The sequence below is a fragment of the Streptomyces sp. NPDC049541 genome (genome assembly GCF_044465725.1).
In the GTDB taxonomy this organism is placed as follows: domain Bacteria; phylum Actinomycetota; class Actinomycetes; order Streptomycetales; family Streptomycetaceae; genus Streptomyces.
Genome location: NZ_JBITLY010000003.1, coordinates 284,337 through 339,860, shown reverse-complemented (window position 1 = coordinate 339,860; position 55,524 = coordinate 284,337). Strand labels below are relative to the sequence as shown.

The 55,524-nt window shown below is 71.0% G+C and carries 53 protein-coding genes and 1 tRNA gene (2 of these 54 running past the window's edge); 24 read left to right on the top strand and 30 right to left on the bottom strand.

The genetic code is table 11. The features are described 5' to 3' along the window. From ACIBW9_RS13855 to ACIBW9_RS13845, 3 genes are all read right to left on the bottom strand, one after another. Positions 1-1,006, bottom strand: partial view of an AI-2E family transporter gene (locus tag ACIBW9_RS13855; protein WP_398954535.1) — the 5' portion only. The gene continues 41 nt to the left of window position 1, outside the view; the window shows 1,006 of its 1,047 coding nt (coding positions 1-1,006); it begins with the start codon at positions 1,004-1,006; the stop codon falls past the left edge of the window. Positions 1,007-1,092: 86 nt separating this feature from the next. Then, entirely contained in the window at positions 1,093-2,064 is a 972-nt protein-coding gene (locus ACIBW9_RS13850) for a pirin family protein (RefSeq protein WP_398954533.1), read from the bottom strand. A gap of 106 nt (positions 2,065-2,170) precedes the next feature. After that, a complete protein-coding gene (locus ACIBW9_RS13845; protein WP_398954531.1) occupies positions 2,171-2,638 on the bottom strand; it encodes an SseB family protein in 468 nt (155 codons plus the stop codon). 150 nt (positions 2,639-2,788) lie between these two features. Here ACIBW9_RS13845 and ACIBW9_RS13840 point away from each other — a divergent pair, with 150 nt between their 5' ends. From ACIBW9_RS13840 to ACIBW9_RS13820, 5 genes are all read left to right on the top strand, one after another. Then, on the top strand, positions 2,789-4,615 hold the full coding sequence (locus ACIBW9_RS13840) for an acyl-CoA dehydrogenase (protein ID WP_398954529.1): 1,827 nt from the start codon (positions 2,789-2,791) through the stop codon (positions 4,613-4,615). Positions 4,616-4,714: 99 nt separating this feature from the next. Beyond that, positions 4,715-6,007, top strand: coding sequence for a M18 family aminopeptidase (locus ACIBW9_RS13835; RefSeq protein WP_398954527.1), 1,293 nt, complete (start codon positions 4,715-4,717; stop codon positions 6,005-6,007). Positions 6,008-6,088: 81 nt separating this feature from the next. Next, on the top strand, positions 6,089-6,340 hold the full coding sequence (locus tag ACIBW9_RS13830; RefSeq protein WP_232651033.1) for a DUF6458 family protein: 252 nt from the start codon (positions 6,089-6,091) through the stop codon (positions 6,338-6,340). Between the two features lie 234 nt (positions 6,341-6,574). After that, positions 6,575-7,708, top strand: coding sequence for a glycosyltransferase (locus tag ACIBW9_RS13825; RefSeq protein ID WP_398954525.1), 1,134 nt, complete (start codon positions 6,575-6,577; stop codon positions 7,706-7,708). A 77-nt stretch (positions 7,709-7,785) separates the two neighbouring features. Continuing rightward, complete coding sequence (locus ACIBW9_RS13820; RefSeq protein WP_165954846.1) at positions 7,786-7,950, top strand: hypothetical protein; 165 nt, start codon at positions 7,786-7,788, stop codon at positions 7,948-7,950. Between the two features lie 6 nt (positions 7,951-7,956). Here ACIBW9_RS13820 and ACIBW9_RS13815 read toward each other — a convergent pair whose 3' ends face one another. Then, complete coding sequence (locus ACIBW9_RS13815) at positions 7,957-9,783, bottom strand: NHL domain-containing thioredoxin family protein (RefSeq protein WP_398954523.1); 1,827 nt, start codon at positions 9,781-9,783, stop codon at positions 7,957-7,959. Positions 9,784-9,812: 29 nt separating this feature from the next. Continuing rightward, positions 9,813-10,205 carry a cupin domain-containing protein gene (locus ACIBW9_RS13810; protein ID WP_398954521.1) on the bottom strand — a complete coding sequence of 131 codons (393 nt, stop codon included), beginning with the start codon at positions 10,203-10,205 and terminating at the stop codon, positions 9,813-9,815. A gap of 52 nt (positions 10,206-10,257) precedes the next feature. On the opposite strand from ACIBW9_RS13810, the gene ACIBW9_RS13805 reads away from it, so the two are divergent. Both ACIBW9_RS13805 and ACIBW9_RS13800 read left to right on the top strand, forming a co-directional pair. Further along, a complete protein-coding gene (locus ACIBW9_RS13805; protein ID WP_398954519.1) occupies positions 10,258-11,259 on the top strand; it encodes a helix-turn-helix domain-containing protein in 1,002 nt (333 codons plus the stop codon). Next, complete coding sequence (locus ACIBW9_RS13800; protein WP_398954517.1) at positions 11,256-11,750, top strand: LURP-one-related/scramblase family protein; 495 nt, start codon at positions 11,256-11,258, stop codon at positions 11,748-11,750. The genes ACIBW9_RS13805 and ACIBW9_RS13800 overlap by 4 nt, the downstream gene beginning before the upstream one ends. A gap of 20 nt (positions 11,751-11,770) precedes the next feature. Here the strand turns inward: ACIBW9_RS13800 and ACIBW9_RS13795 are convergent, their stop codons facing one another. Next, positions 11,771-12,568, bottom strand: a complete 798-nt coding sequence (locus ACIBW9_RS13795; protein ID WP_398954515.1) for a carbon-nitrogen family hydrolase — start codon at positions 12,566-12,568, stop codon at positions 11,771-11,773. A gap of 182 nt (positions 12,569-12,750) precedes the next feature. Here ACIBW9_RS13795 and ACIBW9_RS13790 point away from each other — a divergent pair, with 182 nt between their 5' ends. Continuing rightward, a complete protein-coding gene (locus tag ACIBW9_RS13790) occupies positions 12,751-13,575 on the top strand; it encodes a maleylpyruvate isomerase family mycothiol-dependent enzyme (protein ID WP_398954514.1) in 825 nt (274 codons plus the stop codon). A gap of 18 nt (positions 13,576-13,593) precedes the next feature. On the opposite strand, the gene ACIBW9_RS13785 is transcribed toward ACIBW9_RS13790, so the two are convergent. From ACIBW9_RS13785 to ACIBW9_RS13775, 3 genes are all read right to left on the bottom strand, one after another. Continuing rightward, the gene (locus ACIBW9_RS13785; RefSeq protein WP_398954512.1) at positions 13,594-14,352 is read right to left on the bottom strand and encodes a hypothetical protein; all 759 of its coding nucleotides are present in this window, start codon (positions 14,350-14,352) and stop codon (positions 13,594-13,596) included. A gap of 176 nt (positions 14,353-14,528) precedes the next feature. Then, positions 14,529-15,836, bottom strand: coding sequence for a nitrate/nitrite transporter (locus ACIBW9_RS13780; RefSeq protein WP_398954510.1), 1,308 nt, complete (start codon positions 15,834-15,836; stop codon positions 14,529-14,531). Next, positions 15,833-16,495, bottom strand: coding sequence for a GntR family transcriptional regulator (locus ACIBW9_RS13775; RefSeq protein ID WP_398954508.1), 663 nt, complete (start codon positions 16,493-16,495; stop codon positions 15,833-15,835). The genes ACIBW9_RS13780 and ACIBW9_RS13775 overlap by 4 nt, the downstream gene beginning before the upstream one ends. Positions 16,496-16,725: 230 nt before the next feature. On the opposite strand from ACIBW9_RS13775, the gene ACIBW9_RS13770 reads away from it, so the two are divergent. Both ACIBW9_RS13770 and ACIBW9_RS13765 read left to right on the top strand, forming a co-directional pair. Next, entirely contained in the window at positions 16,726-17,637 is a 912-nt protein-coding gene (locus ACIBW9_RS13770) for a D-alanyl-D-alanine carboxypeptidase family protein (protein ID WP_398954506.1), read from the top strand. Positions 17,638-17,711: 74 nt separating this feature from the next. Then, entirely contained in the window at positions 17,712-18,365 is a 654-nt protein-coding gene (locus ACIBW9_RS13765; RefSeq protein ID WP_398954504.1) for a class I SAM-dependent methyltransferase, read from the top strand. A gap of 53 nt (positions 18,366-18,418) precedes the next feature. Here the strand turns inward: ACIBW9_RS13765 and ACIBW9_RS13760 are convergent, their stop codons facing one another. The 4 genes from ACIBW9_RS13760 to ACIBW9_RS13745 form a co-directional block, all read right to left on the bottom strand. Beyond that, on the bottom strand, positions 18,419-19,822 hold the full coding sequence (locus tag ACIBW9_RS13760) for a dihydrolipoamide acetyltransferase family protein (RefSeq protein ID WP_398954502.1): 1,404 nt from the start codon (positions 19,820-19,822) through the stop codon (positions 18,419-18,421). Between the two features lie 10 nt (positions 19,823-19,832). Then, a complete protein-coding gene (locus ACIBW9_RS13755; RefSeq protein WP_398954500.1) occupies positions 19,833-20,834 on the bottom strand; it encodes an alpha-ketoacid dehydrogenase subunit beta in 1,002 nt (333 codons plus the stop codon). A gap of 1 nt (position 20,835) precedes the next feature. Continuing rightward, entirely contained in the window at positions 20,836-22,014 is a 1,179-nt protein-coding gene (gene pdhA, locus ACIBW9_RS13750) for a pyruvate dehydrogenase (acetyl-transferring) E1 component subunit alpha (protein ID WP_398954498.1), read from the bottom strand. A gap of 330 nt (positions 22,015-22,344) precedes the next feature. Continuing rightward, the gene (locus ACIBW9_RS13745) at positions 22,345-23,928 is read right to left on the bottom strand and encodes a protein kinase (RefSeq protein ID WP_398954496.1); all 1,584 of its coding nucleotides are present in this window, start codon (positions 23,926-23,928) and stop codon (positions 22,345-22,347) included. A gap of 334 nt (positions 23,929-24,262) precedes the next feature. Here ACIBW9_RS13745 and ACIBW9_RS13740 point away from each other — a divergent pair, with 334 nt between their 5' ends. Continuing rightward, positions 24,263-25,903 (top strand): protein kinase, encoded by a 1,641-nt coding sequence (locus tag ACIBW9_RS13740; RefSeq protein WP_398954494.1) that lies wholly within the window; start codon positions 24,263-24,265, stop codon positions 25,901-25,903. Positions 25,904-25,994: 91 nt separating this feature from the next. On the opposite strand, the gene ACIBW9_RS13735 is transcribed toward ACIBW9_RS13740, so the two are convergent. Next, complete coding sequence (locus ACIBW9_RS13735) at positions 25,995-26,531, bottom strand: bacterial proteasome activator family protein (protein ID WP_115907015.1); 537 nt, start codon at positions 26,529-26,531, stop codon at positions 25,995-25,997. Positions 26,532-27,110: 579 nt separating this feature from the next. Here ACIBW9_RS13735 and ACIBW9_RS13730 point away from each other — a divergent pair. Continuing rightward, a complete protein-coding gene (locus ACIBW9_RS13730; RefSeq protein ID WP_398954492.1) occupies positions 27,111-27,380 on the top strand; it encodes a hypothetical protein in 270 nt (89 codons plus the stop codon). Positions 27,381-27,420: 40 nt separating this feature from the next. On the opposite strand, the gene ACIBW9_RS13725 is transcribed toward ACIBW9_RS13730, so the two are convergent. The 7 genes from ACIBW9_RS13725 to pdhA (ACIBW9_RS13695) all read right to left on the bottom strand — a co-directional run bounded on the left by ACIBW9_RS13725 (position 27,421) and on the right by pdhA (ACIBW9_RS13695) (position 35,411). Then, positions 27,421-28,401 carry an NAD(P)H-quinone oxidoreductase gene (locus ACIBW9_RS13725; protein ID WP_398954490.1) on the bottom strand — a complete coding sequence of 327 codons (981 nt, stop codon included), beginning with the start codon at positions 28,399-28,401 and terminating at the stop codon, positions 27,421-27,423. An 84-nt stretch (positions 28,402-28,485) separates the two neighbouring features. Further along, a complete protein-coding gene (locus ACIBW9_RS13720) occupies positions 28,486-29,583 on the bottom strand; it encodes a potassium channel family protein (protein ID WP_398954488.1) in 1,098 nt (365 codons plus the stop codon). Further along, complete coding sequence (locus ACIBW9_RS13715; protein WP_398954486.1) at positions 29,580-30,947, bottom strand: molybdopterin molybdotransferase MoeA; 1,368 nt, start codon at positions 30,945-30,947, stop codon at positions 29,580-29,582. The genes ACIBW9_RS13720 and ACIBW9_RS13715 overlap by 4 nt, the downstream gene beginning before the upstream one ends. Continuing rightward, entirely contained in the window at positions 30,944-31,894 is a 951-nt protein-coding gene (locus ACIBW9_RS13710; protein WP_398954484.1) for an NTP transferase domain-containing protein, read from the bottom strand. The genes ACIBW9_RS13715 and ACIBW9_RS13710 overlap by 4 nt, the downstream gene beginning before the upstream one ends. Positions 31,895-31,969: 75 nt before the next feature. Continuing rightward, positions 31,970-33,274 (bottom strand): dihydrolipoamide acetyltransferase family protein, encoded by a 1,305-nt coding sequence (locus tag ACIBW9_RS13705; protein ID WP_398954482.1) that lies wholly within the window; start codon positions 33,272-33,274, stop codon positions 31,970-31,972. Then, complete coding sequence (locus ACIBW9_RS13700; protein ID WP_398954480.1) at positions 33,274-34,278, bottom strand: alpha-ketoacid dehydrogenase subunit beta; 1,005 nt, start codon at positions 34,276-34,278, stop codon at positions 33,274-33,276. The genes ACIBW9_RS13705 and ACIBW9_RS13700 overlap by 1 nt, the downstream gene beginning before the upstream one ends. Next, positions 34,278-35,411, bottom strand: coding sequence for a pyruvate dehydrogenase (acetyl-transferring) E1 component subunit alpha (pdhA, locus tag ACIBW9_RS13695; protein WP_398954478.1), 1,134 nt, complete (start codon positions 35,409-35,411; stop codon positions 34,278-34,280). The genes ACIBW9_RS13700 and pdhA (ACIBW9_RS13695) overlap by 1 nt, the downstream gene beginning before the upstream one ends. 189 nt (positions 35,412-35,600) lie before the next feature. On the opposite strand from pdhA (ACIBW9_RS13695), the gene ACIBW9_RS13690 reads away from it, so the two are divergent. Beyond that, on the top strand, positions 35,601-36,086 hold the full coding sequence (locus ACIBW9_RS13690) for an Lrp/AsnC family transcriptional regulator (protein WP_398955220.1): 486 nt from the start codon (positions 35,601-35,603) through the stop codon (positions 36,084-36,086). 37 nt (positions 36,087-36,123) lie between these two features. Here ACIBW9_RS13690 and ACIBW9_RS13685 read toward each other — a convergent pair whose 3' ends face one another. Both ACIBW9_RS13685 and ACIBW9_RS13680 read right to left on the bottom strand, forming a co-directional pair. Further along, the gene (locus tag ACIBW9_RS13685; protein ID WP_398954476.1) at positions 36,124-36,714 is read right to left on the bottom strand and encodes a TetR/AcrR family transcriptional regulator; all 591 of its coding nucleotides are present in this window, start codon (positions 36,712-36,714) and stop codon (positions 36,124-36,126) included. Beyond that, positions 36,711-38,228 (bottom strand): 3-hydroxyacyl-CoA dehydrogenase, encoded by a 1,518-nt coding sequence (locus ACIBW9_RS13680; RefSeq protein WP_398954474.1) that lies wholly within the window; start codon positions 38,226-38,228, stop codon positions 36,711-36,713. Before ACIBW9_RS13680 ends, ACIBW9_RS13685 begins: the two co-directional genes overlap by 4 nt. 159 nt (positions 38,229-38,387) lie before the next feature. Here ACIBW9_RS13680 and paaN point away from each other — a divergent pair, with 159 nt between their 5' ends. Beyond that, positions 38,388-40,079 (top strand): phenylacetic acid degradation protein PaaN, encoded by a 1,692-nt coding sequence (paaN, locus tag ACIBW9_RS13675; RefSeq protein WP_398954472.1) that lies wholly within the window; start codon positions 38,388-38,390, stop codon positions 40,077-40,079. On the opposite strand, the gene ACIBW9_RS13670 is transcribed toward paaN, so the two are convergent. The 3 genes from ACIBW9_RS13670 to ACIBW9_RS13660 are packed head-to-tail and all read right to left on the bottom strand — an operon-like array spanning position 40,076 to position 42,896. Continuing rightward, a complete protein-coding gene (locus tag ACIBW9_RS13670) occupies positions 40,076-40,840 on the bottom strand; it encodes a TrmH family RNA methyltransferase (RefSeq protein ID WP_398954470.1) in 765 nt (254 codons plus the stop codon). The two genes, paaN and ACIBW9_RS13670, sit on opposite strands and share 4 nt — an antisense overlap. Positions 40,841-40,899: 59 nt before the next feature. Then, positions 40,900-42,114 (bottom strand): HTTM domain-containing protein, encoded by a 1,215-nt coding sequence (locus ACIBW9_RS13665; protein WP_398954468.1) that lies wholly within the window; start codon positions 42,112-42,114, stop codon positions 40,900-40,902. Continuing rightward, on the bottom strand, positions 42,111-42,896 hold the full coding sequence (locus tag ACIBW9_RS13660; RefSeq protein ID WP_398954466.1) for a DUF5819 family protein: 786 nt from the start codon (positions 42,894-42,896) through the stop codon (positions 42,111-42,113). Before ACIBW9_RS13660 ends, ACIBW9_RS13665 begins: the two co-directional genes overlap by 4 nt. A 252-nt stretch (positions 42,897-43,148) precedes the next feature. Here ACIBW9_RS13660 and paaA point away from each other — a divergent pair, with 252 nt between their 5' ends. From paaA to ACIBW9_RS13630, 6 genes are all read left to right on the top strand, one after another. Further along, positions 43,149-44,171: a 1,2-phenylacetyl-CoA epoxidase subunit PaaA gene (gene paaA / locus ACIBW9_RS13655; protein WP_398954463.1), complete on the top strand. Its 1,023-nt coding sequence runs from the start codon at positions 43,149-43,151 to the stop codon at positions 44,169-44,171. After that, positions 44,168-44,455 carry a 1,2-phenylacetyl-CoA epoxidase subunit PaaB gene (gene paaB, locus ACIBW9_RS13650; protein WP_057606276.1) on the top strand — a complete coding sequence of 96 codons (288 nt, stop codon included), beginning with the start codon at positions 44,168-44,170 and terminating at the stop codon, positions 44,453-44,455. Before paaA ends, paaB begins: the two co-directional genes overlap by 4 nt. After that, on the top strand, positions 44,452-45,183 hold the full coding sequence (gene paaC / locus ACIBW9_RS13645) for a 1,2-phenylacetyl-CoA epoxidase subunit PaaC (RefSeq protein WP_398954460.1): 732 nt from the start codon (positions 44,452-44,454) through the stop codon (positions 45,181-45,183). The genes paaB and paaC overlap by 4 nt, the downstream gene beginning before the upstream one ends. After that, positions 45,180-45,695 (top strand): 1,2-phenylacetyl-CoA epoxidase subunit PaaD, encoded by a 516-nt coding sequence (paaD, locus tag ACIBW9_RS13640; protein ID WP_398955218.1) that lies wholly within the window; start codon positions 45,180-45,182, stop codon positions 45,693-45,695. The genes paaC and paaD overlap by 4 nt, the downstream gene beginning before the upstream one ends. Continuing rightward, positions 45,695-46,756, top strand: a complete 1,062-nt coding sequence (locus ACIBW9_RS13635) for a 2Fe-2S iron-sulfur cluster-binding protein (RefSeq protein ID WP_398954458.1) — start codon at positions 45,695-45,697, stop codon at positions 46,754-46,756. Before paaD ends, ACIBW9_RS13635 begins: the two co-directional genes overlap by 1 nt. Positions 46,757-46,860: 104 nt before the next feature. After that, complete coding sequence (locus ACIBW9_RS13630; RefSeq protein ID WP_398954456.1) at positions 46,861-47,994, top strand: acyl-CoA dehydrogenase family protein; 1,134 nt, start codon at positions 46,861-46,863, stop codon at positions 47,992-47,994. Positions 47,995-48,013: 19 nt separating this feature from the next. Here ACIBW9_RS13630 and ACIBW9_RS13625 read toward each other — a convergent pair whose 3' ends face one another. The 4 genes from ACIBW9_RS13625 to ACIBW9_RS13610 form a co-directional block, all read right to left on the bottom strand. Continuing rightward, complete coding sequence (locus ACIBW9_RS13625; protein WP_398955217.1) at positions 48,014-48,343, bottom strand: rhodanese-like domain-containing protein; 330 nt, start codon at positions 48,341-48,343, stop codon at positions 48,014-48,016. A 74-nt stretch (positions 48,344-48,417) separates the two neighbouring features. Next, positions 48,418-49,260 (bottom strand): J domain-containing protein, encoded by an 843-nt coding sequence (locus tag ACIBW9_RS13620; RefSeq protein ID WP_398954454.1) that lies wholly within the window; start codon positions 49,258-49,260, stop codon positions 48,418-48,420. Positions 49,261-49,390: 130 nt separating this feature from the next. Next, positions 49,391-50,812: a DUF2252 domain-containing protein gene (locus ACIBW9_RS13615; protein WP_398954452.1), complete on the bottom strand. Its 1,422-nt coding sequence runs from the start codon at positions 50,810-50,812 to the stop codon at positions 49,391-49,393. A 215-nt stretch (positions 50,813-51,027) separates the two neighbouring features. Beyond that, a tRNA-Leu gene (locus ACIBW9_RS13610) sits at positions 51,028-51,114 on the bottom strand. A gap of 551 nt (positions 51,115-51,665) precedes the next feature. On the opposite strand from ACIBW9_RS13610, the gene ACIBW9_RS13605 reads away from it, so the two are divergent. The 4 genes from ACIBW9_RS13605 to ACIBW9_RS13590 all read left to right on the top strand — a co-directional run. Next, a complete protein-coding gene (locus ACIBW9_RS13605; protein WP_398954450.1) occupies positions 51,666-52,517 on the top strand; it encodes an FhaA domain-containing protein in 852 nt (283 codons plus the stop codon). A 10-nt stretch (positions 52,518-52,527) separates the two neighbouring features. Continuing rightward, positions 52,528-53,043 carry an FHA domain-containing protein gene (locus ACIBW9_RS13600; RefSeq protein WP_266957641.1) on the top strand — a complete coding sequence of 172 codons (516 nt, stop codon included), beginning with the start codon at positions 52,528-52,530 and terminating at the stop codon, positions 53,041-53,043. A gap of 98 nt (positions 53,044-53,141) precedes the next feature. Then, positions 53,142-54,698 carry a Stp1/IreP family PP2C-type Ser/Thr phosphatase gene (locus tag ACIBW9_RS13595; protein WP_398955214.1) on the top strand — a complete coding sequence of 519 codons (1,557 nt, stop codon included), beginning with the start codon at positions 53,142-53,144 and terminating at the stop codon, positions 54,696-54,698. A gap of 27 nt (positions 54,699-54,725) precedes the next feature. Beyond that, positions 54,726-55,524, top strand: partial view of an FtsW/RodA/SpoVE family cell cycle protein gene (locus ACIBW9_RS13590; RefSeq protein WP_398954447.1) — the 5' portion only. Its footprint extends 650 nt past the window's final position; only the first 799 of its 1,449 coding nucleotides appear in the window; it begins with the start codon at positions 54,726-54,728; its stop codon lies beyond the right edge, outside the window.

Here is a 55,524-nt window from a genome sequence, read left to right as displayed (position 1 = left end):
GTTCGTGCACGACGCCGAAGGCGGCGGCGGTGAGCGGCACGGCGAGCAGCATCCCGAGCACCCCGGCGACCGAGGCTCCGGCGGTGATGGCCACCATCACCATCGCCGGGTGCATCTGCACGGTCCGGCTCTGGATCATCGGCGTCAGCACGTGCCCCTCCAGCACCTGCACGGCGAGGACGATTCCGAGCGCCCACAGCGCGATCACGAAGCCACGGTCGGCGAGCGCGACCAGTACGGCGACGGCTCCGGAGATGAAGGCGCCGAGGTAGGGGATGAAGGCGCCGACGAAGACGAGCGCGCCGAGCCCGACGGCACCGGGCACATCCAGTACCAGCAGCCCCAGGGTGATGCAGACGGCGTCGATGAGCGCGATGAAGCTGGTGCCGCGCATGAAGCCCTCGACGGCCTCGTAGGCACGGCGGGCCATGGCCTCGAGCGTGTCGCCGCTCTCCCCGGGAGCGATACCTCTGATCAGGTCGGCGGCCTTGTGCGAGTCCCGCAGGAAGAAGAAGACGAGGAACAGCGCGAGGACCGCCATGGCGATGGTCTCGCCGACGACGCTGACCCCGCTGATGACATTGGAGGCGGCCGTCCCGCCGAACTTGGTGAGCAGGTCCTTCGCGTTCGTGGCGAGGTCGTCCAGGGAGGTCCCCGCGGCCCCGAAGTGATCGGCGACGCCCTGCGCCGCGTCCTTCAGTGAGGCGACGATCTGGTCACCGGTGTCGATCAGCGCGGCGACGACGATGTACACGGCACCGCCGACCACGGCCACGACCGCGACACAGGTGAGTCCGGCGGCGACGGACCGGTTGACCTTGGCCCTGACCAGCCGCCGGTGCAGGGGTCCCAGCAGGGCGGTCCCGAGCAGCGCGAGCAGCACCGGCGTCACGGCCGTACGGAACTGCGAGCACAGCAGGACCCCGACGTACACGACCCCGGCGACCAGCAGGATCACGGCGCACCAGGCGGCGAGCCGCCGGACGGGGTCGGGGAGGAGCTGCACCCGTCCAGCGGATCACGTCCTCCCGTGCCGTGTCCTGCGCGGACGGACCAGCCGGGTGAGACCCGGCGCTCCGCCCGCGCGCTGTCCTACAGACCGCCCTCGGTCATCCCGTGCACGGCCGGGATGGTGCCCAGCCGGCCCTTCTGGAAGTCCTCGAAGGCCTGCTGGAGCTCCTCGCGGGTGTTCATCACGAAGGGGCCGTAGTGGGCCATGGGCTCCCGTATCGGCTGTCCGCCCAGGAGCACGACCTCCAGGTCCGGGGTGTGCGAGTCCTGCTTCTCGTCCGCGCGGACGGTCAGCGCGGAGCCCGCACCGAACACGGCGGTCTGGCCCAGCTCGATCGGCCGCCGCTCGGCACCGACCGCGCCCCGGCCGGCGAGGACGTACGCGAGGCCGTTGAAGTCCTCGCGCCACGGCAGGCTGAGCTCCGCGCCGGGCGCGAGCGTCGCGTGGATCATCGTGATCGGCGTGTGCGTGATGCCGGGGCCCTGGTGGCCGTCGAGCTCGCCGGCGATGACGCGCAGCAGTGCGCCGCCGTCGGGGGTCGTCAGCAGCTGAACGTTTCCGCCGCGGATGTCCTGGTAGCGGGGGGCCATCATCTTGTCCCTGGCCGGGAGGTTGACCCACAGCTGGAGGCCGTGGAAGAGGCCGCCGGACATGACGAGGGACTCCGGCGGGGCCTCGATGTGCAGCAGGCCCGAGCCCGCGGTCATCCACTGGGTGTCGCCGTTGGTGATGGTGCCGCCACCGCCGTTGGAGTCCTGGTGGTCGAAGATCCCGTCGATGATGTACGTGACGGTCTCGAAGCCGCGGTGCGGGTGCCAGGGGGTGCCCTTGGGCTCGCCCGGCGCGTACTCCACCTCGCCCATCTGGTCCATCATGATGAACGGGTCGAGGTACTTGTAGTTGATCCCGGCGAACGCCCGGCGCACCGGGAAGCCCTCGCCCTCGAAACCGCTCGGCGCGGTCGTGACGGCGAGCACGGGACGTGCCACGGCGTCGGCCGGAGCGGCCACACGGGGCAGGGTCAGCGGGTTCTCGACGGTCACTGCAGGCATGTCGGTACCTCCTTGTGCGGCCAGTTTAGTTGAGCATTGAACTTTCTGCTACCCGTAACAGAGAAAGCCCGGAGGGCATTCCCTCCGGGCTCCCCACAGGCGGTACTCAGCCGTACATCCGGCGCATCGCGAACTCGACCATCTGCTCCACGGCCTTCGCGTCGAAGACCATGCGGTGCTCGCCCTCCATGTCGAGGACGAAGCCGTAGCCGGTGGGGAGCAGATCGATGACCTCGGCCCCCGTGATCACGAAGTACTTGGACTCCTTGCCCGCGTACCGGCGCAGCTCCTTGAGCGAGGTGAACATCGGGATCACCGGCTGCTGGGTGTTGTGCAGGGCGAGGAAACCGGGGTTGTCGCCGCGCGGGCAGTAGACCTTCGACGTGGCGAAGACCTGCTGGAAGTCCTCCGCGGACAGCTGGCCCGTGGTGAAGGCCCGTACCGCGTCCGCGAGGGACGGCGGGGACGGCTCGGGATACAGCGGCTGCTGCTGCCCGTAACCGCCGAGGCCCTGCTGCGGCTGGGCGTACTGCTGCTGAGCACCCGCACCCACGTTCTGGTCATAGCCGTACATGAGCGCAAGAGTACTGAGTCACAGATGACCCCTTCGGGGTTGCTTCTTATTACCGACGGGTAGCATCATCGTAGCTACTTGTTGGTACGTGAACTAGTGCGAGGAGCTACACCCGGTGCCTCGCCGATCTCTCTAAACGGAGCCGTCGCCATGGGGCACTACAAGTCGAATCTGCGCGACATCGAGTTCAACCTCTTCGAAGTCCTCGGTCGGGACAAGCTGTACGGCACCGGCCCGTTCGAGGAGATGGACGTCGACACCGCCAGGAGCATCCTCGAGGAGCTGACCCGCCTCTCTGAGAACGAGCTGGCGGAGTCCTTCGCGGACGCCGACCGCAACCCGCCGGTCTTCGACCCCGAGACGAACACCGCCCCGGTCCCGGCGTCCTTCAAGAAGAGCTACCGGGCCTTCATGGACTCCGAGTACTGGCGGCTCGGCCTGCCCGAGGAGATCGGCGGCACCACCTCGCCCCGCTCCCTGATCTGGGCCTTCGCCGAGCTGATCCTGGGCGCCAACCCGGCCGTCTGGATGTACTCCTCGGGCCCCGCGTTCGCCGGCATCCTCTTCGAGGAGGGCAACGAGGTCCAGAAGCACATCGCCAAGGTCGCCGTGGAGAAGCAGTGGGGCTCCACCATGGTGCTGACCGAGCCCGACGCGGGCTCCGACGTCGGCGCCGGCCGCACCAAGGCGATCCAGCAGGAGGACGGCTCCTGGCACATCGAGGGCGTGAAGCGCTTCATCACCTCCGGTGAGCACGACATGGAGGAGAACATCCTCCACTATGTCCTCGCCCGCCCCGAGGGCGCCGGACCCGGCACCAAGGGCCTGTCCCTCTTCCTCGTCCCGAAGTACCTCTTCGACTTCGAGACCGGCGAGCTGGGCGAGCGCAACGGCGTGTACGCGACGAACGTCGAGCACAAGATGGGCCTGAAGGCCTCCAACACCTGCGAGATGACGTTCGGCGACAAGCACCCCGCCAAGGGCTGGCTGATCGGCGACAAGCACGACGGCATCCGCCAGATGTTCCGCATCATCGAGTTCGCCCGCATGATGGTCGGCACGAAGGCGATCTCCACGCTGTCGACGGGCTACCTGAACGCCCTCGAGTACGCCAAGGAGCGCGTCCAGGGCCCCGACCTCGCGAACTTCATGGACAAGACCGCGCCCAAGGTCACCATCACGCACCACCCGGACGTCCGCCGCTCGCTGATGACGCAGAAGGCGTACGCGGAGGGCATGCGCGCCCTGGTGCTCTACACGGCCTCCCTCCAGGACGAGATCCAGGTCAAGGAAGCCGCGGGCGAGGACACCAAGGCGCTGGAGGCCCTGAACGACCTGCTGCTGCCGATCGTCAAGGGCTACGGCTCCGAGAAGGGCTACGAGCAGCTCGCGCAGTCGCTGCAGACCTTCGGCGGCTCCGGCTTCCTGCAGGAGTACCCGATCGAGCAGTACATCCGCGACGCCAAGATCGACACCCTGTACGAGGGCACCACCGCGATCCAGGGTCAGGACTACTTCTTCCGGAAGATCGTCCGCAACCAGGGCGCGGCGCTGAACTCCCTCGCGGAGGAGATCAAGAAGTTCCTGGCGCTCGGCGAGGGCGGCGAGGAGCTGGCCGGCGCCCGCGAGCACCTCGCGAAGGCCGCCGTCGAGCTGGAGGCCATCGTCGGCCTGATGCTGACCGACCTCGCGGCCACCGAGCAGGACGTCAAGAACATCTACAAGGTGGGCCTGAACACCACCCGCCTGCTGATGGCCTCCGGTGACGTGGTCGTCGGATACCTGCTGCTCAAGGGTGCCGCGATCGCCGCCGAGAAGCTTCCGACGGCCTCCGCCAAGGACAAGGCGTTCTACACGGGCAAGATCGCGGCGGCGAAGTTCTTCGCGGCCAACGTCCTGCCGGGCGTCACCGGCGCCCGCAAGCTCGCCGAGAACGTCGAGCTGGACCTGATGGAGCTGGACGAGGCGGCGTTCTAACGTCTCCCGTTCTGGGTAGCCAGAACTCCACATCGCCCTCACGAGGGCCCGCTCCTCATCACGAGGAGCGGGCCCTCGTACGTCGTTAAGGTGAACCCCATGAGCGAACCCCACCGCTTCGACCGCGGCCACACCGACGACCTCATGTCCTTCCTGACGGCCAGCCCGTCGCCGTACCACGCGGTGGCGAGCGCCGCCGAGCGGCTGGAGAAGGCAGGTTTCCGGCAGGTCGCGGAGACGGACGCCTGGGACGGGACGAGCGGCGGCAGGTACGTGCTGCGCGGCGGCGCGATCGTCGCCTGGTACGTCCCCGAGGGCGCGGCGCCCCACACGCCGTTCCGTATCGTCGGCGCACACACCGACTCCCCGAACCTGCGGGTCAAGCCCGTGCCCGACACCGGGGCGCACGGCTGGCGCCAGGTGGCGGTCGAGATCTACGGCGGGCCGCTGCTCAACTCCTGGCTCGACCGCGACCTCGGCCTGGCGGGCCGGCTGACCCTGCGGGACGGCTCGACGCGGCTGGTGAACGTGGACCGCCCGCTGCTGCGCGTCCCCCAGCTCGCCATCCACCTGGACCGCTCGGTGTCGGCGGAGGGACTCAAGCTGGACAAGCAGCGCCACATGCTGCCGGTGTGGGGCCTGGGCAACGACGTGCGCGACGGTGACCTGATCGCCTTCCTGGAGGAGACCGCGGGGCTGCCGGCGGGCGAGGTCACCGGCTGGGACCTGATGACGCACTCCGTGGAGCCGCCCGCCTATCTGGGCCGCGACAAGGAGCTGCTCGCCGGTCCGCGGATGGACAACCTGCTGTCGGTGCACGCGGGCGTGGCCGCGCTGACAGCGGTCTCCGGCGGTGAACTGCGGTACATCCCCGTACTGGCCGCCTTCGACCACGAGGAGAACGGCTCGCAGTCGGACACGGGCGCGGACGGGCCGCTGCTCGGCAGCGTGCTGGAGCGCTCGGTGTTCGCGCGCGGCGGCTCGTTCGAGGACCGGGCGAGAGCCTTCGCGGGCACGGTGTGCCTGTCGTCGGACACCGGTCACGCGGTGCACCCCAACTACGCGGAGCGGCACGACCCCACGCACCACCCGCGGGTCAACGGCGGCCCGATCCTCAAGGTCAACGTCAACAACCGCTATGCCACGGACGGTTCGGGCCGCGCGGTCTTCGCCGCTGCCTGCGAGAAGGCGAACGTCCCCTTCCAGTCCTTCGTCTCCAACAACTCCATGCCGTGCGGCACCACGATCGGCCCGATCACCGCGGCCCGGCACGGCATCAAGACCGTCGACATCGGCGTGGCGATCCTGTCCATGCACAGCGTCCGGGAGCTGTGCGGCGCGAACGACCCTTATCTGCTGGCGAATTCGCTGGTGGCGTTCCTGGAGGGGTAGTCAACCGGGCCATGGCGCATGGGTGATGTCCGACCGGGTACTCGGGTTCTACCGCAACGACCGGACAGGGAGGCGACACTCATGGGCCTCGGCGGGTGCATCATCCTCATCGCCGTGGGAGCCATCCTCACGTTCGCGACCGACTGGCACATGCAAGGGGTCAACCTCGACCTGGTCGGCATCATCCTGATGATCGTCGGCCTGATCGGAGTCAGCACCTTCAGCAGCATCGCCCGGCGCCGGCGCGTCGTGGTACCGCCGACCACACCGGTGGTGGACGAGGAGGTTCGTCATCGTCGCACGGATGGATATTCCGATGGATACGGCGTGTAACGGACAGAGCGGTCAAACGGATACGTCATGTAAGGGACACCTCCCCTACTGACGGACGCACAGGGCAAGCAGCGACAACCGTGAGCATTCTGCGATCAGGGATGCCTTGTTGACTTGTGTGAAAATAGTGAAGACTCCGGAGTGTTGTAGTGCCCGGGGGGTCGCATGTGCCGGGCGTGAACCATCAGCACACCCGGAGGGCTCCCCGTGCTCCACTCGGCGGAGACAACCGCCGTGGCACCCGTCGCGGGACCACGGCACCCACGACGGCACGCGGCCCGCCGCGCCCACGCCGCACCCGACGAACTCGACCGTCCGCTGCGGCTCGTGGTGCTGATCCCGGCCCACAACGAAGAGGACCGCATCGCCGACGCCGTCCAGGGCCTCTGGCGGCAGACCCGGCGTCCCGACCTGATCGTCGTCGTGTGCGACAACTGCACCGACGCCACCGCCGAGATCGCCGCCGCACACGGCGCGCAGGTCTTCCACACCGAGGGCAACACGCACAAGAAGGCCGGTGCCCTCAACCAGGCCATCGCCTGGGTGCTGCCCCACCTCGAGGAACGCGACCTGCTGCTGGTGCAGGACGCCGACACCGTGCTCGACCCGTGGTTCAACGAGACCGCGATGGCCACCTTCAACCGCAAGGTCGGCGCCGTCGGCGGGGTCTTCTACGGCGAGGAGGGCGGCGGCTTCCTCGGACTGCTCCAGCGCATGGAGTTCCACCGCTACGCCTGGGAGCTGGAACGTTCCGGCGGCAAGGCGCAGGTGCTCACCGGCACCGGCACGATGTTCCGCGCGCGGGTGCTGCGCGAGGTCCGCGCCGCCCGCCGCGCCGGGATCATCGGCGGCGGCAACAGCTACTACAGCCTCGCCTCGCTCACCGAGGACGACGAGATGACGAAGGCCGTCAAGACCCTCGGCTACCGCGCCATGTCACCCGCCGGGTGCGCCGTCACCACCGAGGTCATGCCGACCCTGGGCAAGCTGTGGCACCAGCGGCTGCGCTGGCAGCGGGGCGCGCTGGAGAACCTGCGCGACTACGGCTGGACCCGGGTGACCGCGCGCTACTTCCTGCAGCAGTTCATGATGGGCTTCGGCGCCCTGTGCTTCCTGGTCTATCTGACCTACATGACCACCTACACGACGCTGTACGGCTGGCCCGGCTTCTCCCCGTTCTGGACGGCGATCGGGCTGCTCTTCGTGGTCGAGAAGACGGTCTCCGTACGGCGGGCCGGGCCCCGGGCGGTGCTGGTCGCCGCGCTGATGGTCCCCGAGATGCTCTACGACCTCTTCCAGCACGCCGTCTACTTCACCTCGCTGTGGGGGCTGGTGCGCCGCAGCGAGGAGAAGTGGGTGGCGACCTGACACGCCTTGTGACCACCCCCCCTTTTGACCCACCCCCCGCGAACCAACCCCCGCACACCCGCTAGGAGAAGCACGACATGTACGGAAGAGTGATCGGCGCCGGGACCACGGGCGCCGGCGGCGCCACGCTGGCCGCCACGGGCATGTGGATGAACAGCATGGCGCTGCTCGTCACGGCCACGACCCTGATGGCCGCAGGGGTGGCCCTGTTCAAGCTGGCGCCGCGCCCGCGCCGTCGCTGACCCCGGTCAGCCGGCCGAATCGTCCATCCCGGCCAGTACCAACGGCAGCCGGTCCGCCCCGCCTTCGGTGAGGCGGACCGGAACTCCCCAGTCCTGCTGGTGGACATGGCAGGCCGGGTAGGGGTTGTCCGTGTCGTCGTCGCAGGACGCGGCCGTCGCGGAGACGTGCAGGACTCCTTCCGTGATCCCGGGGTCGAGCTCCAGGGTGCGGGAGAGGTCGGTGTCGGCACCCTCGCCCTTCAGCAGAAGTCCGGGGGGCGTCGACGACACCAGCAGGCGGGTCGAGGGGCCGTACCGGGTGTCCAGTTTCTGGCCCGCGGGAGCCTGGAAGATCACGTCCAACCGAAGCCTGCCGGGGGCGACTTCGGTGGCGGCTCGCCGCGTGCGGTGGGCGACCGACTCCACCCGGACCGCCTCCTCCGGCAGACGCAGCCGGGTCAGCCTGTGCCGCGCCGACTCCACCACCACGATGTCCTCGCCCACCAGCACCGCGTCGCTCGGTTCGCCCAGGTCGGTCGCGAGGGTGGTGACCTCGCCGGTCGAGGGGTCGTAGCGGCGCAGGGCGTGGTTGTAGGTGTCGCTCACGGCCACCGAGCCGTCGGGGAGGGCCGTCACGCCCAACGGGTGCTGGAACAGGGCCTGTCCGGCGGGTCCGTCACGGTGACCGAAGTCGAACAGGCCCGTGCCGACGGCGGTGCGGACCGTGCCGTCGAGGTCCACCCAGCGCAGGGCCGAGGTCTCGGAGTCGGCCAGCCAGAGGCGGTCGGCGGTGGCGGCGAGTCCGGAAGGCTGGGCGAACCAGGCCTCGGGACCCGGTCCGTCGACCAGCCCCTCGTTGGTGGTGCCGGCCGCGACGGCGACCGTCCGGTCGGACGGGTCGTACGCCCACAGCTGGTGGACGCCGGCCATGGCGATCCACACCCTGCCGGCGAAGAGGGCCACGTCCCACGGGGAGGAGAGGTCGATCTCGCGCGCCGGGCCCGAGGTGGGCGAGCCCCGCCACCACTGGCGTCCGGTGCCGGCGAGGGTGGTGACCTCACCGGTCGCCAGGTCGAGGCGGCGCAGGGCGTGGTTGACGGTGTCGGCGACGACGACCGCGCTGTCGTCGAGAAGAGCGAGGCCCTGCGGCTCGCTGAAGGACGCGGTGTCGGCGGTGCCGTCCGCGAACCCCCGTGCGCCGGAGCCGATCCGCCGCACCACCGTCTCCCCGTCGCTCTCCACCTCCACCAGCTGGTGCCGGGTGGTGTCGCTGACCAGGAAGGTGCCGCCCGGCAGGACCAGCGCCTTGCCCGGGAAGCGCAGGGTGGTCGGCTCGGGCTCCGGCGCCACGTACGGCCCGTCGCCGCGCCGCAGCGTCCCCTTCGCCTCGTGCTCCGCCTCCAGCTCCGTCACCAGCCGCTCGATCGCGTGCACATGCCCCTCACCGGCGTGCTGGGCGACGACATACCCCTCGGGGTCGATCACCACCAGCGTGGGCCAGGCCCGCACCGCGTACTGCTTCCAGGTCGCGAGATCCGGGTCGTCCAGCACCGGATGCTCCACCCCGTACCGCTCCACGGCGTCGACCACCGCCGTGTGCTCGGCCTCGTGCGCGAACTTCGGAGAGTGCACACCGATCACGGCGACGGTGTCCGCGTGCTTCTCCTCCAGCTCCCGCAGCTCGTCGAGGACGTGCAGACAGTTGATGCAGCAGAACGTCCAGAAATCCAGCACGACGATGCGTCCGCGCAGGTCGGACAGGGTGTACTGCCGGTCGCCCGTGTTCAGCCAGCCGCCCTTGCCCACCAGCTCGGGGGCGCGGACGCGGACACGCCGGGGAGTGGAGTCGGTCATGGCTCAAGAGTGCCACCCGCCACTGACAGTCACGAAAGCGCGTGGCCCGTCGTCGCGTCCACGTGGTCGGGGATCGCCTCGTGGTGGTCTCCGACCGTGAGGGTGCCGGTGGGTTCGAGCAGGAGGATCTGCGTGGGCACAGGGGCGTAGGGCTTGTGGTGGGTGCCGCGGGGGACCGTGAAGACGGAACCCTTCGGGAGGACGACCGTGCGTTCGCCGGCGGGTTCGCGCAGGGCGATGTGGAGTTCGCCGTCCAGGACCAGGAAGAACTCGTCGGTGTGGTCATGGACGTGCCAGACGTGCTCGCCCTCCACCTTGGCGACGCGGACGTCGTAGTCGTTGACGGCGGTGACGATGCGCGGGCTCCAGCGGTCCGTGAAGGACGCGAGGGCGGCGGACAGGGAGATGGGTTCCGTGGTCATGGGTCCATCGTGGGGGAGCGCCGGGACGGTGTGCGAGTGCTAGAAATCGCATATGGCGCAAGGATCCTCTCAGCCCCCTCCGCACCGGGTCGCGGTGATCGTCGACGAGGGCACCAACCCCTTCGAGGTGGGCGTGGCGACCGAGCTGTTCGGGCTGCCCCGGCCCGAACTGGGGCTCGCGGGGCCGCTGTACGAGGTGACAGTGTGCGCGCCCGCGCGTGAGGTGCGGATGAACCACGGGTTCTTCACGCTGACCGGGGTGGCGGGGCTGGACGCCGTGGACGCGGCGGACACCCTCGTCGTCCCGGGGCGGCCCGACAACGTCGTCCCGCGCGCGGAGGCCGTACTGGAGGCGATCCGCTGCACGCACGCGCGTGGCGGCCGCGTCGTCAGCTTCTGCACCGGGACCTTCGCGCTCGCCGAGGCCGGGCTGCTGGACGGGCGCCGGGCCACCACCCACTGGCGCTGGGCGGACCTGTTCCGGGAGCTGCATCCGAAGGTGCTGCTGGAGCCGGACGTGCTGTTCGTCGACGAGGGCGATCTGCTCACGGCGTCGGGCAGCGCGGCCGCGCTCGACCTCGGGCTGCACATCTGGCGCCGGGACCACGGGGCGGAGCTCGCGAACGCCGTCTCCCGGCGGCTGGTCTTCGCCTCCCACCGGGACGGCGGGCAGCGGCAGTTCGTGGAGCGGCCCGTGCCGGACGTGCCCGACGAGTCGCTGGGACCGCTGCTGGCCTGGGCGCAGGAGCGGCTGGGCGAGCCGCTGACGGTGGCGGACCTGGCGGCCCGGGCGGCGGTGTCCCCGGCGACCCTGCACCGCCGTTTCCGCGTCCAGCTGGGCACGACCCCGCTGGGCTGGCTGACGGGGGAACGCGTCGCCCTCGCCTGCCGTCTCATCGAGCGCGGGGAGGAACGACTGGACGTCGTCGCCGCGAGGAGCGGCCTGGGCAGCGCGGCCAACCTACGCGCGCGCGTGCGGCGCGAGACGGGACTCAGCCCGTCGGCCTACCGGCGGCGTTTCGGACCGGCCGCCGGGGAAGCGGTGACGGTATGAGATTCCTCGTACGCGACCGGCTCCTCGGCATCGGTGACGACTACTGGATCGAGGACGAGCACGGCAACAAGGTGTTCCTCGTCGACGGCAAGGCGATGCGCCTGAGGGACACCTTCGAGCTGAAGGACACCCAGGGGCGCGTCCTGATCGACATCCACCAGAAGATGTTCGCCCTGCGGGACACCATGGTGATCGAACGGGACGGCGCCGCCCTCGCCCGCATCAAGCGCAAACGCCTGTCGCTGCTGCGCCACCACTACCGGGTCTCCATGGTGGACGGCACGGAACTCGACGTCAGCGGCAAGATCCTCGACCGGGAGTTCGCCATCGAGTACGACGGCGAGCTCCTCGCCGTGATCTCCCGCCGCTGGCTGCACATCCGGGAGACCTACGGCGTCGACGTCGTACGGGAGGACGCCGACCCGGCGCTGCTGATCGCGGTGACGGTGTGCGTGATCCACCTGGCGGAGAAGGAGCGGGAGGACGACTGAACCCCCGCGGCCGTCCGGGGCTAGAGGACCCGGTCCTTCAGCGCCGGGAACTGCTCCCGCGTCGTCGCGACCTTCGCCGGATCGAACTCCACGGTGAGGATCTCCTCGTCCGCCCCGGCCTCCGCGAGGACCTCGCCCCATGGATCGACCACGATCGAGTGACCCGCCTGCGGAACTCCCGCATGGGTCCCGGCCGTTCCACAGGCGAGCACGAACGCCTGGTTCTCGACCGCCCGCGCCTGGGCCAGCAGCGTCCAGTGCGCCCGGCGGCGCTCCGGCCAGCCCGCCGGGATCACCAGGGTCTCGGCGCCGGCGTCGACGAGACCGCGGAAGAGCTCGGGGAAACGGAGGTCGTAGCAGGTGGCGACGCCCACGGTCGTGTCCGGCAGACGGACCGTCACCAGTTCCCGGCCCGCACCCATCAGCACGGCCTCGCCCTTGTCGAAGCCGAAGCGGTGGATCTTGCGGTAGGCGGCGGCCAGATCACCGGAGGGGGAGAAGACGAGAGACGTGTTGTAGAGCGGCCCCGAACCCGCGGCGGAGCCGCTTTCGGATGCAGCCCGCTCGGGGATCGAGCCCGCGTGCAGCCACACGCCCGCGTCGCTCGCGGCCTTCGCCATCGCCTCGTACGTCGGCCCCTCGAGCGGCTCCGCCTCGGTGCCGAACGCCTCGTAGGCGAAGGCGCCGGTCGTCCACAGCTCCGGCAGCACGACCAGATCGGCCCCGGCCTGCTCCCGTACCAGCGAAGCCACCCGCCGCCGACGCGATTCGACCGATTCGCCCTCGTCTACGGCGATCTGGATCAAAGAGGCGCGCACACTACCACCGTCCTGGCATTCGAGCCGTCCATCCGGGCCTACGATCGTCACACGAAAGCACTGCCGGGGTGCCTCACAGCAGCGTAACTTAGCGTTCCAAGACACCCGCCGAGTGCAGCCACCTCCCGCTGGCAACGCTGCCACCAACCGCCCGTGTACCGACCGCCGAGGGGTCCCGTTCCGTGAGTCTGCATCCCACCCTCCAGCCCTACGCCGACGCCTGGACCCACTCCATCGAAGCGATATCCGAGCTGGTGGGACCGCTTGTGGAGGGAGAGTGGAACCGGCGGACGCCGTGCCCGGGGTGGTCGGTCCGTGACGTCGTCTCCCATGTCATCGGCCTGGACTGCGAGATGCTCGGCGACCCGCGCCCCATCCACACGCTGCCGCGTGACCTCTTCCACGTCACCAACGACCACCAGCGCTACATGGAGATGCAGGTCGACGTCCGCCGGCACCACACGGCGCCGGAGATGACGTCCGAGCTGGAGTACGTGATCATCCGGCGCAACCGCCAGCAGCGCAACGAGTCGCGCGACCCGGGCACCAAGGTGCGCGGGCCCCACGGCAGCGAGCTCACTCTCGAAGAGTCCATGCGCGCCCACGCGTTCAACGTCTGGGTGCACGAGCAGGACCTGCGGGCCGCCCTGGGCCGCCCCGGCAACCTCGACTCCCCCGGCGCGCACATCGCCCGTGACGTGCTCCTCGCCGACCTGCCGACCGTCGTGGCCGAGAAGTCGGATGCGCCGCGCAGTTCGGCGATCGTCTTCGACGTGCACGGCCCGGTCGAGTTCCTGCGCACCATCCGCGTCGACATCCAGGGCCGCGGCACCCTCGAGACCGCCCCCGCCCTCGGCCCCGCCGCCACCCTCACCCTCGACTGGGAGACGTACGTACGCCTGGCCTGCGGCCGGGTGACCCCGGAAGGCGTCGCGGACCGGGTGAAGGCGGAGGGGGACCCGGAGCTCACGGCGGCGATCCTGCGGAACTTCACGGTGACGCCGTAGCGCCTGCGGCTCCGGTGATCAGTGGTCCTCGGTGACCGTCGTCGCGACACCGCCGCTGATCACGACCTTCGCGGAGACACCCTTCCTGGCGGCGGCCTCCAGCTGGTCCAGGGTGCAGCGGGAGGTCCCCGAGGACCCCGGGGTGCCGCAGATGGTGCCCGCGCCGTACACCTTGGTGCTGTCGGCGACGAAGAACGCCTGCTCGACGCCCTTCATGTCGGACACGGTGAACTTGCCCGGCGCCAGATAGCTCACGTTGCCGAGCCAGGTGCCGCTGACGCCCTTGGCGCCGGTGCCGCTGCCGGCGCTGTGGCGTTCGCGGACGACGGTGGCGACGCCCTTCCTGATCGTCACGTCGGCGGGGACCGCCGCCTTCTTGGCGGCCGTCTCCAGCTGGTCCAGGGTGCAGTGCGAGCCGCCGCAGATCATGCCGGCGCCCTGGACCTGGGTGTCGTCGGCGACGAAGAACGCCCGGTCGGTCTTTCCGGGCACGGACACGAGGTACTTGCCCGGCGCGAGATAGCTGACCGTGCCCCCGGTGATGGTGGCGTTCACGCCCTGCTGCGACTTCGACGCGTTCCCGGCGGAGGTGCCCGAAGAGCTGGAGTGCCCGGAGGTCTCCGAGGTCTTCGACGTCCCCTGCGCCGTGGCCGTCGGGGAGGCCGAGGTGTCGGCGGAGCTGCCGTGGCTGCTGGAACCGTTCTGACAAGCCGTCATCAGCAGGCCGGCCGTGATCGCGGCGGTGACGAGGGCGGTCTTGCGCAGGCGGCGGTTCATCAGGAGGTTCCCTTCAAGAGCGAGGACTGCGTTCGAGGCGTTCGATGCACTCGCCGACTATGAGGGGCCGCCGCTCCTCCGGGTCACGCCCGTCCTCGCTTCACGACACCGCTGTCACACGCCCATGACACGGCAACAGCCGGGCTGTGAACGTCCGTCGCGGTGAACCGCCCGCTTCACGCGGGCACGTGCACCGTCTCCACCCGGCTCGCCACCAGCCGCTCCCGCTCCCGCCGGGCGACCCGCCCGCGCAGCCGCAGGATCTGGCTGACACCGAGCGCCTGGAGCACGAACACCGCGGAGAACGCGACGGTGTAGTCGTCGCCGGTGGCGTCCAGCAGCACGCCGATCGCGAACAGTGTCGTCATCGAGGCGACGAAGCCGCCCATGTTGGTGATCCCGGAAGCCGTGCCCTGCCGCTCCGCGGGGTTGGCAGGACGCGCGAAGTCGAAGCCGATCATCGACGCCGGACCGCAGGAGCCGAGCACCGTGCACAGCACGATCAGCAGCCACATCGGAGCCCGGTCGGCCGGGTAGGCCAGCGTCGCCGCCCACACCACCGCCGTCGCCGCCACGGTCCCCAGTGCCAGCGGCAGCCGCGCCGCGTGGTGCCGGGCGATGATCTGGCCGTAGACGAGCCCCACGACCATGTTCGACAGGACGACCAGCGTGAGGAGTTCACCGGCCGTGGCCCGTGACAGGCCCTGCGCCTGCACCAGGAAGGGCAGCCCCCACAGCAGCAGGAACACCATCGCCGGGAACTGGGTCGTGAAGTGCACCCACAGCCCGAGGCGCGTCCCCGGCTCCCGCCAGGACGCCGCGATCTGCCGCCGGACGTACGCCGCGCCCTGGTGCGGGAACGGCTCCGGCTCGTACCCCTCGGGGTGGTCCTTCAGGAACAGCAGGAGCAGCACGAGGACGACGACTCCGGCCAGCGCGCTGCCCGCGAAGGCGGCCGTCCAGCCGACGCCGTGCAGCAGCCGGGACAGCACCAGTGTGGAGACCAGGTTGCCCGCCATCCCGGCCAGCCCCGCGAGCTGCGCGACCAGCGGCCCGCGCCGCGCCGGGAACCAGCGGGTGCCCAGCCGCAGCACGCTGATGAACGTCATCGCGTCACCGCAGCCGAGCAGCGCACGGGAGGCGAGGGCCATGCCGTACGAGGGCGAGAACGCGAAGCCGAGCTGACCCGCCGTGAAGAGCACGACCCCGATGGTCAGCACCTTCTTGGTGCCGAGCCGGTCCACCAGCAGGCCGACGGGTATCTGCATGCCGGCGTAGACGAGGAGCTGCAGGATCGAGAAGGTCGACAGGGCCGAGGCGTTGACGTGGAAGCGGTCGGCGGCGTCGAGGCCGGCGACCCCGAGGGACGTACGGAAGATGACGGCGACGAAGTAGACGGAGACGCCGATGCCCCAGACGGCCATCGCGCGCCGGCCGCCCGGCGGGTCACCCGGCAGGGTGGTCGTGGCGGACGACGGCCTCATCGGACCTCACCCCGCGCCAGGTGCGAGAACCAGCTGACGTGCCGGTGCACCACCCCGACCGCCTCCTCCGGGTCCCCGGAGCGCAGCGCCTGGAGGATCTCCTCGTGCTCGGCGAGGGTCTTGGCGACCCGGTCGGGATGGGAGTGCATGATGGCGACGCCCATGCGCAACTGCCGGTCCCTGAGCTGGTCGTAGAGCCGGGAGAGGATCTCGTTGCCCCCGCTGCGGACGATCTCGGCGTGGAAGCAGCGGTCGGTGACGGCGGCCCCGGCGAGGTCACCTGCGGCGGCCTGTGCCTTCTGCTTCGCGAGCAGTTCCTCCAGCCGCTCGACGAGACCGGCGGGGGCGGGCACGGCCTTGCGCGCCGCATGCGTCTCGACCAGCAGCCGGGTCTCCACCACGTCCGCGATCTCCTGCGCGGACACGGGCAGGACCAGGGCGCCCTTCTTCGGGTACAGCTTGATCAGCCCTTCCACCTCGAGCCGCAGCAGCGCCTCGCGCACCGGGGTGCGGGACACCCCTACGGCCTCGGCGAGTTCGCCCTCGGTGAGGAGGGTCCCGCCCTCGTAGCGGCGCTCCAGGACGCCCTGCTTGACGTGGGCGTAGACGCGGTCGGCGGCGGGAGGTTGCTTGGCGGTCAGGGTCCCCGGGCTGCTCATGCGAACAGGATAGATACAACACGTACGCATGAGGGATCCGGTCCATTATCCGGACGGGTGCACGGGGATACAGGCGCACGACATGCGGACGAATCACCCGTCACGGCAACCCCACACAGCAACGATGCAACCAACTGTGCTATTTACGTGTCTCACACATGCGGCCCCATTCGCTTCGCATCCAACTCGGCCGCATATCAGGGGCTTTCAACGCAATCGGGGTATTTCAGTTGATTACCGCCATCACCGGCACCAAGGGCAGCCGCTTCCGCCGCGCCGCCGCGGTCAGTGTCACCGCCGGCGCCGTTCTCGCGGCCGGGGCCTTCGCCGCGGCACCCGCGCAGGCCGTCACCACGCCCTCGATCGTGGCCAAGGGCGGCTACGTCATGAACAACGCGAACGGGTCGACGCTGTACACCAAGGCGGCGGACACCAGGCGTTCGACGGGCTCCACCACGAAGATCATGACCGCGAAGGTCGTGCTCGCGCAGCCGAACCTGAACCTGGACAAGAAGGTCACGATCCAGAAGGCGTACAGCGACTACGTCGTCGCCAACAACGCCTCCCAGGCCCACCTGATCGTCGGCGACAAGGTCACCGTCCGTCAGTTGCTGTACGGGCTGATGCTGCCGTCCGGCTGCGACGCCGCGTACGCGCTCGCCGACACCTACGGCTCGGGCACGACGCGTGCCGCGCGCGTGAAGTCGTTCATCGGCAAGATGAACAAGGCCGCGTCGGACCTGCACCTGGCGAACACGCACTTCGACTCGTTCGACGGCATCGGCAACGGCAACAACTACTCGACGCCGCGTGACCTGACGAAGATCGCCAGCAGTGCGATGAAGAACTCCACGTTCCGCACGGTCGTGAAGACGAAGTCGTACACCGCGAAGACCGTCACCAAGACGGGCAGCATCCGCACGATGAACCCGTGGACCAACACCAACGGGCTCCTCAGCAGCTACAGCGGCACCATCGGCGTGAAGACCGGCTCCGGCCCCGAGGCGGGGTACTGCCTCGTCTTCGCCGCCACCCGTGGCGGCAAGACGGTCATCGGCACCGTCCTGTCCTCCACGTCCATCCCGCAGCGCGAGGCGGACGCGAAGAAGCTGATGAACTACGGGTTCGCAAGGCTCGGCTGACCCGGACCAGGACAGGAACAGGGAGGGCCCCTCGCCGACGGCGAGGGGCCCTTCGCCTCGTCTAGAGTCGCCGGGTGACCGAGCCCCCTTACCTCGCCGCGGTCCGGGAGTCCTACGACACCGTCGCCGCCGACTACCTGAAGCAGGTCAAGCGACCGTCCGAACTGGACCCGCTGTCACGGGCGTTGCTGGCCACGTTCGCGGAGGCCGTGCGGGAGGGCGGCGGCGGACCCGTCGCGGACCTGGGCTGCGGCCCGGGCCTGGTGACGGCGCACCTCGCCGGGCTGGGGCTGTCGGCCTTCGGCGTCGACCTGTCCCCGCGGATGATCGAACTGGCCCGCCGGACCCGTCCCGGCCTGACCTTCAGGGTGGGCTCGATGACGGCGCTGGACATCGAGGACGGCTCCCTCGCCGGGATCCTCGCCTACTACTCCACCCACCACACCCCGCCGGACCAGCTCCCGCTCGTCTACGGCGAGTTCCACCGGACTCTGAGGCCCGGCGGCCTGCTCATGCTGGCCGGTCACGTGGGAGCAGGCGAGTGCGTCCACCGGGCACATGCCTACGGCGGCCACCCGGTCTCGTACGAGTCCCATCGGCTCCCACCGGACCAGATCGTGGAACTCCTGCAGCAGGCCGGTCTGGTCATCACGGCACGGGTGCTGCAGGAGCCCGAGGGGAACGGGAGACCCCAGATCGCCACACTCCTGTGCCGCCGCCCGCTGTGACCGAAGGAGCCGCGCACCCGGGACGGGTGCGCGGCTCCTCACGGCGGTGCCTGCTAGGCCCAGGTGATCAGCCGCTTCGGCTGTTCCAGGATCGCCGCCACGTCCGCCAGTACCTTCGAGCCCAACTCGCCGTCCACCAGGCGGTGGTCGAAGCTCAGCGCCAGCGTGGTGACCTGGCGGGGCTTCACCTTGCCCTTGTGGACCCAGGGCTGGAGCTTGATCGCGCCGACGGCGAGGATCGCGGATTCGCCGGGGTTGAGGATGGGCGTGCCGGTGTCGACGCCGAAGACGCCGACGTTGGTGATGGTCACCGTGCCGCCCTGCATGGCCGCCGGGGAGGTCTTGCCCTCCCTCGCCGTCGACACCAGCTCGCCGAGGGCCTCGGCCAGCTGCGGGAGCGTCTTGTCGTGGGCGTCCTTGATGTTCGGGACGATCAGGCCGCGCGGGGTGGCCGCGGCGATGCCCAGGTTGACGTAGTGCTTGAGCACGATCTCCTGGTTCGCCTCGTCCCAGGACGCGTTGATCCCCGGGTTGCGCTTGATGGCGACCAGGAGGGCCTTGGCGATCAGCAGGAGCGGGCTGACGCGCAGCCCCTGCAGTTCCTTGTCCTGCTTGAGCTCCTCGACCAGCTTCATCGTGCGGGTCACGTCGATCGTCACGAACTCGGTGACGTGCGGTGCCGTGAACGCCGAGCCCACCATCGCCGCCGCCGTCGCCTTGCGCACGCCCTTGACCGGGACCCGGGTCTCACGGGCCGTGTCGTACGCCGGGACCGGCGCCGGCGGTGCGGAGACAGCGGGAGCCGTCACCGGCTCCGCGGCCGGCGGTGCCACCGCCGCATGGACGTCCTCGCGCGTGATGATGCCGTCCGGGCCGGACGGGACCACGGTCGCGAGGTCGACGCCCAGGTCCTTCGCCAGCTTGCGCACCGGCGGCTTGGCGAGGGGCCGCGGCTTCTCGGCCGCACCCGCCGGGGCGGCCGCGGTGACCGGCCCGTGGCCGTTGAGCTCCTTCTGGACCGCCGTCGAGGCTTCCGGGAGCACCACCTCGGGGCCCTTGCGCGGGCGCCGCTTGGTGGAGGACGCGGCGACGCCGTAACCCACCAGCACCGGCTGGCGGCCGGAGCCCTCCGGCTTCTTCTCCTCGACGGGGGCGGCAGGAGCGGCGGCCTGCGCCGGGGCGGGCGCCGCGGCCCCGCCCGACACGTCCACCGCGATGATCGGCGTGCCCACGTCCACCGTGGACCCCTCGGGGAAGTGCAGGTCGCGGACCACCCCGTCGTACGGGATGGGCAGCTCCACCGCCGCCTTCGCGGTCTCGACCTCGCACACCACCTGGCCGTCGGTGACCTGGTCGCCGGGCTGGACGTACCACTTGAGGATCTCGGCCTCGGTGAGGCCCTCGCCGACGTCCGGCATCTTGAACTCGCGTACGGACGCTTCCGTCATCGTCGTCACGACCCTCTCCTCAGTACGCCAGGGCGCGGTCGACGGCGTCGAGCACCCGGTCCAGGCCCGGCAGGTACTCCTCCTCCAGGCGGGCCGGCGGGTACGGGGCGTGGTAGCCGCCGACCCTGAGGACCGGTGCCTCCAGGTGGTAGAAGCAGCGCTCCGTGATACGGGCGGCGATCTCCGCGCCCGAGCCGAGGAACACCGGCGCCTCGTGGACGACGACCAGGCGGCGCGTCTTCTCCACGGACGCCTGGATCGAGTCGAAGTCCAGCGGGGAGATCGAGCGCAGGTCCAGGACCTCGAGGGACTTGCCCTCCTCGGCGGCCGCGGCGGCGGCCTCCAGGCAGAGCTTCACCATCGGGCCGTACGCGGCGAGGGTCAGGTCCGTGCCCTCGCGGATCACCTGGGCCTTGTGCAGCGGGCCGGGGATGGCCTCGCCCGCGGCGGAGCCGCTAGTGGACCACGTGACCTCGGCCTTGTCCCAGTAGCGCCGCTTGGGCTCGAAGAAGATCACCGGGTCGTCGCACTCGATGGCCTGCTGCATCATCCAGAACGCGTCCGAGGCATTCGACGGGCTGACCACCTTCAGGCCCGCCACGTGCGCGAACAGCGCCTCGGGGGACTCGGAGTGGTGCTCCACCGCGCCGATGCCGCCGCCGTAGGGGATGCGGACGACGACCGGGAGCTTGACCTTGCCGAGCGAGCGCGCGTGCATCTTCGCGAGCTGCGTGACGATCTGGTCGTACGCGGGGAAGACGAAGCCGTCGAACTGGATCTCCACGACCGGGCGGTAGCCGCGCAGGGCCAGACCGATGGCCGTTCCGACGATTCCGGACTCGGCGAGCGGGGTGTCGATGACCCGGCTCTCGCCGAAGTCCTTCTGCAGGCCGTCCGTCACCCGGAAGACACCGCCGAGCTTGCCGACGTCCTCGCCCATGATCAGTACCTTGGGGTCGGACTCCAGGGCGCGGCGCAGCGACTCGTTGATCGCCTTGGCGAGAGCCATCTTTTCGGCCATCTCAGTTGCCCCCCTCATCCGCGAACGACGCCTGGTAGGCGGCGAACTGGGCTCGCTCCTCGTCGACGAGCGCGTGCCCGTCCGCGTACACGTTCTCGAAGATGGCGAAGTGGTCCGGGTCGGGCATGGCGCGGACCGCCTCACGCACTCGTTTGCCCAACGCCTCGCTCTCGGCCTCGAGTTCCGCGAAGAATCCCTCGTCCGCGTGGTTTGAGGCCTCCAGGTACCGGCGAAGGCGCAGGATCGGGTCCTTCGCCTCCCAGGCCTCGCGCTCCTCGTCGGCCCGGTACTTCGTCGGGTCGTCGGAGGTGGTGTGGGCGCCCATGCGGTACGTGTACGCCTCGACGAGGGTGGGGCCCTCACCGCGGCGGGCCCGCTCCAGTGCCCACTTCGTCACCGCGAGGCACGCCAGCACGTCGTTGCCGTCGACCCGGACGCCGGGGAAGCCGAAGCCCTGCGCGCGCTGGTAGAGCGGGACGCGGGTCTGCCTCTCGGTCGGCTCGGAGATCGCCCACTGGTTGTTCTGGCAGAAGAACACGACCGGGGCGTTGTAAACCGCGGAGAACGTGAAGGACTCGGCCACGTCGCCCTGGCTGGAGGCGCCGTCGCCGAAGTAGGCGATCACCGCGCTGTCCGCGCCGTCCTTGGCGACGCCCATCGCGTAGCCCGTGGCGTGCAGCGTCTGGGAGCCGATGACGATCGTGTACAGGTGGAAGTTGTTGCTGTTGGGGTCCCAGCCGCCGTTGTTCACACCGCGGAACATGCCGAGCAGGTTGGTCGGGTCGACCCCGCGGCACCAGGCGACGCCGTGCTCGCGGTAGGTCGGGAAGACGTAGTCGTCCTCGCGGGTGGCCCGGCCCGAGCCGATCTGGGCGGCCTCCTGGCCGAGCAGCGAGGCCCACAGGCCCAGCTCGCCCTGGCGCTGCAGGGAGGTGGCCTCGGCGTCGAAGCGGCGGGTGAGCACCATGTCGCGGTACAGGCCGCGGAGCTCATCGGGGGTGATGCCGGCGACGTACTCGTCGTACTCGGCGTTCTTGACGCGCTCGCCCTCGGGCGTCAGCAGCTGTACGAGCTCGGGGTCGGTGCTCGGCGATTTCCTTGCGGTGGTCGTCTTGCCGGCCGTGCTCTTGGTACCGGCGCTGCGTCGCGGCTTGCGCGCGGCAGTGCTCTCCACGGTCACGTGTGCTCCTCCGTCGGTCCGGCATCCCGGGTTCGCCGGGATGCCAGTGCGGCTCGCCTGAAGCCCTACGGACGCACAGGGTGGGTGCGCCCGGTCGGGGACAGGCGTGACAGGTGCCCCGGCGAGCGCCCTGCAAAAGGCACGTTACCCAGTGCTCCACATTTCTGTGAAACCCCTCCTGACCTGCGATTTTGCTTGGATTTCCAAGTAAATCGCGAAAGCCGGGAACATCTCCTGGTCACAGCCTTGCAGGGGGCCGGAACAACGGCACGTTATCCCGGTGACCCACGTCACGGGAAGAGTTCACCTCGGGCGAGCCCGGGTGACCGATCAGCCGCCGACGCCCGACGTCACACCCGTGGTACCGCCGTTGCCGCCGCCCGCGTCCGTCCCCGGGTCCGTCGAGTCGCCCGAGGACGGAGTCGACGGCGTGGGGTCGTCCGTCGGGTCCGCGGTGGTCGGCCGGTCCGTCGGCTGGGTGCTCGGCCGGCTGCTGGGCGTGCGGGACGGGGTGTACGACGGCGTGTAGGAGGGCGTGTAGTGCCCGGTCCCGGAGCTCGTGCCGGTGCCGTTGTCCGTGGACGTGTCCGTCGGCTGGTCGGTGGGCTGGTCGGTCGGGGACTCGGTGGCCGTGTCGTCCTTGGTGGACTGCGAGGTGGTCGGCGACTGGGTGGTGCCGTCGCCGCCACTGCCGTTGCCGGCCTTGTGCAGCGCCAGCGCGACGCCCGCCGCGATGGCGATCACCGCGAGGACGGCGAGGACCCACAGCTTGCCGCGGCCGGTGCCCTTGTTGCCGTGCCCCTCGAAGCCGCCGTCGTCCCCGCCGCCGTAGCCGGCGGGCAGGATCGGCTGCGGGATCTGCGTCGTACCGGAGGAGCCGCCGGGGTGCGGCAGCACGGTCGTACTGGCGAAGCCCGCCGCCGGGGTGTGCCGGCCCTCGTGCACGGCGACCGGGCCGGTGTTCCAGGTGCCGGTGTGGCCGCCCTGGTCGTACAGCATCTGCAGCCCGTACTGGACGAGGCCGCGCATCTCCTCGGCGGTCTGGAAGCGGTCGTCCGGCTCCTTGGCCAGCGAGCGCATGACGAGGCCGTCGAGCTCCGGCGGCACGGTGTCGGAGACCTCGGACGGCGGCGTGGGGATGTCCTGGACGTGCTGGTAGACCACCGACAGCGGGGTCTCACCCGTGAACGGGGGACGCAGCGCGAGGAGTTCGTACAGCAGGCAGCCCGTCGCGTACAGGTCGGAGCGGTGGTCGACGGCCTTGCCGAGCGCCTGCTCCGGGGAGAGGTACTGCGGCGTGCCCATGACCATGCCGGTCTGCGTCATCGTCGACTGCGCGCCGTGCAGGGCGCGGGCGATGCCGAAGTCCATCACCTTCACCGCGCCGGTGTTGGTGATGATCACGTTCGCCGGCTTGATGTCGCGGTGCACGATGCCGTGCTGGTGCGAGTAGGCGAGCGCCTCCAGCACACCGGAGACGATGATCAGGGCCTGCTCGGGGCCGGGCGCCTCGGCGTTGATCAGCAGGTCGCGGATGGTGCGGCCCTCGACGATCTCCATCACGATGTACGGCACCGAGTGGCCGCCCACATAGTCCTCGCCGGAGTCGTACACGGCGACGATCGCGTGGTGGTTGAGGCCGGCCACCGACTGGGCCTCGCGCGTGAAGCGGGCCTTGGAGACCGGGTCCTCGGCGAGGTCGGCACGGAGCAGCTTGACCGCGACGGTGCGCCCGAGGCGCACGTCCTCCGCGGCGAAAACCTCCGCCATGCCGCCCCGGCCGAGTCTGCGGGTCAGCCGGTACCGGCCGTCCCCGACCAATCCGCCGTTCCCCCACATTTCCGGCGCATCTGACATACCGCCGCCAGTCGCCTCGGGGTCGGACGGGCCCTGGGCGCGCTGCTGCTGTGCCATCAGTCCTCGCCGTCGTTTCTGCCCGCGGTGCGCGCGGTGTTGTTACGGTCTCCGTCGGCCACGCTACAGCCTCAACGCAAGCCGCCGGTCCGAGAAGGGGGCCGGAACCGGCACAGGACGGACCGGCCATCAAACCGTCACTCCGTCAGTCCGTGCAAGTTCTGTGTACCGCCCGTACAGCCTCTGTAACGCTCGCGCGACGCTTCCATCGCGTACGGTCACGGATCGGGCACCGTGCTTGACGTGTCAGTGCCCTGGGGCAGACTTGGCCGGGAATAACACTTTGGATCATCGGCAGTCAACGGCGCCTCAAGGCCCACGGGGGAAGCGGAACATGAGCCAGGACGGCGCACACGGCCGATATGCGGGGCGGGCGCTGGCCGGCGGCCGCTATCAACTGCGCGACCTGCTCGGCGAGGGCGGCATGGCCTCCGTGCACCTGGCCTACGACTCCGTGCTCGACCGCCAGGTGGCGATCAAGACGCTGCACACCGAGCTCGGCCGCGAGCAGGCCTTCCGCGAGCGCTTCCGCCGCGAGGCGCAGGCCGTGGCGAAGCTCACCCACACCAACATCGTCTCGGTCTTCGACACCGGCGAGGACAGCCTGGACGGCATGACCACGCCGTACATCGTGATGGAGTACGTCGAGGGCCGCCCGCTCGGCTCGGTGCTCGACGAGGACGTACGGCAGTTCGGCGCGATGCCCGCCGACAAGGCGCTGAAGATCACCGCGGACGTTCTCGCGGCGCTGGAGATCAGTCACGAGATGGGCCTGGTCCACCGGGACATCAAGCCGGGCAACGTGATGGTCACCAAGCGCGGCGTCGTCAAGGTGATGGACTTCGGCATCGCGCGCGCCATGCAGTCCGGTGTGACGTCCATGACACAGACCGGCATGGTCGTCGGCACCCCGCAGTATCTGTCGCCGGAGCAGGCGCTGGGGCGGGGCGTGGACGCCCGGTCCGATCTCTACTCGGTCGGCATCATGCTGTTCCAACTCGTCACCGGGCGGCTGCCGTTCGAGGCGGACTCACCGCTGGCGATCGCGTACGCGCATGTGCAGGAGGAGCCGGTGGCTCCTTCGTCGATCAACCGGGCGCTGCCTCCCGCGGTGGACGCGCTGGTGGCCCGCGCGCTGAAGAAGAACCCGAACGAGCGCTTCCCGAGCTCAGAGTCGATGCGCGACGAATGCCTGCGGGTGGCCGCCTCCGTGCAGGCCGCCCCGCCGAGCATCGTGCCGGGCACCCGCCCCCAGAGCGGCTCCGGTGTCGGCTCCGCGGTGTTCCCGCCGGTCCCACAGGCGCCCCAGGCACCGCCGGGGCCCGTGCAGACGCCGTACCAGGCGCCCCAGCCGCCGACCCCGAACCCGAACCCGTACGGCGTGCCGACGCCGCCTCCTTCTCCCGCGTACGGCTATCCGCAGCAGGGCGGCTACCGGACGCCGTCGCCGTATGCGCAGCCGCAGACCCCGCCGCCGTACAACCTCACGCCCCAGCAGCGGCCCGCCGGGCCTTCTGGGGGCGGCAAGAACAACAAGTCGGTGGTCATCGGCACGATCGTCGTCTCGATCATCGCCGTCGGCGGCCTGATCGCGGCCCTGGCGCTCAACGGCGGTGGCAGCGGAAGCAGCGGCGGCGACGGCAGCGGCGGCAGCAGCCCGGACCCCACGACGACGCATGCGGCGGACTGGCGCGGGCCGGACACCACCAAGGTGATCGACTCGACGGAGTGCACGGAGCCGCAGGAGTCGTACACCGACGAGAACAAGATCCGGGTGCCCGACTTCCGGTTCAAGTACATCGACTCGGTCAGGGAGTGCGCGAAGGCCGCCGGCTGGTCGCTGGTGGTCAACGACTACAACGAGAACACATTCGGCGAGGGCGCGGTGATCGACCAGACCCCGGAGGCCGGCACGGACGTCGACCCGGACAAGGTCGAGATCACGCTCGACGTCTCGACGGGCAACCCGTCCTGATCCCAGGGATCCAGGCGCACGCGTGAGGAAGGGCCCGGCGGCTTCGGCCGCCGGGCCCTTTCGCCCACGTCGCTCCCGGTCGCCCGGGTGACTACAGGTACGGCCCGCCCGAGCGGCCGGCCGTGGGCCCGTCCTCGCCCATCTCGTGGCCGACGCCGGGCGGCAGCGCGCGCCGCATCTGCTCCAGCTGGGCCCGCGCGGCCATCTGCTGGGCGAACAGCGTGGTCTGGATGCCGTGGAAGAGGCCCTCCAGCCAGCCCACCAACTGGGCCTGCGCGATGCGCAGTTCGGCGTCGCTGGGCGTGCCGTCGTCCGTGAAGGGCAGCGACAGCCGCTCCAGTTCCTCGACCAGCTCCGGCGCCAGCCCGTCCTCCAGCTCCTTCACCGAGCTGCGGTGGATCTCCTTGAGCCGGGCCCGGCTCGCCTCGTCCAGGGGAGCGGCGCGCACCTCCTCCAGGAGCTGCTTGATCATGCTGCCGATCCGCATCACCTTGGCCGGCTGCTCGACCTGCTCCGTCACCGGGATCTCGCGGGAGTCCTCGTCCCCGCCGCCGATCGCCATGCCGTCCTGGCCCACGACCAGGATCTGGGGGTTCTCCGGTGACCTGTCGTTCCTCGGCATCTCCATGCCGCCATTCTCTCGCACGGGTGCATCTCATCACCGTGGTGCCCCCTGTGGAGGATGATCCACCGTTTACGGTGCGGGAGTTTCCCTCACTGCGCGTGGCTTTGCGCCCTCAGCCGCAGCAGCCCGGCTTCGGTGGGCCCCTCGACGCCGGTTCGAGCCACCCGGATCGTGCAGCGGGTTCGGTTTTTTGGCGGAACCCGGAATGCCGGAAGTAGTGGCCAATGTGACGCTTGGGGCGTGAATCCATGGTTGCGTGCTTTGAAGGGGGCCGGCCTGGTGGTGGGGGTGGGGGCGGGCGTACTGGTGTTTCCGTACGGAGGTGGCGCGTCCTACGGGGCTGTTGCGTCCTACGGCGGTGTGGCGACGCACGGGAGCGTGTCCACGCACGGGAGCGTGTCGACGCACGGGCCGGTAGCGACGCACGGGACGCACGACGCCGGCCGCATGGCTGCTGAGGGAGCCCCTGCGGCTGCTTCCCGAACGGCCTCCCCGTCTGCCTCCCCCTCCTCCAGCGCCTCCCCGGAGCCGTCCCGGGCCGGGAGCCGGGCGGGTGAGGGCCGGGAGCGGCCGGGGCGACGGGTGACAGCGGACGAGTCCGCGGCCGCCTCCTCGGACGAGGGGGACGAGGACTCGTCCCAGGAGGAGGCGGACGCGGGGCAGGCCGCCTCGGTGTCGCCGCCCGCGGAGGCGGGCCTGGTGCCCTCCAAACCCGCACATCGCCCCGGCGCTCAAGCCGCCGAGCAGCCCCCCGAGCCCGTCCTGCGCATCCTGCCCCTGGGCAGCGGCCTGGTCCTGATCGGCCTCGGCCTGGGCCTCGCCTTCATCGGCCTGCGGATGCGGCGGGCGTAGAGCCCTGTCTTCCGGATGACGACGGGCCCGGGCGAGGCGGTCAGGGCACGACCAGCAGCACCTTGCCGACGTGGCCGCTCTCCTCGACGACCCGGTGGGCCGTCGCCGCGTCGTCCATCGGGATCTCACGGTCGACGACGGGGCGGACGTGGCCGGCGTCGAGCAGGGGCCACACATGCTCGCGCACGGCCGCGACGATGGCCGCCTTCTCGGTGAGCGGGCGGGCCCGCAGCGAGGTGGCGCTGACGGCGGCACGCTTGTTCAGGAGCGTGGCGATGTTCAGTTCGCCCTTGATGCCGCCCTGCATGCCGATGATCGCGAGACGGCCGTTGACGGCGAGGGTCTGGATGTTGCGGTCCAGGTACTTGGCGCCCATGTTGTCGAGGATGACGTCAGCGCCCGCGCCGTCGGTGGCCTTCTTGACCTCGGCGACGAAGTCCTGCTCGCGGTAGTTGATCAGGATGTCGGCGCCGAGTCCGACGCACTGCTGCAGCTTCTCCTCGGTGCCCGCCGTGACGGCGACCTTGGCGCCGACGGCCTTGGCGAGCTGGATCGCCATGGTGCCGATGCCGCTGGAGCCGCCGTGCACGAGCAGCGTCTCGCCGGGCCGCAGATGGGCGATCATGAAGACGTTGGACCAGACCGTGCAGACCACCTCGGGCAGCGCGGCCGCCTGCTTGAGGTCGATGCCCTTGGGGACGGGCAGCAACTGTCCGGCCGGGATCGCGACCTTCTCGGCGTAGCCGCCGCCCGCGAGCAGCGCGCACACCTCGTCGCCAACCGCCCAGCCGGAGACTCCGGGACCGAGCGCGGCGATGCGGCCCGAGCACTCCAGACCGGGGTGGCGCGACGCGCCGGGCGGCGGGTCGTAGAAGCCCTGCCGCTGCAGGATGTCGGCGCGGTTGACGGCGCTGGCCACCACCTCGACCAGGACCTCGCCCTCGCCGGCCACCGGATCCGGGACCTCGTCCCACACCAGCGCCTCGGGCCCACCAGGTTCGGGAATCGTGATCGCATGCATGAAGGGGACGCTACTCCCTGCGTCGGCGGGCGCGGGCGGGACCGTCCTCGGGCCGGCCCCGTGCGGCACCGCGACCTCGGGTGATCACTCCTGGCGCAGGGGCCGGACGTCGGGTGCGACCTGTGCGCCCGGTGACGCCCGCACGATGGTGATCAGCCGGTCCGTCAACTGCAGTGTCCCGACGGCCGGATCGTCGTATCCGAGCACCCGGTGTCCGCGGACGACGCTGACGACCAGGTCCTCGGTCTCCCGCGGTGTCTTGCCCACCTCGGCCTTCACGACCGGCCGCTCGATCATGTCGAGGCCGCTGCCCTGCTGGATGAGGTCCTCCATGACCATGGCTGCCGCCGGGCTGAGCACGGACAGGCCGAGCAGGCGGCCGGCGGCGCTGGCGCTGGTGATGACCGCGTCGGCGCCGGACTGCTGGAGCAGCGGCGCGTTCTCCTCCTCGCGCACCGCGGCCACGATCTTCGCCCCGCGGTTGAGCTGCCGGGCCGTCAGCGTGACGAGGACGGCCGTGTCGTCGCGCTGGGTGGCGATGATGATCTGCCGCGCCCGGTGCACCTCGGCCCGCTTCAGCACGTCGCTGCGCGTCGCGTCGCCGACCACACCGACGTAGCCCTCGGCCGTCGCCGCCTCTATCACCTTGGAGCTGGGGTCGACCACGACGACCTGCTCCTTCTTCAGTCCTGTCGCACACACGGTCTGGATCGCCGAGCGCCCCTTCGTCCCGAAGCCGACGACGACGGTGTGGTCGCGCAAGGTGGACCTCCAGCGGTTCAGTCGCCATTCCTCCCGGGTGCGTTCGGTGAGGACTTCGAGCGTGGTGCCGACCAGGATGATCAGGAAGAGCACGCGCAGCGGCGTGATGACGAAGATGTTGGTGAACCGGGCGGCGTCGCTGACCGGGGTGATGTCGCCGTATCCGGTGGTGGAGAGGGTGACGGTCGCGTAGTAGAAGGCGTCGAGCAGGTCGACCGCGCGGTCGGAGTTGTCGTTGTAGCCGTCGTGGTCGGCGTAGACGATCAGGGCGGTCGCGACCAGGACCGCCAAGGCCAGTAACAGCCGTTTGGCGACCTGGCGGATCGGTCGTTCGACCACCTTCCTCGGCAGTCTCACCCGATGGGTCACGAGATGTTCGTCCGCCTGGCGGGCGATCGCGTCATGGCCCGGAAGTTTCACGTGAAACACACCCCGATTCCGGCGGACGCCCAGGGCAGGTCGAGGAGCTCCAGCTCCTGACCCGGTCGGGCGCCGCCCGGTGGCACGACGGCGAGGGCGTCGGCCGCGGCGATGCCCCGCAGCATGGCCGGACCGTTGTAGTGCAGCGGTACGGCGCTGTCGCCGCGCAGCACGACGGGGATGAGCCGGGTGTCGTGGGGATGGCCGTGGACCCCGTCCTGGAGCGGCAGGGCGTACGGCTCCGGGGCGGGGTGCGCGGCGAGGGTGCGCAGCAGGGGTTCGGCGAGGGTGAGCAGTCCGGAGACGGCGGCGAGGGGGTTGCCGGGCAGACCGACGAGGTGCTGGTTCTCCTTGGTGCGGGCCAGCAGCATGGGGTGGCCCGGCCGCACCGTCACACCGTCCACGAGGAGTTCGGCACCGATGCGCTGCAGGGTCGGGTGGACGTGGTCGACGGGCCCGGAGGCGGTGCCGCCGGTGGTGACGATCAGGTCGGCCTCGGACCCGGTAACGGCCTTGCGCAGGGCTTTGGCGTCGTCGCCGAGCCGTCGTACGGAGGTCACCTCGGCGCCCAGCGCGCGCAGCCAGGGCGGCAGCATCGGTCCGAGGGCGTCCCGGATCAGGCCGTCGTGCGGCCGTCCCTCGGTAAGCAGTTCGTCGCCCAGGACGAGGACCTCGACGCGGGGGCGGGGGACGGCGGTGAGGGTGTCGTAGCCGGCGGCCGCCGCGAGGCCGAGTACGGCGGGGGTCACCAGGGCGCCGACCGGGAGGAGCTGGTCGCCGGTGCGGCACTCCTGGCCGCGGGGGCGGATGTCCTGGCCGTGCTGCACCTCCCGGGTGGCGTGCAGGCGGCCCTTGTCGTCGGTGCGGCCGTGTTCGCTGCGGATCACCGCGGTGGTGTCGGGTGGGATGCGGGCGCCGGTGGCGATACGGACGGCCTCGCCGTCGGTGAGGGCCTCGGGCTCGGCGTGTCCTGCCAGGACGCCCTCGTCCCGTACGTCCCAGGGACCGGGTCCCGCGACCGCCCAGCCGTCCATCGCCGAGGTGTCGAAGGAGGGCAGGTCGGTGAGGGCGGTGAGGGGGGCGGCCAGGGTGAGGCCGAGGGCGGCTTCGAGGGGGACCGTGACGAGGGGGCGGCGGGCGCCGGCCCGGGCGGCGCGCGCGGCGATCGTCCGGGCCTCGGGCCAGGGGGTGGCCCGGTGGTGGGCGTCGGGCTTGTGCGGCGCGGCGGGGCCGGCAGTGTGCGGGGCGGGCGCGGGTACGGAGTCGCCGGGGGTGCGGTGGTCGGGTTCTTTCACCAGGGCGAGCACCTCCTCGACGTCGAGGTCCTCGACGTCCTCGCCGGGCCGGGTGGAGCGGGGGGTCATCCGGCGTCCGGGCGGGTGTCGGGCGTGGCATCGGGAGCGACATCGGGCTCGGCGCCCACGGCCTTGTGCGTCTCGTCGGCCTCCTCGGCCCAGCGCAGGGCGAGGGCCACGGCCTTGCGGGCGGCTTCGGCTACGGCTTCGGGGCCGCCGCCGGCCCGGCCGGCCGCATAGCCGACGAGGAAGGTGGTCAGCGGTGCCGCGGGCCTGGCCACCCCGTGGGCGGCGTCGCGGGCGAGGTCGAGCAGGACACCGGTGTCGACGTCGAGGTCGATGCCGAGCTCGTCCTTGGCTGCGGAAATCCATTCATCCAACACGTGCCCATGCTCCCTGATGCGTGCCCTGGCGGTGGCGATGTCGTCCCAGGTGTCGCAGTCGAAGGAGGCGACGGAGTCCGGGACGCGGGTGAGGTGGAGGGCGGCGGTCAGCCGGCGCAGCGGCAGGCCGGTGAGGCTGCCGTGCTCGGTGGCGAGCTCGGCCAGTTCGCGGCGCAGCGCAGGCGTGCGGTAGGCGGCCACGAGGGGCTGGTCGCGGCCGTCGGCGTCGGTGAGCAGGACGCCTTCGGCGTCGCTCGTGTGCAGTGCGCTCAGCAGCCGTCGCACGGTGGCCGCCCCGAGGAACGGCAGGTCGGCGGAGAGGACCACGGTCTGCTCGGCGGTGGTGTGGTGCAGCCCGGCGCCGAGCGCGGCGAGGGGGCCCCCGCCGGGCGGGTCCTCGCGGGTCCACAGCACCGGCCGGGCGGTGGGCCTGGGGCCGGCGACGACGACGGTCGTGCGGGCGTCGGCGCAGGCGGTGAGCACCCGATCGAGCAGTGCCCGGCCGCCGATGTGCACGCCGGGCTTGTCGGCGCCGCCGAGCCGCCGGGCGGCGCCCCCGGCGAGCACGACGGCGTCGTACGCGTCGTGTGCCGGGGTGGCGCCGTGGTCGCCGGAGGGCTCGTGCGAGGTCATCCCCCGAGTATGCGTTCCCTCACGATCACAGGGAACGCATGGGGCGTCAGCCAGGACGTCCGGGTCTCGTCGTCGTCACAGTGTGCGCAGCAGGACCGCCGGCTGTTCCACGCAGTCCGACACGTACCGCAGGAAGCCGCCTGCCGTGCCACCGTCGCACACCCGGTGGTCGAAGGTGAGCGAGAGCTGGACGACCTGCCGTACGGCGAGCTCGCCCTCGTGCACCCACGGCTTGGGGACGATGCGGCCGACGCCGAGCATGGCCGCCTCGGGGTGGTTGATGATCGGCGTGGACCCGTCGACACCGAACACGCCGTAGTTGTTCAACGTGAAGGTGGAGCCGGTGAGTTCTCCGGGTGTGAGGCTGCCCGTGCGGGCCGCCTCGGTCAGCCGGGCGAACTCCGCGGTGAGCGCTTCGGCGTCCCGCGCGTGTGCGTCCCGTACGACCGGGACGACGAGGCCGCGCTCGGTCTGCGCGGCGAAGCCGAGGTGCACCTGGTCGAGCTGGACGACCTCCCTGGCCTCCATGTCCACCGTGGAGTTGAGCTCGGGGAACCGGGCGAGAGCGGCGGTGCAGATGCGGGCCAGCAGGGCGAGCAGGGAGATCTTCGGCCCGCCTGCCGCGTTCATGGCGGCTCGGGCGCGCATGAGCTCGGTCGCGTCGGCATCCACCCAGCAGGTCGCGTCCGGTATCTCGCGGCGGCTGCGGGAGAGCTTGTCCGCCACCGCGCCGCGGATGCCCTTGAGGGGGATACGGAGGCCGGTGCCGGGTGCTGCGGTGGGGGTGGGCGCGGGCGGCTGGGGTTCGGCGGCCGGCTCGGCCGTCCGTCCCTGTGCCTCGGCGGCACGCAGCGCGTACTCGACGTCGGCGCGCAGGATCAGCCCGTCGGGTCCTGAGCCCGTCATCTCCTTCAGGTCCAGGCCGTTCTGCCGGGCGAGCCTGCGCACCAGCGGCGAGATCACGGGTACGGGGCCGTCCGCCGGCTCGCGTGCGCCGGAGCTTCCGTTCGCCTCCCGGGGCGCGGCGGGCGCCGGCTGTCCCGGCCGTACCCTGCGGCGTCGCGCGGGTGCCTCCGAAGTGCCGTACCCCACCAGCACGTTGCCCGAGCCCTCGCTCTCGCCCCCTGAGGCCCCCGGTCCGACCGCGACCGTCAGCAGGGGGGCGCCCACGGGCAGTTCGGTGCCCTCCTCGCCGAAGCGGGCGGTGACCACACCGCCGTAGGGGCAGGGCACGTCGACCAGCGCCTTGGCCGTCTCGACCTCGACGACCGGCTGGTCGACCGCGACGACGTCACCGACCTCCACCAGCCAGCGGACGATCTCCGCCTCGGTGAGCCCCTCCCCGAGGTCGGGGAGCCTGAACTCCAACACCTGTGCCATCAGCTCTCGGCCTCCCACTGCAGACGCCCCACGGCATCCAGGATGCGGTCCACGCCGGGCAGGTGGTGGCGCTCCAGCATCGGCGGCGGGTAGGGGATGTCGAAGCCTGCCACGCGCAGCACCGGCGCCTCCAGGTGGTGGAAGCAGCGCTCCGTGACCCGTGCCGCGATCTCCCCGCCCGGGCCGCCGAACCCGCCCGACTCGTGCACGACGAGCGCGCGGCCGGTCCGCCGCACCGAGGCGCAGACCGTCTCGTCGTCGAACGGCACCAGGGAGCGCAGGTCGACGACTTCGAGGTCCCAGCCCTCGGCCCGTGCGGCCTCGGCGGCTTCGAGGCAGACGGGAACCGACGGGCCGTACGTGATGAGCGTGGCGCTGCGACCCGAGCGCCGCACCACCGCGCGGCCTATCGGTTCAACGTCCGTCGGGTGCTCGGGGTTCCAGGAGTCCTTGGACCAGTACAGGCGCTTGGGTTCGAGGAAGACGACCGGGTCGTCGGAGGCGATCGCGGCACGCAGCAGGCCGTAGGCGTCGGCGACGGTGGCGGGCGTGACGACATGGAGCCCCGGAGTCGCCATGTAGTACGCCTCGGAGGAGTCGCTGTGGTGCTCGACGCCGCCGATGCCGCCACCGTAGGGGACGCGGATGGTGAGCGGGAGGGGCATGGCGCCGCGGGTGCGGTTGCGCATCCGGGACACGTGGGAGATCAGCTGCTCGAACGCCGGGTAGGCGAACGCGTCGAACTGCATCTCCACGACCGGGCGCAGGCCGTACATCGCCATGCCGACCGCGGTGCCGAGGATGCCCGCCTCGGCCAGCGGGGTGTCCGTGCAGCGGTCCTCGCCGAACTCCTTGGCGAGGCCGTCGGTGACGCGGAAGACACCGCCGAGGGTGCCGACGTCCTCACCCATGACGTGCACGGTGGGGTCGGCGGCCATGGCGTCGCGCAGCGCGCGTGTGAGCGCCTGCGCCATGGTGGCCGGCTTGAGGGCGACGGTGGTCATCAGTGGCCGCCTTCCTGTTCCGCGTGCAGCTCCGCCTGCAGCTGGGCCCGCTGTTCACGCAGTTGCCCGGTGGGTTCGGCGTACACATGGGCGAACAGGTCCATGGGGTCGAGGACGGGGTCCTGGTTCATGCGCTCGCGCAGGTCGGCGGCCATGGTCTCGGCGTCGTCGCGGGCGGCCCGGATGCCGGCCTCGTCGATCAGGCCGCGCTCGGTCAGTTCGTGCTCCAGGAGCGCGATGGGGTCGTGGGCGCGCCAGGCCTCGACCTCGGTGTCACCGCGGTAGCGGGTCGCGTCGTCGGCGTTGGTGTGGGCGTCGATGCGGTAGGTGATCGCCTCGATCAGCGTGGGGCCGCCGCCCTCGCGGGCGCGACGCACGGCGTCGGTGAGGACCTCGTGCACGGCGGCCGCGTCGTTGCCGTCGACCAGGCGGCCGGGCATGCCGTAGCCGACGGCCTTGTGGGCCAGCGACGGGGCCGCGGTCTGCTTGGCGAGCGGAACGGAGATCGCGAAGCCGTTGTTCTGGACCAGGAAGACCACCGGGGCCTGCCAGACTGCGGCGAAGTTCAGCGCCTCGTGGAAGTCGCCCTCGCTGGAGCCGCCGTCGCCGACCAGGGCGAGCGCCACCACGTCGTCGCCCTTGAGGCGGGCGGCGTGCGCGAGGCCGACGGCGTGCGGCAGCTGGGTGGCGAGGGGGGTGCACAGGGGGGCCACGCGGTGTTCGTGCGGGTCGTAGCCGGTGTGCCAGTCGCCGCGCAGCAGGGTGAGCGCCTGAACGGGGTCCAGGCCGCGGGCGACGGCTGCAAGGGTGTCGCGGTAGCTGGGGAAGAGCCAATCGCGGTCCTGGAGGGCGAGCGCGGCGGCGACCTGGCAGGCCTCCTGGCCGGTGCTGGAGGGGTAGACGGCGAGGCGGCCCTGCTTGGTGAGGGCGGTCGCCTGCACGTTGTACCTGCGGCCGCGCACCAGCTCGGCGTACAGGCGGCGCAGCAGGGCCGGGTCGGCCTTCGCGGCGGCCTCGGTGCCGAGGACGCGGTAGGGCTCCGCGTCGGGCAGCAGCGGCGCGGGGTCGGTGCGGGGCTGCCAGGCGGGGGGCGGCGATGGCCGATACCCGCCCCGCTGCTCCATGACCGTCATGACGGCACCTCCTCGTGGGAGCGGCTTCAGGCGCGCCACGGGTGTGATGCGCCTCACCTACCGATTGTTCGGTCGTCGGCACATTTTGGCTACAGGCACCTCCAGGCTGTGGACAAACGGTTCTCCACAACCTCAAATGAACGCAGTACGTCCATGGTAGGGAGGCGGGGGGACATGGCACCTGAACAAATGGCCGAAGGGCCGGAAGGCAGCAGTCCCCTGCCGCAGCCGCGGCCCCTCGACGCCATCGATCTGGACATCCTGCAGATGCTCCAGGCGGACGGCCGCGCCTCCATACGGTCGGTCGCGGAACGGGTGCATGTCTCCCGCGCCAACGCCTACGCGCGGATCAACCGCCTCATCGAGGACGGCGTCATCCGTGGCTTCGGAGCCCGGGTCAACCATGAGCGCGCAGGTCAGGGCACCTCGGCGTACATCACCCTGAAGATCGTCCAGAACTCCTGGCGCACGGTGCGCGAGCAGCTCAGACAGCTGCCCGGGGCCTCCCACATCGCCCTGGTGGGCGGCGACTTCGACGTACTGCTGCTCGTGCACACCTCGGACAACAGGGCGCTGCGCGAGCTGGTGCTCACCCGGCTGCAGGCGATGCCCGAAGTACTGAGCACGCGCACGCTGCTGGTGTTCGAGGAGGAGGACCTGGAGCCGCAGGGCTGAGCCCCTCGAAGCCGCTCAGACCTCCTTGCGATGCCGCTCAGACCTCCTTGCGCAGCCCTCCGAAGACCAACTGCACGACCGCGTCGGCCACTTCGCGCTCGCTCATGCCCCGCCCGTCGGGCCGGTACCACTCGACGATCGAGTTGATCATCCCGAAGACGAGCCTGGTGGCGAGCCGCACCTCCACGTCACCGCGTACGTCCCCGTCGGCGGCCGCCGCCTTCAGCAGCTCGGCCACCTGGTGGTCGAAGTCCCGGCGCCGCTCCAGGGCCCACCGCTCGGTGCCCGTGTTGCCGCGCACCCGCAGCAGCAGCGTCACATACGGCAGTTCGCCGATCAGCACCTCGACCATGCGCCGCACGACGTACTCGAGGCGGCCGGCGGCGCGCCCCACGCGTGCGTGCTCCTCGTCGAGGATCCCGAAGAGGCCGTCGAGCGCCCGGCTGACGGCCCGGCGCAGCAGCTCCTCCTTGCCGGCCACATGGTGGTAGATCGACGACTTGGAGATGCCGGCCGCCTTGGAGAGGTGCTCCATGGAGGTGCCGTCGTAGCCGCGCTCGTTGAAGACCTGGACGGCGACGGACAGCAGCGTCTCCGGGGTGTACGTGTCGCGCTTGGCGGTGGTCATGACTGGCTGCCCTCCCGCTTGTCGGAGGCGTACGCGTGCCGGTACAGCGCGAGGGAGGGCGCATAGCGCCCGGAGGGGTCGCGCAGGTGCAGGTCGTCGAGGAGGGCGTAGGCCCAGTTGCGGCCGAGCCTGCGGCTCCACTCGAAGGGCCCCAGCGGGTAGTTGACGCCCAGGCGCATCGCGGTGTCGATGTCCTCCTCAGTGGCCACGCCCTTGGCGACGGCGTCGTGCGCGAGGTCGATGATCCGGGCGACCGTGCGGGCGACGATCATGCCGGGGACGTCGCCGATGACGCTGACGTCCTTGCCGAGCGCCTGGAAGAGGCCGGTGGCCTCGGCGAGGGTCTGCGGCGAGGTGTCCTGGGACGCGGACAGCGCGATACGGGTGGCCCTGCGGTAGTCCAGGGCGAGGTCGAAGTACACGACGTCGCGGAACTCGACGGAGGTCTGGCCGTCGGCGAGCGCCAGCTGGCCGCCGCCCGGCAGCACCAGGCGGGTGCCGTGGTCCTCTTCCTCCTCGCGCACGGCGATGCCCGCTTCGCGGATCAGCGCGAGCAGCTCGGAGGCGGGGCCCAGGTCGCCCTCGACGACGACGTACGCGGGCTGCTGCGCGGGCTCCGCCGTGTGCGGCTCGGGGCGCTCGGCGTCGTCCCCGTACTCGTACCAGCCCTGACCGCTCTTGCGGCCGAGCCGGCCCGACTCGACCAGTCGCCGCTGGGCGAGCGAGGGCGCGAAGCGCACGTCCTGGAAGAAGGACCGCCACACGGAGTGGGTGACGGACTCGTTGACGTCCTGTCCGATGAGGTCGGTCAGTTCGAAGGCGCCCATCCGGAAACCGCCCGACTCGCGCAGGATCGCGTCGATGGTGGCGGGGTCGGCGCCCTGGGCCTCGTACACGGCGAAGGCCTCGGCGTAGAAGGGCCGGGCGATGCGGTTGACGATGAAGCCGGGGGTGTCGGCGCAGGCGACCGGTGTCTTGCCCCAGGCGCGCGCCATCTCGTACGCGCGCGTGGCCGACGAGACGTCGGTGGCGAACCCGGAGACGACCTCGACCAGGGGGAGCAGCGGCGCGGGGTTGAAGAAGTGCAGTCCGACGAAGCGCCCGGGGTGGCGCAGGGCGCCGCCGATGGCGGTGACGGACAGCGAGGAGGTGTTGGTCGCGAGCAGACAGTCCTCGGCGACGATGTCCTCCAGCTCACGCAGCAGAGCCTGCTTGGCGTCCAGGTGCTCCAGGACTGCCTCGACGACCAGGGAGCAGTCGGCGAGCTCGGAGAGGCTCTCGGCGGGCAGCAGCCGCTCTCGTGCCGCGTCCCGGTCGGCGGCCGAGAGCCGGTCCTTCTCGACGAGCCGGTCCAGGCGGTCGCCGATCGCCGTGGCCGCCTGCGAGGCGCGCCCGGCAGCGGCGTCGTACAGCCGTACGCGATGGCCTGCGACCAGCGCGACCTGGGCGATGCCCTGGCCCATGGTGCCGGTGCCGACGACGGCCACGGGGCTGCTGAGGTCGAGTGCTGTCATGTGCGCGATCCTCCCGCACGGGGTTTTCCACAGATGCGGCAGGCCCCCTTGTCCCGACCGATCGTTCGGTTACTCTAACCCTGACCGGCTGTTCCTGCCCATGTTTCTGCCAGGTCATGAGCTCGACGAAGAGTTCTCAAGACGAGGAGTTGGTCCCGCATGGCCGCCGAACTGACCACCCGCGACCTGATCGCCAAGCACCGGCCCACCCTCGACCAGGCGCTGGAAGCGATCCGCACGCGCGCGTACTGGTCCCCGCACCCCGAACACCCCAAGGCGTACGCCGAGAGTGGCAGCCTGGACGCGGCCGCGGGCAAGGACGCCTTCGACGCCCTGCTGGGCACCCGTCTCGACCTCGGCCAGCCCGGCACGGACGACTGGGTGGGCGCCGAGGTCTCGCCGTACGGCATCGAGCTGGGCGTGACCTACCCGCACGCGGACGTCGACGAGTTGCTGCCCGCCATGAAGGCCGGACAGCGCGCATGGCGCGACGCCGGCGCGGAGGCGCGCGCGGTGGTGTGTCTGGAGATCCTGAAGCGGATCAGCGACCGGACGCACGAGTTCGCGCACGCGGTCATGCACACCTCCGGCCAGGCCTTCATGATGGCGTTCCAGGCGGGCGGCCCGCACGCCCAGGACCGCGGTCTGGAGGCGGTGGCGTACGCGTACGTGGAGCAGGTCCGCACCCCCGACACCGCGGAGTGGACCAAGCCCCAGGGCAAGCGCGACCCGCTGGCGCTCACCAAGCAGTTCACCGCGGTTCCGCGCGGGATCGCGCTGGTGATCGGCTGCAACACCTTCCCGACGTGGAACGGCTATCCGGGCCTGTTCGCGTCCCTGGCCACCGGCAACGCGGTCCTGGTGAAGCCCCACCCGCGCGCGGTGCTGCCGCTCGCGCTCACCGTGCAGGTCGCCCGCCAGGTCCTCGCCGAGGCGGGCTTCGACCCGAACCTGGTGGCCCTGGCCGCCGAGCGCCCCGGCGAGGGCATCGCGAAGACCCTGGCGACGCGCCCGGAGATCCGCATCATCGACTACACGGGTTCGACGGCGTTCGGCGACTGGCTGGAGGCCAACGCCCGCCAGGCGCAGGTCTACACGGAGAAGGCCGGCGTCAACACCGTGCTGGTCGACTCCACCGCGAACTACAAGGGCATGCTCTCCAACCTGGCCTTCTCGCTGTCCCTGTACAGCGGCCAGATGTGCACGACCCCGCAGAACCTGCTCATCCCCCGCGACGGCATCCGCACCGACGAGGGCCCCAAGACCTTCGACGAGGTGGTCGCCGACCTCGCCCGCTCGGTCGACGGCCTCCTCGGCGACGACGCGCGCGCGAACGCCCTGCTCGGCGCGATCGTCAACCCGGACGTGAAGGCCCGCCTTGAGGCGGCTGCCGGTCTCGGCGAAGTCGCCCTGGCCTCCAGGGAGATCAGCAACCCGGAGTTCCCGGGCGCGGTGGTGCGCACGCCGGTGATCGTGAAGCTGGACGGCGCCAAGCCGGACGACGAGGCCGCGTACATGAGCGAGTGCTTCGGCCCGGTCTCCTTCGCCGTGGCGGTCGACTCGGCCGCGGAGGGCGCGGAGCTGTTGCGCCGCACCATCCGGGAGAAGGGCGCGATGACGGTCGGCGCGTACACGACCGACGAGGAGGTCGAACGGACGGTCCAGGAGGTCTGCCTGGAGGAGGCCGCGCAGCTGTCGCTGAACCTCACGGGCGGGGTGTACGTGAACCAGACGGCCGCGTTCTCCGACTTCCACGGCTCGGGCGGCAACCCGGCGGCCAACTCGGCGCTGTGCGACGGCGCGTTCGTCGCGAACCGCTTCCGGGTGGTCGAGGTGCGCCGCGAGGCCTAGGAGCTGAAGGCGCCCCCGGTGGCGCTCCAGTGGTACAGCGTCATGGCCACACTGGTCGCGAGGTTGTAGCTGGAGACCTGGGGGCGCATCGGCAGCGACAGCAAGTGGTCGGTACGCGCGCGCAGTGGGGCCGACAGACCGCTGCGCTCGGAGCCGAACGCGAGGACGGCGTCGTCCGGGAGCTTCACGCCCCGGATGTCGTCGCCCTCCGGATCCATGGCGAACAGCGGGCCCGTCGGCAGCTCGTCGACGGCCAGCCGTTCCACGGCGGTCGCGAAGTGCAGCCCCGCGCCGCCCCGCACCACCGTGGGGTGCCACGGGTCGAGGGTGCCGGTGGTGACCACACCGGTCGCACCGAAACCGGCGGCCAGCCGGATCACGGCGCCCGCGTTGCCGAGGTTGCGCGGGTTGTCGAGGACCACGACGGGGGCCGTGCGCGGGGTGTGCGCGAGCCTCTCCAGATGGGTCGCACGGGACGGTCGTAGGGCCAAGGCGGCGACGGCGGTGGGATGCGGGCGCGGCACCAGGTTCCGGTACGTCGCCTCCGGCACCTCGGTGAGCAGACCGGCCAGCGCGTCCCGCACATCGGGGGCGAGCTCGTCGGCGAGGGCGAGCGCCGCCCGCAGGTCGGCGGTGACCGCCACCGGGATCTCCGCTCCGAAACGCACGGCGTGCTTGAGGGCGTGGAAACCGTCGAGCAGCACACAGGTGCCGGCCATCCGGCGCCAGGCGGTCACGGGGTCGGGGGCGGGTTCGCTCATGTCGTGCAGCCTACGTGCGCGCGGGACCGCCACTCACGCCCTGCAGCACGGGCGCAGGCTCACGCCGTGGAGCTCACCTGTGTGGGCTCGGGGCTCTCCGGGGCGCGCGGCCCGGACGGCGTCGTACGGCCGGTGCGGGCGAGGACGCGGCCACGCGCGCGTGCCGCCCAGCCGCCGAGGCGGTGCAGCAGCGACGTCGGCAGGAAGACGGCGTCCGTCGCGATCATCGCCAGCGAGAAGAACGGCAGTCCGAGAAGGACGGCGATCACGGCGTGCTCGGTCATCATGGCCGCCAGCAGGACGTTCTTGACCCGCCGGTTGAACAGCGTGAACGGGAAGGCGACCTGCACGATGACCGTCCCGTACGTCACGAGCATCACCATCGTGCCGCTGGACGACAGCAGGTCGGCGAGTCCGGGCCAGGGCGAGAAGTAGTCGAGGTGGAGCGGGTAGTAGACCGCGGTGCCGTCCTGCCAGCGCGTGCCCTGGATCTTGTACCAGCCGGCCGTCGCGTAGATCAGACAGGCCTCAGTCATGATCACGAAGAGGGCGCCGTTGTGCACGATGTTGGCGACGACGTCCAGCAGGATCCTCGGCTCCCCGCTCCTCGCCAGGCGCCCGACCAGCCACCACACGGCCAGCGCGAGCCAGACGCCCCACAGGATCACAGGCACGGTCGGGTCGGCACCGTCGAACCGACCGCCGGCCGTCACCGCGATCAGCGCGACCCCGAGCACGGCCCACAGCGCCGGTCCGATCCGGTCGGAAACCTGCTCTCCACGCGCGCGTGCCCGACGCGCACGCTCTGCCCGCCGCGCGTCCAGCGACCAGACCTGGCCGCAGCGCGTGAAGACGAGGTACACGGACATCAGGTGCAGGACGTTGTCGCCGCCGTCCCCCATGAACACGCTGCGGTTCTGCAACGAGAGCACACCGATCATGAACAGCACGGACATGGTGCGGGTGCGCCAGCCGAGCAGCAGCAGGACGCTCGACAGCGCGGCGAGCACGTAGACGAACTCGAACCAGCCCCGGCCGTCCGACCACATCAGGGCCGTGAAGGCACTGTTGGACGCGATCAGCTGCTGGGCGAGGTCCCAGCTCCACGGGCTGGCGGGGCCGTACAGCTCCTCGCGATGGGGAAACTCGCGCAGCAGGAAGAGCAGCCAGGTCGTGCTGAAGCCGATGCGGATCACGGCGGACTGGTAGGGGACGAGCGCCGATTCCGTGATGCGGGCGATGGCGGAGGAGACCGAGAGGGCCAAGCGGTTCACCGGGCGCCTCCGTCGGTGTCGGCGGCCGTGACGGGCCACCAGGGCAGCACGCGGTCCATGGGTTTGTCGGAGATCTTCTCAGTGCTCCACTTCGGCGGGGTCACATTGGTGGTACGGGAACGTACCTGCACCTGATCGATGACCCCGCCGGTCCCGGCCGCGTCGTCGCGGCCGAGGCGGAGCATCACTATGCGCCGCAGATACGTCTCGGACAGGGCGCCGCGCAGCCCCACCGGACGGTTGTTGCCGTCGTGCGTGGAGACGAAGAAGTCCCAGGCCCGGCGCAGCTCGTTCTGCTGGGTGTGGCTGGGCACCAGATTGCCGTCGATGGCCTGCCCGTCCTCAGCGGACAGGTCGTACCAGCCGGTGGTCCGCACCTCGCCGTTCTTCTCCTCCACCTCGGCACGCACCTGGACCGCGATGTTCTGCTGCAGCGGGTTCGGCGCGAACAGCTTCCAGTTCTGCTCGAACTCCGGGTAGATCCAGTCGTCGATCGCCTTGCCGTGCGCCTTGGTCAGCGTGTTGGACGGCGCGACGTGCAGAAAGACCATCCCGACGTGCACACAGACGAGGACGGCGACGACGGCGAGCGTCAGCGCGGCACCGATCTGGTAGCGCAGGGACAGAGCGGCCACCCCGGTGCGGGGTTCATCGAGGACGACAGCCTCCGGTGAGGCGTCACGCCCGTCGTGGGGCGGAGCATCCGGCTCGGGCGCACCGCCCGGCCTGCCCGGCCCGTCCGGCCCCTGCCGGGCGTCCGAGCCTGTGCCGTACACGTCCATTCCGCCCCGTCTCCCGATCCGCCACCGCACTCGCAGGGGCACGCTACTCAGGCCCGCCCGCCCGGCACAGCCCCCATCGGGCCGAGCTCCCCGCGGCATACGCGAGGTCGCCCCCAGTTGTCCACAGGACAGGCGCCGCAAGTCATCCACAGCGGTTGACACCTTACGGCGCCCGTCCCACCATGGAATCGCACGAACCGAACGATCGGTCGGGAGCCGGCTCCGGACCGAGCCCAGGTCGAGGGGGACCGCATGGCGACAGCAGCCGCGCACCAGGCGTACGGCACCGCGGAAGACACCGACGGCACCGGTGCGTACGAGCGCGCCTTCGACGCCGCCGTGGCCGCCGACGAGCGCATCGAGCCGCGCGACTGGATGCCCGACGCCTATCGCGCGACGCTGGTCCGGCAGATGGCGCAGCACGCCCACTCCGAGATCATCGGCATGCAGCCGGAAGCCAACTGGATCACCCGCGCGCCCTCCCTGCGGCGCAAGGCGATCCTGATGGCCAAGGTCCAGGACGAGGCCGGACACGGGCTCTACCTGTACAGCGCCGCCGAAACCCTCGGAACCAGCCGCGACGAGCTGCTCGACAAGCTCCACTCCGGCCGCCAGAAGTACTCCTCGATCTTCAACTACCCGACGCTGACCTGGGCGGACGTCGGCGCGATCGGCTGGCTGGTGGACGGCGCCGCGATCACCAACCAGGTCCCGCTGTGCCGCTGCTCCTACGGCCCGTACGCACGCGCGATGGTCCGCATCTGCAAGGAGGAGTCCTTCCACCAGCGCCAGGGATACGAACTGCTGCTGGCCCTCGGCCGCGGCACCCCCGAGCAGCGGGAGATGGCGCAGGACGCGGTGAACCGCTGGTGGTGGCCGTCCCTGATGATGTTCGGTCCGCCCGACGACGAGTCGGCGCACTCCGCGCAGTCGATGACGTGGAAGATCAAGCGGCATTCGAACGACGAGCTCCGCCAGCGCTTCGTCGACATCTGCGTCCCCCAGGCCGAGTCCCTGGGCCTCACCCTCCCCGACCCGGACCTGAAGTGGAACGAGGAGCGGGGGCACTACGACTTCGGACCGATCGACTGGACGGAGTTCAAAGAGGTCCTCAAGGGCAACGGCCCGTGCAACGAACAGCGGCTCACCCAGCGCAGACGCGCGCACGAGGAAGGTGCATGGGTGCGGGAGTCGGCCGCCGCCTACGCGGCCAGGCACACGAGCGGGACCGGCGGGAGCAGCAAGCCGGGCGAGATGGGAGCGACGCGAGCATGACGAACACCGACTGGCCCCTGTGGGAGGTCTTCGTGCGCTCACGCCGCGGCCTCTCGCACACCCACGCCGGCAGCCTGCACGCGCCGGACGCGGAGTTCGCCCTGCGCAACGCCCGCGACCTGTACACCCGCCGCGGCGAGGGCGTCTCGATCTGGGTCGTCCCGTCGTCCGCGATCACGGCGTCCTCCCCGGACGAGAAGGACCCGTTCTTCGAGCCGGCCGCCGACAAGCCGTACCGGCACCCCACGTTCTACGAGATCCCGGAGGGGGTGAAGCACCTGTGACAGCTCCTGAGACGGCCACGGTTCCCACGGCCGCCGCCCTCGCCCTCGGCGACGACGCCCTGGTGCTCTCGCACCGCCTCGGCGAATGGGCGGGGCACGCCCCCGTCCTGGAGGAGGAGGTCGCCCTCGCCAACATCGCGCTCGACCTGCTGGGCCAGGCCCGCGTGCTGCTGTCGACGGTGGGCGACGAGGACGAACTGGCGTATCTGCGCGAAGAGCGCGCCTTCCGCAACCTCCAGCTGGTGGAACAGCCGAACGGCGACTTCGCCCACACCATCGCCCGCCAGCTCTACTTCTCCACCTACCAGCACCTGCTGTACGCCGAACTGGCCGCCGCGGACGGCCCTTTCGCAGGCCTCGCCGCAAAGGCCGTCAAGGAGGTCGCCTACCACCGCGACCACGCCGAGCAGTGGACCCTGCGGCTCGGCGACGGCACGCAGACCGGCCACGAGCGCATGCAGCGCGCGTGCACGGCCCTGTGGCGGTTCACCGGCGAGATGTTCCAGCCGGTGGACGGCCTGGACGTCGACCTGGCGGGAATGGAGACGGCCTGGCTGGAGTCCGTCCGGGCCGTGCTGCACCGCGCGACCCTGACGGTCCCCGAGGGACCGCGCGCCGGGGCGTGGTCGGCCGGCGCGGGCCGTCAGGGCGTGCACACAGAGTCCTTCGGGCGGATGCTCGCCGAGATGCAGCACCTGCACCGCAGCCACCCGGGGGCGTCATGGTGACGACGAGCACCGCCCTGGAGTCCGAACTCCTCGAGATCGCCGGTTCGGTGCCCGACCCCGAACTGCCCGTGCTCACCCTCCAGGAGCTCGGCGTCCTGCGCGCGGTGCATGTGCGCGGCACGGACGCGGTCGAGGTCGAGCTGACGCCGACCTACACCGGCTGCCCCGCCATCGAGGCGATGTCCCTGGACATAGAACGAGTCCTGCACGCGCACGGCATACGGGACGTCACCGTCCGCACGGTGCTGCGGCCCGCCTGGTCGACGGACGACATCACCGCCGAAGGCCGTCGCAAGCTGCAGGAGTTCGGGATAGCTCCCCCGCGTGTACGAGAGGCCTCCGGACCGGTCCCCGTGTCCCTCGGCCCGACCCGCACGCTGGACCCGGTGCACTGCCCGCACTGCGGCAGCACCGACACCGAGCTGCTCAGCCGCTTCTCCTCCACCGCCTGCAAGGCGCTGCGGCGCTGTCTGTCCTGCCGGGAACCCTTCGACCACTTCAAGGAGCTGTGATGGCCCGCTTCCACACGCTTCGGGTGGCGGCGGTCGACCGGCTCACCGACGACTCCGTGGCCCTCACCCTCACCGTGCCCGAGGAACTGCGCGAGGAGTACCGGCACACCCCGGGCCAGCACCTCGCCCTGCGGCGCCTGGTCGACGGCAAGGAGATACGGCGCACGTACTCGATCTGCTCCCCGGCACCTGCCCCCGACGGCGCGGGTCCCGGCACCCTGCGGGTCGGCGTGCGGCTGGTCGACGGCGGGGCCTTCTCGACGTACGCACTCAAGGAGATCAACGTCGGCGACGAGCTGGAGGTGATGACCCCCGCCGGCCGCTTCACCCTCGACCCGGCGCCCGGCCTGTACGCGGCGATCGTCGGCGGCAGCGGCATCACCCCGGTGCTGTCGATCGTCTCGACGCTGCTGGCGCGCGAGCCGGAGGCCCGGTTCTGTCTGATACGCAGCGACCGCACGGCCGCCTCGACAATGTTCCTGGACGAGGTCGCCGATCTGAAGGACCGGTATCCCGGGCGGCTGCAGCTGGTGACGGTGTTGTCCCGGGAGGAACAGCAGGCGGGGCTGCCGTCCGGACGTCTCGACCAGGAACGGCTGACGGAGCTGCTTCCGGCACTGCTGCCGGCGGAGCAGGTGGCGGGTTGGTTCCTGTGCGGGCCGTTCGGGCTGGTCCAAGGGGCCGAGCGGGCCCTGCGCGGGCTCGGTGTGACGCGCACGCGCATCCACGAGGAGATCTTCCACGTGGACGCCGCCACCCCCGCGCCGTCCGCGACCGCCCCCGCGCACAGCACGGTCACCGCCCGGCTCGACGGCCGCGGCGGGACCTGGCCCGTGCAGGACGGCGAGTCCCTGCTGGAGACGGTCCTGCGCAACCGGCCCGACGCGCCCTACGCCTGCAAGGGCGGAGTGTGCGGCACCTGCCGGGCCTTCCTGGTGACCGGCGAGGTGCACATGGACCGCAACTTCGCGCTGGAACCGGAGGAGACGGAGGCGGGATACGTGCTGGCGTGCCAGTCGCATCCGGTGACGGAGAAGGTGGAGCTGGACTTCGACCGCTGAACCCACGGCCACGGTTCCGGAGTCGGCGGACCGTTCCCTTCTTCTAGAACCTGTTCTATCTTGACGATCCGTCAGATCAGCGGACCCTCCGGAGGGACAGGACCGTGGACTTCACCTTCACCGAGGAGCAGCAGGCGGCGGCCGAGGCGGCGCGGGGGGTGTTCGCCGGGGTCGCGCCGGACGCCGTGCCCAGCCCCTCCCTCGTCCCCGGCGCCGTGGCCGACGACTTCGACCGCGCACTGTGGACCAGGCTCGCCGAGGCGGACCTGCTGAGCCTGCTGCTCGGCGCGGAGTTCGGCGGGGCGGACCTGGACGCCATCGCCCTGTGCCTGGTGCTGCGCGAGTCGGCCAAGGTGCTGGCGCGCGTTCCGCTGCTGGAGACCAGCGCGGCCGCCGCGGCCGTACAGGCGTACGGTGGCAAGGAGTTGAAGGCGGAGCTGCTCACCCGCGCCGGGCGGGGCGAAGCGGTGCTGACCGTCGCCGTGAACGGCCGCACCGGCCACGACCCGGCCGAACTCGCCGTGACCGCACGGCAGGAGGGCGACCAGTGGATCCTGGACGGAGCGCAGACCGCCGTGCCATGGGCCCACACCGCCGACTACGTCCTCGTACCCGCCCATACGACCGCCGACCGCACCCTGATCGCCGTGGTCCCCCGCATCCACCAAGGCGTCGCGCTGGGCGAGCAGATCTCCACCACCGGCGAACGGCTCGGCGAACTGCGTCTGGAATCAGCTCGGATCCCGGCCCGTGACGTCATCGACGCCGACGGCGCATGGGAGTGGCTGCGCGAACTGCTGACCTGCGGGACCTGCGCGCTGGCCCTCGGCCTCGGCGAACGCGTGCTCGCGATGACCAGTGAATACACCGGCAAGCGGGAGCAGTTCGGATACCCCGTCGCCACGTTCCAGGCCGTCGCCGTACAGGCCGCCGACCGGTACATCGACCTGCGTGCGACGGAGGCCACGCTGTGGCAGGCCGCCTGGCGGATCGCCTCCGGGGCACCCGGCGTGCTGCCCGCCTCCGGTGACGTCGCCGTCGCCAAGATCTGGGCGTCGGAGGGCGTACGGCGGGTCGTGCAGACGGCACAGCATCTGCACGGCGGGTTCGGGGCGGACGTCGAGTACCCGCTCCACCGCTACCACGCCTGGGCCAAGCACCTGGAGCTGCAGCTCGGCCCGTCGGCAGCGCACGAGGAAGCCCTCGGCGACCTGCTGGCGGCGCACCCGCTGGGCTGACCGCCCCGGCCGCCGCGAGCTACAGGACGAACCCGGGCTGCCCCTCGTCCGTCACGACCGGGCGGCCCGCGGCCGCCCACACCTGCATGCCGCCGTCGACGTTGACGGCGTCGATGCCCTGCTGCACGAGGTACATCGCAACCTGCGCCGAGCGGCCGCCGGAACGACAGATCACGTGGACGCGGCCGTCCTGCGGCGCGGCCTCGGTCAGCTCGCCGTAACGGGCGACGAAATCGCTGATGGGGATGTGCAGCGCCGCTTCGGCATGACCCGCCTGCCACTCGTCGTCCTCGCGGACGTCCAGCAGGAAGTCGCCGTCCTTGAGGTCCGAGACCTCGACCGTGGGCACACCAGCTCCGAAATGCATGCCCAAGACGCTACCCGACGGATCCGGGCAGGGAACCGGCCGCCCGAGCCGTGGGACTACCCCAGCAGCTCGGCCAGCTCCGCCTCGCGCCGGGAGACATCCGCCAGGAGCTTCTCGGCGATCTCCTCCAGGAGCCGGTCCGGATCGTCCGGTGCCAGCCGCAGCATCGCGCCGATCGCGCTCTCCTCCAGTTCCCTGGCCACCAGCGAGAGCAGTTCCTTGCGCTGGGCGAGCCATTCGAGGCGGGCGTAGAGCTCCTCGGCACGGCTGGGACCGCGTTCCTGCGGCGCCGGGCCCTTGGCCCACTCCTCGGCCAGCTCCCGCAGCAGGGTCTCGTCACCACGGGCGTAGGCGGCGTTCACCCGGGTGATGAACTCCTCGCGCCGGGCCCGCTCGGTGTCGTCCTGGGCCAGGTCGGGGTGGGCCTTGCGGGCCAGCTCGCGGTAGAGCTTGCGGGCCTCGTCGCTGGGGCGCACCCGCTGCGGGGGCCGCACGGGCTGGTCCGTGAGCATCGCCACGGCCTCCGGGAAGAGCCCCTCCCCGTCCATCCAGCCGTGGAACAGCTCCTCGACGCCGGGCATCGGCAGCACCCGGGCCCGGGCCTCGTCCGCCTTGCGACGGTCCTCGGGGTCGCCGGTGCGGGCGGCCCGGGCCTCGGCGATCTCCGCGTCCAGCTCGTCCAGGCGGGCGTACATCGGGCCGAGCTTCTGGTGATGCAGCCGGGAGAAGTTCTCGACCTCCACGCGGAAGGTCTCGACAGCGATCTCGTACTCGATCAGCGCCTGCTCGGCGGCCCGCACGGCCCGCTCCAGCCGCTCCTCGGGACGCGGCGCACCGTCCTCGGGCGTCGCCTGCGCCTCGCCGGCGACACCACCCTGCTCAGCTTCCGGGCTCGTCACCCGCCCAGCGTAGGCCACGGGCGGGGTGGACACTCCGCAGCACAGTCATCGCCTTCGGGGGCCTCCCCTCCCCCTCCCCCTCCCCTCCCCCTCCCCCTCCCTCCCCACCCCCCTTTTCCGTGCCCTCCCCTCAAACCCCCATCTCCGCCGCAACCCTCCCCGCCCGCACCGCAGCCACCAGATCGGCATGGTCGGCCTCCGTGCGGTCGGCGTAGGCGACGGCGAAGTCGGCGATCGCCTCGTCCAGTTCCTCGCTCTTGCCGCAGTACCCGGCGACCAGGCGCGGGTCGGCGCTGTGGGAGTGGGCGCGGGCCAACAGGGCGCCGGTCATGCGGCCGTAGTCGTCTATCTGGTCGGCGGCCAGCGCCGCCGGATCGACGCTGCCCTTGCGGTTGCGGAACTGCCGTACCTGGAAGGGTCGTCCCTCCACCGAGGTCCAGCCCAGCAGGATGTCGCTGACGACCTGCATGCGCTTCTGCCCGAGCACCACCCGGCGGCCCTCGTGCTCCACGTGCGACGCCTCGAAGCCCGCCGTCACCAGGTGCGGCACCAGCGCCGAGGGGCGGGCCTCCTTCACCTGGAGGACGAGCGGCTCCCCCCGGTGGTCCAGGAGCAGTACGACGTACGACCGGGTGCCGACGCTGCCCGTGCCGACGACCCGGAAGGCGACGTCGTGCACCGCATGGCGGGCCAGCAGCGGGAGCCGGTCCTCGGAGAGCGTCGTCACATACTGCTCGAGGGCGGCGGCCACCGCCGCGGCCTCCGCGTCCGGAACCCGCCGCAGCACCGGCAGCGCCTCGACGAAGCGGCGCCCGCCGTCCTCGGTCTGCTCCGTGGACTTCGCCGCGAAGCGCCCGCTCGTATTGGCCCGCGCCTTCTCGGAGACCCGCTCCAACGTGCCGAGCAGGTCGTGGGCGTCGGTGTGGGAGACGAGTTCCTCGTCCGCGATGGCGTTCCACGCGTCCAGCACCGGAAGCTTGGCGAGCAGCCGCATGGTGCGGCGGTAGGCGCCGGTCGCGTCGTAGGCCGCCTTGCGGCACTGGTCCTCGTCGGCGCCGGCCTCCCGGCCCGCGAGCACGAGCGAGGCGGCGAGCCGCTTGAGGTCCCACTCCCAGGGGCCGTGGACGGTCTCGTCGAAGTCGTTGAGGTCGATGACCAGGCCGCCGCGCGCGTCGCCGTACAGGCCGAAGTTGGCGGCATGTGCGTCGCCGCAGATCTGCGCGCGTATCCGGGTCATGGGGGTGCGCGCCAGGTCGTAGGCCATGAGACCGGCGGAGCCGCGCAGGAAGGCGAAGGGCGTGGCTGCCATCCGGCCCGCGCGTATCGGGGTGAGTTCGGGGATGCGGCCGCGGTGGGACTCCTCGACGGCGTCGGCCGCGTGCGGGCGGGAGCCGTCGAGGTCGAGCGCGGAGTGCGCGCTGCGCGGGACCCGCTTGCGCAGCGCCTTGCCCTCGTCCTTGGGCGATCCCTCCACGGGCCACTCGGCGAATCCCCGCACCCGCGGCAGCCGCCGCACGCCCGAACCCGCCGTTGCCTCTCCGCTTCCGGTCACGTCAACCGCCTCCCCCGCACGCCCATGAACATCAACTTGTGCCGACCGTACAGCCGGTGGGCGGGACGCGTCAGACCCTGTGGACAACTCCGCACCTGTGGAAAAGGCCGCCCGGGACCGGACGGGCGGGCGTGTGATTGTCCTCACCGGGTAATGCGCCTCACACTGGCCGGGACAACGCGAAAGCCCCAGGTCAAAGACCTGGGGCTTTCGGCTGGTGCGCGAGGGGGGAGTTGAACCCCCACGCCCTTGCGGGCACTGGAACCTGAATCCAGCGCGTCTGCCTATTCCGCCACCCGCGCATTGGGTGTGTCCTCCGGCTCCGGCCCTTGGGGCTGGCGCCTTCCGACACGCAGAACATTAGCACGCTGGCCGGGGTGGGTTCACATCCCTTGTCCCTGTGCGGCCGCCCACCAGCACGGACGTGCCGTCCGGCCGTCGGCCGGCCGACCCTCGTTCGTCCCGCCACGCGACCCGCGAACCACCGGCACGCCGGCGACCCGTCGGCGAAGCCCTCCGCTCCGTATCAACACGTACCGGTTCACGTATCAACCTCGTACCGGTCCTGCCCGTCTCCCCTGGAGCCGGGCAGGGTCCACAGCCAGGTGCGGGACACTGGTCTGCGGCCGCCTCTACGATCCTGGGCAGAAGGAGTGCGTGGGAGGAGTTCGAAGGGCAGCTTCGGAGGGAACCTCCGGAGGGAACTTCGTCCGGCGTCGACACCCGTCGACCGGGCCGACAGGGGGAACCAGCTGATTCACCCGCGCGTGGATACGATCAGTAAGCAGTACCAGGCAAGGCAGCGCCCGCCAGCCGGGACACTGGACGGAAGCGACATCGGAGGAGGTGCCTCATGGGAGTCCTGAAGAAGTTCGAGCAGCGTCTCGAAGGTCTGGTCAACGGCACCTTTGCCAAGGTGTTCAAGTCCGAGGTCCAGCCCGTGGAGATCGCGGGAGCGCTCCAGCGTGAGTGCGACAACAACGCGACCATCTGGAACCGCGACCGCACGGTCGTCCCCAACGACTTCATCGTGGAGCTGAGCACGCCGGACTTCGAGCGGCTCAGCCCCTACTCCGGCCAGCTCGGCGACGAGCTGGCCGGCATGGTGCGCGACTACGCCAAGCAGCAGCGCTACACGTTCATGGGACCCATCAAGGTCCACCTGGAGAAGGCGGACGACCTCGACACCGGCCTGTACCGGGTGCGCAGCCGTACGCTCGCCTCCTCCAGCAGCCAGCAGGCTCCCGGATCCGCCGTTCCGCCGCCCGGGTCCGCGGGCCGCCCCGGCGGGGGCTACGGCTACCCGCCGGCCGCCGCTCCCGCGGGCGCCCCGCCGATGCCCGTCGCGCCGCCGCCCGGCGCCGCGCCCTACGGCCAGCGTCCCGGCGTGGGCGGCCCGGTCGGCGCACCGCAGCCCGGCTCCCGCACCCGCCACTGGATCGAGATCAACGGCACCCGCCATCAGATCTCCCGCCCGACGCTGGTGCTGGGCCGCAGCACCGAGGCCGACGTGCGGATCGACGACCCCGGCGTCTCCCGCCGGCACTGCGAGATCCGGACCGGAACGCCCTCGACGATCCAGGATCTCGGGTCCACCAACGGCATCGTGGTGGACGGGCAGCACACCACCCGCGCTACGCTCCGCGACGGCTCGCGGATCGTCGTGGGCAGCACCACCATCATTTACCGGCAAGCCGAAGGGTGAAGCGGGGGCAATGTCAGAGCTGACCCTCACGGTCATGCGGCTGGGTTTCCTGGCCGTACTGTGGCTGTTCGTGATCGTGGCCGTGCAGGTCATCCGCAGCGACCTGTTCGGTACGCGCGTCACCCAGCGCGGCTCCAGGCGCGAGGCCGCACGGCCCCAGCAGGCCGCCCGCCAGCAGGCCGCGCCCCCGCCGCAGCGTCAGCAGGCCGGCGGCGGCCGCCAGCGCCGCAACGCCCCCACCAAGCTCGTCGTGTCCGAGGGCACCCTCACCGGTACGACCGTCGCGCTCCAGGGGCAGACCATCACCCTGGGCCGGGCGCACGACAGCACGATCGTGCTGGACGACGACTACGCCTCCAGCCGGCATGCCAGGATCTACCCGGACCGCGACGGCCAGTGGATCGTCGAGGACCTGGGCTCCACCAACGGCACCTACCTCGACCGGAGCCGGCTGACGACCCCCACGCCGATTCCGCTGGGCGCGCCGATCCGCATCGGCAAGACAGTCATCGAGCTGCGGAAGTAGTGCTACGTCATGAATGAGCGCGAGCGGAGCGAGCACGCAGCGGCGGCCCCCACCACGGGCTCCGGCGCGCTCCCGACCGGAGGGTGGGCACCGTGCGGATGTACCCGGAGCCGACGGGCGAGGTGCGCATGAGTCTGTCACTGCGCTTTGCCGCCGGATCGCACAAAGGCATGATCCGCGAGGGCAACGAGGACTCCGGATACGCCGGTCCGCGCCTGCTCGCGATCGCCGACGGCATGGGCGGCGCCGCCGCGGGCGAGGTCGCCTCCTCCGAGGCCATCTCCACCATCGTCGCCCTCGACGACGACGTGCCGGGCTCCGACATCCTCACCTCCCTCGGCACCGCCGTACAGCGCGCCAACGACCAGCTGCGCTCCATGGTCGAGGAGGACCCCCAGCTCGAGGGCATGGGCACCACGCTCACCGCCCTGCTGTGGACCGGCCAGCGCCTCGGTCTCGTCCACGTCGGCGACTCCCGCGCCTATCTGCTGCGCGACGGTGTCCTCACCCAGATCACCCAGGACCACACCTGGGTGCAGCGCCTCGTCGACGAGGGCCGCATCACCGAGGAAGAGGCCACCACCCACCCCCAACGGTCGCTGCTGATGCGGGCGCTCGGCAGCGGCGAGCACGTCGAGCCGGACCTGTCCATCCGTGAGGTCCGCGCCGGCGACCGCTACCTGATCTGCTCCGACGGCCTGTCCGGCGTCGTCTCCCACCAGACGCTCGAGGAGACCCTCGCCAGCTACCAGGGCCCGCAGGAGACCGTGCAGGAGCTGATCCAGCTCGCGCTGCGCGGCGGTGGCCCCGACAACATCACCGTCATCGTCGCCGACGTACTGGACCTGGACACCGGGGACACCCTCGCCGGGCAGCTCTCCGACACCCCGGTCGTGGTCGGCGCGGTCGCCGAGAACCAGAACCATCTGCACGACCCCGGCTTCATGGAGACCCCCGCGGGCCGCGCCTCCGGCCTCGGCCGCCAGGGTCACGGACACGGCGGGGGCGGCGAGTTCGGCCCGCCCGGCTCGGGCGACACCACCGGCTACATCCCCGCGGGCAGCTTCGGCGACTACACCGACGACGACTTCGTCAAACCCCGCGCGGGCCGCAAGTGGGCGAAGAGATCCTTCTACATCGTGCTGGCCCTCGCCGTCGTCGGCGGCGGCCTCTACGGCGGCTGGCGCTGGACGCAGACCCAGTACTACGTCGGCACCAAGGACGAGCACGTCGCGCTGTACCGGGGGATCAGCCAGGACCTTGCCTGGGTCTCCCTCTCCAAGGTGGAGAAGGACCACCCCGAGATCGCACTCAAGTACCTGCCTCCGTACCAGCAGAAGCAGGTCAGGTCCACGATCGCCGAAGGCAGCCTGACCGGCGCCCAGTCGAAGATCAACGAGCTTTCCGTGCAGGCCTCCGCGTGCAAGAAGGAGTCCGAGCGTCAGGCGGCCGAGAGCAAGAACAACTCGAAGACCGGCACGGGCCAGGCGGGCGGCACCACGGGAACCAGCAAGACCTCCCTCACGTCCAAGGCATCACCGAGCCCCTCGACCTCACCGACCCCGTCCACATCAGCGACCGCACCCACCCCCAGCCCCGGCCCCACTCTCTCGGAGGATGAGCAGAAGGTCGTCTCGCTGTGCGGTAAGCAGTAGGCAAGCCGTGAGAGGCCCTGTCACACGATGAGCAGTACTACCAACACACCGACGCACCATACGTCCACGATCGGCGCGATCGGCGCACCGAGCAGGCGCAACACCGAGCTCGCGCTCCTGCTGTTCGCGGTCGTCATCCCGGTCTTCGCCTACGCCAACGTGGGCCTCGCCATCAACGACAAGGTGCCCGCCGGTCTGCTCGGCTACGGCCTGGGCCTCGGTCTGCTGGCCGGCGTCGGCCATCTCGCCGTACGGAAGTTCGCCCCGTACGCGGACCCGCTGCTGCTGCCCCTGGCCACGCTCCTCAACGGACTCGGTCTCGTCGCGATCTGGCGCCTCGACCAGTCCAAGCTGCTGCAGTCCATCGGAGTCGCCGGCGGCAAGGCGACCAACCAGCTGATCTACACCGCGCTGGGCATCGCCTTGTTCGTCGTCGCGCTGATCTTCCTCAAGGACCACCGCGTCCTGCAGCGCTACACGTACATCTCCATGGCGAGCGCGCTGGTCCTGCTGCTGCTCCCGCTGGTGCCGGGCCTGGGCGCCGACCTCACCTACGGTGCCAAGATCTGGATCAAGGTCGGCAGCTTCACCATCCAGCCCGGTGAGTTCGCCAAGATCGTGCTGGCCATCTTCTTCGCCGGCTACCTGATGGTGAAGCGCGACGCGCTCGCCCTCGCCAGCCGCCGCTTCATGGGCCTGTACCTGCCGCGCGGCCGCGACCTCGGCCCGATCATCGTCGTCTGGATGATCTCGATCCTCATCCTGGTGTTCGAGACCGACCTCGGTACGTCGCTGCTGTTCTTCGGAATGTTCGTCATCATGCTGT

What these genes read in the sequence shown, in the direction of transcription:
- ACIBW9_RS13735 (WP_115907015.1), bottom strand. Translation starts at nt 26,531, where the DNA reads ATGGAGATGCCGAGGAACGACAGGTCACCGGAGAACCCCCAGATCCTG.
- paaB (WP_057606276.1), top strand. Translation starts at nt 44,168, where the DNA reads ATGACGAACACCGACTGGCCCCTGTGGGAGGTCTTCGTGCGCTCACGC.
- ACIBW9_RS13835 (WP_398954527.1), top strand. Translation starts at nt 4,715, where the DNA reads ATGAGCGAACCCCACCGCTTCGACCGCGGCCACACCGACGACCTCATG.
- ACIBW9_RS13815 (WP_398954523.1), bottom strand. Translation starts at nt 9,783, where the DNA reads ATGACCGACTCCACTCCCCGGCGTGTCCGCGTCCGCGCCCCCGAGCTG.
- paaN (WP_398954472.1), top strand. Translation starts at nt 38,388, where the DNA reads ATGGCCGCCGAACTGACCACCCGCGACCTGATCGCCAAGCACCGGCCC.
- ACIBW9_RS13850 (WP_398954533.1), bottom strand. Translation starts at nt 2,064, where the DNA reads ATGCCTGCAGTGACCGTCGAGAACCCGCTGACCCTGCCCCGTGTGGCC.
- pdhA (WP_398954478.1), bottom strand. Translation starts at nt 35,411, where the DNA reads ATGACGGTCATGGAGCAGCGGGGCGGGTATCGGCCATCGCCGCCCCCC.
- ACIBW9_RS13710 (WP_398954484.1), bottom strand. Translation starts at nt 31,894, where the DNA reads ATGACCTCGCACGAGCCCTCCGGCGACCACGGCGCCACCCCGGCACAC.
- ACIBW9_RS13670 (WP_398954470.1), bottom strand. Translation starts at nt 40,840, where the DNA reads ATGAGCGAACCCGCCCCCGACCCCGTGACCGCCTGGCGCCGGATGGCC.
- ACIBW9_RS13600 (WP_266957641.1), top strand. Translation starts at nt 52,528, where the DNA reads ATGTCAGAGCTGACCCTCACGGTCATGCGGCTGGGTTTCCTGGCCGTA.
- ACIBW9_RS13705 (WP_398954482.1), bottom strand. Translation starts at nt 33,274, where the DNA reads ATGGCACAGGTGTTGGAGTTCAGGCTCCCCGACCTCGGGGAGGGGCTC.
- ACIBW9_RS13635 (WP_398954458.1), top strand. Translation starts at nt 45,695, where the DNA reads ATGGCCCGCTTCCACACGCTTCGGGTGGCGGCGGTCGACCGGCTCACC.
- ACIBW9_RS13800 (WP_398954517.1), top strand. Translation starts at nt 11,256, where the DNA reads ATGAGATTCCTCGTACGCGACCGGCTCCTCGGCATCGGTGACGACTAC.
- ACIBW9_RS13660 (WP_398954466.1), bottom strand. Translation starts at nt 42,896, where the DNA reads ATGGACGTGTACGGCACAGGCTCGGACGCCCGGCAGGGGCCGGACGGG.
- ACIBW9_RS13780 (WP_398954510.1), bottom strand. Translation starts at nt 15,836, where the DNA reads ATGAGGCCGTCGTCCGCCACGACCACCCTGCCGGGTGACCCGCCGGGC.
- ACIBW9_RS13810 (WP_398954521.1), bottom strand. Translation starts at nt 10,205, where the DNA reads ATGACCACGGAACCCATCTCCCTGTCCGCCGCCCTCGCGTCCTTCACG.
- ACIBW9_RS13845 (WP_398954531.1), bottom strand. Translation starts at nt 2,638, where the DNA reads ATGTACGGCTATGACCAGAACGTGGGTGCGGGTGCTCAGCAGCAGTAC.
- ACIBW9_RS13680 (WP_398954474.1), bottom strand. Translation starts at nt 38,228, where the DNA reads ATGACAGCACTCGACCTCAGCAGCCCCGTGGCCGTCGTCGGCACCGGC.
- ACIBW9_RS13605 (WP_398954450.1), top strand. Translation starts at nt 51,666, where the DNA reads ATGGGAGTCCTGAAGAAGTTCGAGCAGCGTCTCGAAGGTCTGGTCAAC.
- ACIBW9_RS13725 (WP_398954490.1), bottom strand. Translation starts at nt 28,401, where the DNA reads ATGCATGCGATCACGATTCCCGAACCTGGTGGGCCCGAGGCGCTGGTG.
- ACIBW9_RS13685 (WP_398954476.1), bottom strand. Translation starts at nt 36,714, where the DNA reads ATGACCACCGCCAAGCGCGACACGTACACCCCGGAGACGCTGCTGTCC.
- ACIBW9_RS13830 (WP_232651033.1), top strand. Translation starts at nt 6,089, where the DNA reads ATGGGCCTCGGCGGGTGCATCATCCTCATCGCCGTGGGAGCCATCCTC.
- ACIBW9_RS13700 (WP_398954480.1), bottom strand. Translation starts at nt 34,278, where the DNA reads ATGACCACCGTCGCCCTCAAGCCGGCCACCATGGCGCAGGCGCTCACA.
- ACIBW9_RS13715 (WP_398954486.1), bottom strand. Translation starts at nt 30,947, where the DNA reads ATGACCCCCCGCTCCACCCGGCCCGGCGAGGACGTCGAGGACCTCGAC.
- ACIBW9_RS13690 (WP_398955220.1), top strand. Translation starts at nt 35,601, where the DNA reads ATGGCCGAAGGGCCGGAAGGCAGCAGTCCCCTGCCGCAGCCGCGGCCC.
- ACIBW9_RS13840 (WP_398954529.1), top strand. Translation starts at nt 2,789, where the DNA reads ATGGGGCACTACAAGTCGAATCTGCGCGACATCGAGTTCAACCTCTTC.
- ACIBW9_RS13595 (WP_398955214.1), top strand. Translation starts at nt 53,142, where the DNA reads ATGTACCCGGAGCCGACGGGCGAGGTGCGCATGAGTCTGTCACTGCGC.
- ACIBW9_RS13785 (WP_398954512.1), bottom strand. Translation starts at nt 14,352, where the DNA reads ATGAACCGCCGCCTGCGCAAGACCGCCCTCGTCACCGCCGCGATCACG.
- paaA (WP_398954463.1), top strand. Translation starts at nt 43,149, where the DNA reads ATGGCGACAGCAGCCGCGCACCAGGCGTACGGCACCGCGGAAGACACC.
- ACIBW9_RS13755 (WP_398954500.1), bottom strand. Translation starts at nt 20,834, where the DNA reads ATGGCCGAAAAGATGGCTCTCGCCAAGGCGATCAACGAGTCGCTGCGC.
- ACIBW9_RS13740 (WP_398954494.1), top strand. Translation starts at nt 24,263, where the DNA reads ATGAGCCAGGACGGCGCACACGGCCGATATGCGGGGCGGGCGCTGGCC.
- ACIBW9_RS13775 (WP_398954508.1), bottom strand. Translation starts at nt 16,495, where the DNA reads ATGAGCAGCCCGGGGACCCTGACCGCCAAGCAACCTCCCGCCGCCGAC.
- ACIBW9_RS13820 (WP_165954846.1), top strand. Translation starts at nt 7,786, where the DNA reads ATGTACGGAAGAGTGATCGGCGCCGGGACCACGGGCGCCGGCGGCGCC.
- ACIBW9_RS13805 (WP_398954519.1), top strand. Translation starts at nt 10,258, where the DNA reads ATGGCGCAAGGATCCTCTCAGCCCCCTCCGCACCGGGTCGCGGTGATC.
- ACIBW9_RS13745 (WP_398954496.1), bottom strand. Translation starts at nt 23,928, where the DNA reads ATGGCACAGCAGCAGCGCGCCCAGGGCCCGTCCGACCCCGAGGCGACT.